This is a genomic window from Bacteroides sp. AM16-13, from assembly GCF_003602705.1.
Taxonomy (GTDB): domain Bacteria; phylum Bacteroidota; class Bacteroidia; order Bacteroidales; family Bacteroidaceae; genus Bacteroides; species Bacteroides xylanisolvens.
The window spans coordinates 61,847-119,517 of the sequence record NZ_QTLK01000009.1 but is presented as its reverse complement, the minus strand read 5'-3'; the positions used below and the strand labels follow the sequence as shown (position 1 = coordinate 119,517).

The following is a 57,671-nucleotide window of genomic DNA, read 5'->3' as shown; positions in this document are numbered from 1 at the left end:
ATTAATGCAAGGTTGCTGGTTGGCTGCAACAGCTGTGGGTAATTCACTGCTGTTTATCGGTGGTATTCTTTATACCACTGTTCCTATCTGGGCTTGCTGGTTAGTATTTGTAGGCGCAACAGGTGCTTCTATGATTGTAATGCTTTCAATGGTAAAATGGTTGGAACGCGTAGCGAAATAGAATCCCGTCATTGACTAAATAACAAAATGCCCCGGAACATTCACGATACTTGTTCCGGGGCATTTTGGTTTATTAAATATCCAATCCCATAATATAATCATTCATATAATACCCGTTGCCAATCGGGAAATCACCTTCCCGTAACTTTCTCATTCCCATGTATTCGTAAAACTGCAAGGCTTTATTGTTACGATTCACGTTAAGTTCCATCAGACAAGGTTCCGGGTGCATCTCCTTGATGCATTTGATTGCTTCCTTAAATAAGAAACTACCGCAATGCGTACCCTGAAAGCGGGGGAGAACATAGATTTTCTGAAGATGGAATACATCTTTTTCCTGTTGCTGCACAGAGACGTATCCGCATGGCTCATTCTCTTTATAGGCGATGGAATACACATGCCCTTCTTCTTCCATTTGCTTGCGCACATTGGAAGGAGCATACATCCAGTCCATCATATAATCCAGTTGTTCAGGAGATAAAATATCCTTGTAGGTGGCGGGGAATACCTCCTTTGCCATCATATGAATAAGCTCGCAATCGGCTACCGTTGCTTTTCGAATTGTAAACATACGTACTTTCTATTTTATGGTTTAACGGGCACAAATATAGCCATTATTTCTTTTTATAATAAGGTAAGCACTCTCTAATGTTTTAATTATTATTAATTTATAGTACTTTGTAATGCAAGGTACTTAAGTAATGCATATATTTGTGCCATCTAAAAGAAGTGAATAATGAAAGTAGACAATGTAAAATCACAGATGAGGAAAGGCATGCTTGAATATTGCATCATGCTTTTGCTGCACAAAGAGCCTGCCTATGCTTCTGATATTATTCAGAAATTGAAAGAAGCCCAGCTGATTGTAGTGGAAGGCACCTTGTATCCGTTGCTGACCCGTCTGAAAAATGATGACCTGTTAAGTTATGAGTGGGTGGAATCTACCCAGGGACCTCCCCGCAAGTACTATAAACTCACTGAACAAGGAGAAACCTTTTTGGGAGAACTGGAAATTTCCTGGAAAGAACTTAACGACACAGTGAATCATATAGCCAATAGATAATTCGAAAAAGAAGAAATAAAAATGAAAAAGACATTGACCATAAATTTAGGAGGAATAGTTTATCATATAGATGACGATGCCTACCGACTGTTAGACAATTATCTGTCTAATTTGAAACATTATTTTCGTAAACAGGAGGGTGCGGAAGAAATTGTAGACGATATTGAGATGCGTATTGCCGAACTGTTTGCCGAGAAAGTAACTGAAGGAAAACAGGTCATCACAGTGTCGGATGTAGAAGAAATTATCGCCCGCGTAGGCAAACCGGAAGATTTTGGTATTGCTGACGAGGATACAGATTCACAGAAAAGAACGGAACAAGCATCGTCCGCTAATCAAAGTAATACGCAAACCTCTGCCCAACGTCGCTGGTTCCGTGATCCGGATAATAAATTGTTGGGTGGTGTGGCAGCAGGACTGGCAGCTTACTTCGGTTGGGACATCACATTGGTGCGTATCCTGATGATTATTCTGGTGTTTGTGCCTTATTGTCCGATGATTATCCTTTATATTATCGGATGGCTCGTTATTCCGGAAGCCCGTACCGCCGCAGAAAAGTTAAGTATGCGTGGAGAAGCGGTAACCATTGAGAATATTGGCAAAACAGTGACAGACGGCTTCGAACGGGTAGCAGATGGGGTTAATAATTATGTGAACTCCGGTAAACCTCGTACCTTTCTTCAAAAGATAGGCGATGTATTTGTTTCCATTGCTGCCGTTCTCTTTAAGATATTTCTGGTAGCTCTTGTCATTCTTTGTTGCCCTGTCTTGTTCGTATTGGCTGTCGTATTGGTAGCGTTGGTATTTGCGGCAATTGCCGTGGCAGTCAGTGGAGGAGCTTTACTTTATGAGTTGTTGCCTGCCATCGACTGGATGCCGGTTGCTTCCGTCTCTCCTATGATGACATTATTAGGTACGATTGCCGGAGTTGCCCTCATCGGTATTCCATTAGGAGCTTTCTTGTATACTATCTTGCGCCAGCTATTCCATTGGTCGCCAATGGGAACAGGTTTGAAATGGTCGCTATTGATTTTATGGATATTGGGTGCGGTCATTATGGTTATCAATCTTTCTGCTCTTGGCTGGCAACTGCCTCTGTATGGGCTGCACTGCTGTTAACTAAGCCTCATTCTATTAAAAAAGGATAATATTTATTCTTTTATAAGTAAATGTACCCCGATAGTGTGTCCGGGGTACATTTTTTGTTTTCCCTTATTCATCGTAAATCGAGATTTTTTAGTAAGTTTGTAAATACGTATTCAGGAAATAAAATGGGTGAACATATATGTTTTAGGAGAAACGAACGTTTAGCGACAGTCAACCCTTATTGGAGAGGAAATCCGATGGTGCGCGGACGTTTTTTTAACAGGCAGCATCGCTTCCGTCCGGGGATGGGCAGCGTGTTGAAATGGCGTCTTTCGCCCAATCCCCAACGCAAAGAGAAGAAGACGGTGAAATGGGACCCGAAAGTCTGTTATCTTCGCTCATTGGATGCGATGGTAGGAGATTCTCTGATATGGCTCGGACATAATTCTTTCTTTCTTCAATTAGCAGGTAAGCGAATCATGTTCGATCCGGTGTTCGGCAGTATTCCTTTTGTGAAAAGACAGAGCGAATTTCCTGCTAATCCTGACATATTTACGGAGATTGATTATCTACTTGTCAGCCATGACCATTTTGACCATTTGGATAAACAAAGTATAGCACGCTTACTGAAGAACAACCCGCAAATGAAACTTTTCTGCGGCTTGGGAACCGGTGAACTGATTCAGGGATGGTTCCCTGAAATGAAAGTGATTGAAGCCGGATGGTATCAACAAATGGAAGATGAAGGATTGAAGATCACGTTTCTGCCGGCACAACACTGGAGCAAACGTTCCGTACGTGATGGTGGGCAGCGACTGTGGGGAGCTTTTATGCTGCAAGGAAATGGGATTTCTCTTTATTATAGTGGTGATACGGGTTATTCCAGCCATTTTCGTGAGATTCCCGATCTGTTCGGAGCACCGGATTATGCTTTGTTAGGTATCGGTGCATACAAACCTCGCTGGTTTATGCGTCCCAACCATATATCGCCATACGAATCCTTGACTGCTGCCGAAGAAATGAATGCAGGTCTTACCATTCCCATGCATTATGGCACATTCGACTTGTCTGACGAGCCTTTGCACGATCCTCCGAAAGTTTTTGCAGCAGAAGCAAAGAAACGGAAGATTCCAGTGGAGATTCCCTATTTGGGAGAGATTGTAAAATTGAAAAAACAGAAATAATTAGATAAGTACCTGCCATGAATTAATCGTTATTTTTCTAGGTACGGATTTCACGGTTTTTAGTGTTGTTATTGTTGCAAAGTAACCGTGTTAATCTGTGTAATCCGTGCCTAAATTATTATATAAACTAATTATGAATACATATTTACGAATAAAGAGATGAAGAAATTAGAAGTAAAAGACCTGAAAGAAAACTTTTTCGAAGCGATCGGAAAAGAGTGGATGCTGGTTACGGCCGGAACAAAAGAGAAGTTTAACACGATGACAGCAAGTTGGGGTGGCATCGGTTGGCTGTGGAACAAGCCTGTTGCTTTCGTTTTTATCCGTCCCGAACGGTATACGTATGAATTTGTAGAGAAGAACGATCACCTGACTCTTTCTTTCTTAGGGGAAGAAAATAAGAAGATTCACGCTATTTGTGGTTCCAAGTCGGGACGTAATATAGATAAAGTAAAAGAGACCGGATTGAAACCAGTGTTTACAGAAAATGGCAATGTGTTGTTTGAGCAGGCACGATTGAGCCTGGAGTGTAAGAAGCTTTATGCTGACGGTATCAAACCGGAATGTTTTCTGGATAAGGAATCATTGGAAAAGTGGTACGGTGGTGCTCATGGCGGTTTCCACAAGATGTATATTGTAGAAATTGAAAATATTTATTCGGAGTAAGATTTAGCCGATTTATGATGGATGCAATGGAGAAGGCTCTGAACTCAAGTAGATTGAGAACAGAGCCTTCTTTTATTTTACTTTATTGGAAAGTCGTTAAGCACAGATTATATGAAATATGCAGTTTTAGTGAATCAAATGACTGTGAGATTCGTATAATCCGTGCTTTAAAATTTTACTTAGATGGAGCTTTCTTCACCCATTTGTCCAGCCATTCGAAGAATGTGCGTTGCCATAGAACCCCATTCTGCGGTTTCAATACCCAGTGGTTTTCATCTGGATAAATCAGCAACTCTGCAGGAACACCACGCATCACGGCAGCATCGAAAGCAGCCATTGCCTGATTAGCCAAAATACGATAGTCTTTTTCTCCATGAATACAGAGGATAGGCGTATCCCATTTCTCCACGAACAGGTGAGGAGAGTTGGCAAACGTACGTTGTGCCACCGGGTTTTGTTTTTCCCAGTATGCGCCTCCCATATCCCAGTTGGCAAACCATTTCTCTTCAGTTTCCAGATATTGCATTTCCATATTGAAGATACCGTCGTGGGCGATGAACGCTTTGAATCGTTTGTCATGATGTCCCGCCAACCAGTATACGGAGAATCCTCCGAAGCTGGCACCTACACATCCCAAGCGATCTTTGTCTACATACGGCTCTTTTGCCATTTCATCAATAGCAGTGAAATAATCCTTCATACACTGGCCACCGTAGTCACCACTGATCTGTTCGTTCCATTCCACGCCAAATCCCGGCAAGCCGCGACGATTCGGAGCAACAATGATATAATCATTGGCTGCCATAATCTGGAAGTTCCAGCGATAAGACCAGAACTGGCTTACCGGACTTTGCGGACCTCCTTCACAGAACAGCAAAGTCGGATATTTCTTGTTCGGATCAAACTGCGGAGGATAGATTACCCATGTCAACATCTGTTTGCCATCTGTTGTTTTCATCCAGCGACCTTCCACTTTACCCATTTCCAACTGGTCATAGATTTGCTTGTTTTCCTGCGTCAGTTGAGTAGTAGAGCCATCCAGTGCCACAGTGTAAATTTCATCACCCATGCTCATAGAATGACGTTTGGCGATCAGTTTATCCCCGAAAAGAGCTACACTTTCATAATCGTACATTCCTGAAGTAATGGCCTTTACCGAATCATTTGCCAGGTCAAGCGCATAAATCTGTGACTCTCCATGCCATACACCTGTGAAATAGATCACTTTTGCATCTGCTCCCCAAACAAAAGCGTCTACATTCGATTCGAATGCTTTGCTCACAAAACGTTTCTCTCCGGTTTCTAGGTTCATGATGAACAGACGGTTCAAATCCGCTTCGTAACCGTCACGTTCCATACTCTGCCAGGCGATATATTTGCCGTCTGGAGAGTATTGCGGATTGGTATCATATCCTTTGTTCTCTTCCGTAATATTTTCCGTCTTCTTGGTGTTCAGGTCATAAACGTAAATATCGGAGTTGGTGGAAATCGCATATTCCAGTCCTGTCTTTTTACGGCAAGTGTAAGCCACTTTGTCCGAAGTAGTATTCCAGGCAAGTTGCTCAATGCCACCCCAGGGTTTCATTGGACTTTCATACGGTTCTCCGTTCAGGATATCCACGATATTGGAAATACCGTTACCGTCGAAGTCGGCAACAAAAGGATGTGGAGCTGTCGCCACCCATTCATCCCAATGTTTGTACATCAGGTCGGTCACGATGATACCTGTGGCTTTCGGCAGGTCCGGATATTTATCAGCAGTGCTTTCTTTCGTCTTTACTTGTGAAATAAACAGCAGCTTTTTGCCATCCGGCGAAATGGAATAACCTTCGATGTCTCCGTCGTAGTTGGTCAATTGCTTGCGCCCGCTGCCGTCCGGGTTCATTTCATAGAGCTGGCTGCTTCCGTTGTCATTACTTAAGAATGCAAGTTTGGTGCCTCCTTTAATCCATGTCACTTCATTTTCCTGATACGGGGTATGAGTGATTTGCTGGTTTTCGCTTCCATCTGCGTTCATCACGAAAACTTCGCGGTTACTCTTGTTTTCCGGTACACTGTAATACGCTACCGTATACGCAATTTTCTTTCCGTCGGGCGATACGGCGAATCCGCCGATACGTCCCATAGCCCAAAGTGCTTCGGGAGTCATGCGCTTCCCTTCGATCTTAATATCCGATTTCTCGATAAGCACCTGATCTGTTTTGCCTGCGTCTTTGGTTCCTCCGCAGGCAGCTAACAACATTGCTGCCGACATCATAAATAAATTAGCTTGTCTCATATATTTTATAAAATGTTTATTTTCTTGCGAAGATAGTGAAAAAAGGATTTAAATCTTCTTTTTCTGCCAGTTTCCTTTCTTCATATACCAGTAGCAGAACAACAGTATAAAAGTACCGTACACACATTCTGTCGTCCAGGCAAATGCGACATCCATTCGCAGATACATGATGAAATATGCAGAGTATGTGACATAGATAGCCAGTACACAGAGTTCCATAGCCAATGCAGTCCGCGTATTTCCTGTTCCTGATACCGATTGGAAATACACATTGGCAGGCACCAGTACCAGATAGGCAGAGCATAGTACCCACAGTGAAGGTACGGATGCCGCTCTTAAATCCGGGATGTCTGTATAAATGCGCAGAATCAGATCCGGGAATAAGCAGAAAAACACCAGGATCGGCAATACAAAGATATATCCGATACAGATATGCTGTTTGATAGTTCCCCGTACACAATCCTGTTCGCCTGCACCGATCAGGTTACTTACCAGCGAACCGCAGGTGGAAGCAAATGCCATTGCAATCATAAACGGTATCCCCGACACGTTGCGGATGATGTTGGCAATCGCCAATGACCGCTCTCCCAAATGTTCCACAAACAGGAAGAACATGAACCAGGTAGACAAAGAAACGAAATTCTGAATCATTGTCCACACAGAAACATTCAGTATGCGTTTCAGTGTTTTTCCATGGAATTTGGGCAATATGTTCAACGCATATTTCTTGCAGTCAATCCGTTTCCATGTATAGATGATGAAGAAAATCACCGATACCATTTCGGCCAGTGACGAACCGATGGCAGCACCGGCAATTCCCAGTTGCGGGAAACCGAATTTACCGAAGATCAGGATATAGTTGAATACCACGTTCGAAAGCACCATTACGATAGAGTTCAGCGTCAGTGTTTTGGTTTGTGTCGTACCTACAAAGAAGGCGCGGAACATGACCATGATAAAAGAGAAGAAGAACCCGTACACACGCCAATGAATATAACTTTCGGCTGCATCGTAAATGTGAGGAGACGAAATGATATTCTTTAAGATATATGGTGAAAATACGATGGAGAATGTGAATAAAATCACTGCTATGGCAAGCAGGAAATAAATGCCCTGATAGAAAATCGGTCCGATTTCCTTGTAGTTTCCTTCTCCGTTGCGGCGGGCAATTAAGATCTGTGCGCCGATGCTGAAACCGAATGCCATCATGAAGATGGCAAGATAATATACCCCCGCGATAGCAGAAGCACCCAGCTCGATTTCTCCCACACGTCCCAGGAAGGCCGTGTCCGTCATGCCGATCATTTGCTCCATAATCAGACTGATCAGGATAGGGAAGGTGATCGTCCAGATTTGTTTATACGAATATTTAGTTTTCATCTTATTATATTATTTAGAGAAAGAAAGCCGGGCAACCAAAATAGGGTGTCCGGCTTTCTTAGAATATGATTCAGGAATAATTCCTTATTTTTTATTCTGTCTTTGCTGCTGCAGTAGCTCTTGTTGCTTTTGCATCGCTTCCAGGCGGGCAGCAAATCCGGTCTTTTTCATTTGTTTCGGGTCCTTCTTTTTCGCTTCAAGAATAGCCAACAATTTAGTTTCGTCGGTCGTTTTACGAAGCAGAATCATAGTACCCACGCTAATCAGCGTTGACACGAAATAGTAATAGTTCAAACCTGACGGATAGTCGTTCAAGACAAACAAGAACATAATCGGCATCAGGTACATCATCCATTTCATAGCCGCCATTTGTGGCTGCGCTCCGGTATCCTGCATAGACATCGTATACTTCGTGTTCAAGATGTTGGTCACCGTCATCAGCAAGCAGAACAAGCTAAGGTGGTTACCCAGGAACGGAATATGGAATGGGAATGTGATGAACGCATCATAAGTAGAAAGGTCGTCCGCCCACAAGAAACTCTGTTGACGCAGCTCGATAGCACTCGGCACGAACATAAACAAAGCCATCAGGATAGGGAACTGCAATAACATCGGCAGACAGCCGCCCATCGGGCTTACCCCGTATTGGCTGTAAAGGCCCATCACTTCCTGCTGTTTCTTCATTGCATCTTCCTGCTTCGGATATTTCTTGTTGATTTCGTCAATTTTCGGTTTCAATACACGCATCTTGGCAGAAGACATATATGTTTTCCAGGTAGCCGGATAAACCACGACTTTTACCATGATGGTCAGAATCAACAGTACGATACCCATGCTCAATCCCCAGCCGGACAACCAGTCGAATACGTTGATTGTGATAAACTGGTTAATCCAGCGAATCAACGGCCAGCCCAAGTAAACCAGTCTGTGAAGTTCCCATTTCTCGTCGCGGCCTTTATCCAGCGCTTTCAGCGTCTTAAAGTGGTTCGGACCGAAATAGAAATACATCTCTGTCGGTTCTTTGCCTGTCGGATCAAAGAAAGTATTCATTTCAGCAGAATAATCTTTGATATATCCGCTTCCTTGCTGCTCCATTTTTGACTTTACGGAAACCTTGTCGAAATCCTGTTCAGCAATAAATACAGAAGAGAAGAACTGATTTTTGAAAGCTACCCAGTCGATACGTCCCGGCAAATTCTGACTGTCATCTTTGGCAGCAGATAAGTTGTCCACATTGTCGCCTGTTACTTTATAAGTCAGTTCCGACAGACGATTTTCATAGGTGAATCCTTTTTCCAGTTGGCGGGCACGTTGTGACCAGTCGATGTCCACATACTTGGTGCTTGCCAACTTGTTTTCCATGCCTGTCGCTTTGATTTCAAAGTTCATCAGGTAGCTATCCGGTTTCAGCGTATAGATGAAATCGATATAGCTTGCGCTATCCGCAGCCAGACGCATGGTAACACTACTATCCGTCTTGTTTACAGCTTCAAAGAAATAATCTTTGGTCTGGATGGCTCCTGCTTTGTTGTAGAAGTTGAAGTTCATCGAAGCATCATCGCCGTCGAACAACATAATCGGCGTCTTTTTGTCCTGTGCCATATAATTCTTCAACATGGCTGAATAGACACGTCCGCCTTTTGTTGCGAAAGTAATTTCCGCTACATTATTCTGGATGCTGATTTTAGAATCGGTCCCATGCAAGGCATTGAAAAACAAAGCAGAAGAATCGGCGGCCGATGCAACCTCTTTTTGGCTGTTAGCCAGCGCAGCTTCCGTTTTTGCCTTCAGCGCTTCCTCCTGCTGCTGCACTACGGCAATAGAGTCATAGTATCTTTTTTGTGCAGCTATCTGTTCCTCGCTTGGACGACTCAAAAAGCTGAATCCTACCAATAATATGCCTATTAGAACGAGACCTGTGATGGTGTTTTTATCCATTCTTATTTTAATTACAAATTATAAAATTACAAACTACCAGTCGTTTATCGCGTATCGTTAGCCTTTTGCCGTTGTTTTTTCGTTTTCGATGGCAGCTTTCACGAATGCCACGAACAACGGATGAGGATTCAGTACCGTACTGCCATATTCCGGATGGAATTGTGTACCGACAAACCATTTCAAAGCCGGGATTTCAACGATTTCTACCAGATCCGATTCCGGGTTGATACCTACACATTTCATGCCGGCAGCTTCATAGCGGTCTTTATAATCATTGTTGAACTCATAGCGATGACGGTGACGTTCCTGAATATGTTCTTGTCCGTAAGCCTGATATGCTTTCGAACCTTTCTGCAATACACATTCGTAAGCACCCAGACGCATCGTACCACCCATGTTGGTGATTGCTTTCTGTTCTTCCATGATATCAATCACGTTGTGCGGAGTCTTTTCATCCATTTCACGAGAGTTGGCATCAGCGTATCCCAGTACGTTGCGTGCAAATTCGATGGCGATGCATTGCATACCCAGACAAATACCGAAAGTCGGAATGTCATGCGTACGTGTATATTTGATAGCGACAAACTTGCCGTCAATACCCCGTTGACCGAATCCCGGACCGATCATTACACCTGCCATGCCTTTCAAAGCTTCACCTACATTTTCGTCTGTCAGTTTCTCACTGTTTACGAAATGAACTTCCACTTTGCGGTCATTGTAAGTACCTGCCTGCGATAAAGCTTCGCGGATAGACTTATAAGCATCCTGTAAGTCGTATTTTCCAACCAGTGCAATATTGATCGGTTCTTTTGTCTCTGCAGCGTGACGGCGTTCCAGGAATTTACGCCATGGACCTAATCCCGGAGTTTCTCCTACCGGCAGTCCCATCTTTTCTAGGATAGTGCTGTCCAGTCCTTGTGCCTGCATCAGGATAGGTACTTCGTAAATTGTTTCTGCATCGATAGACTGCACAACGGCTTTATCATCTACATTACAGAATTGTGCCACTTTCTTGCGCAGTCCGTCACTTAGCGGATGTTCGGCACGCAATACCAGTACATCCGGCTGGATACCCACACTTTGGAGCTCCTTTACAGAATGTTGCGTCGGTTTTGTTTTCAACTCTCCGGCAGCAGCAAGGTAAGGAACATAAGTCAAGTGTACACAAAGAGCGTTCTTACCGAGTTCCCATTTCAACTGACGGATACTTTCGAGGTAGGGGAGTGACTCGATGTCACCTACCGTACCACCGATTTCAGTGATTACAAAATCAAACTTGTATTTATTACCAAGCAGTTTTACATTCCGTTTGATCTCGTCTGTGATGTGAGGAATCACTTGGATCGTTTTACCCAAATAGTCTCCACGACGTTCCTTGTCAATGACGCTCTTGTAGATACGTCCCGTAGTAATGTTGTTCGCCTTTGTCGTTTGTATTCCCAGGAATCGCTCATAGTGTCCCAGGTCGAGGTCGGCTTCGTGTCCGTCTACGGTTACATAGCACTCTCCGTGCTCGTATGGATTCAATGTTCCCGGGTCGATGTTGATATACGGGTCAAACTTCTGAATGGTTACATTATAACCTCTTGCTTGCAGCAACTTACCGATGGATGATGAGATGATCCCTTTTCCTAATGAAGAGGCAACACCACCGGTGACGAAAATATACTTTGTTTCTCCCACAGCTATAACTGTTTTAATAATTGTTTACTTAGTAGTAATCTTACGAACTTAAAAAGCGCAAAATTATAAAAAAAAGAGGAAGATTGCAGACTTTCGTCTCTACAATTTTATTAAAAAATGCAATTTTGAAAGAATCCTATGATTTCTGAACAAAATAATGTAGCTTTGCAGCCTAAACCATAGACAAATATGATGAGAATTACTACTTTATGTTCAGCGTTTATCCTGTCAATCTTATCGTTATCGCTTTTTGCGCAGGAACCAGTCGAGGCTGCTTCACTTCCGACTGACTCTCTGCAGCCTGCCCCTGAAGTGATTAAACCAGCTAAAACGGTCAAACCTTCGGCAGTTGTGGCAAAGGCCAGAGTTGTGAAAGCCGATACGCTTTCGGCAGAGCTTCAGAAATATTTAATGCTAAAACTAAATCTGTCAGGTCCGACTCCGAAATTGGATACTGTTTCTTATTTATATAATAGGTATGTTGCGCAATTGGATTATTTGAATGATTTGTCTGTGCCGCCACGTTATATTCCGTCCGATCCCGATTATTTTCGTCTGTTTACACCTTTGGCATATTATTATGCTCCGATGGCTCAATACTCGAAGCTGGAATGGAAACCCATGCAATTGGATACCACTCCTCAACTGACGCAAGAGCTTTTGCCATACGATACCCTGGTATTTACCAAAACTCAACGTGCCGGGAAGATAGTCAACAGCGCGTTGATGGATCTTTATTTGGAGCGTCCGGAATTAGTTGTCACTACGGAGGATCGTATCATGAGTCGTGACGTGTTCCGTCATGATGTGAAGCCGAAAATATCTCCCAAAGCAAACGTTATTCATCTGTTCCAACCGGAAAACATGGATGATAATGTAGGAAAGGCCAATATGAAGATTAGCAGGCCTAACTGGTGGGTGACCGGAGGTAACGGATCGTTGCAGATCAGTCAGAACCACCTTTCGGATAACTGGTATAAGGGAGGTGAAAGTAACTTCTCCGGATTAGCGACTTTTCAGATTTTTGCCAACTATAATGATAATGAAAAAGTCCTGTTTGAGAATCAACTGGAAGCTAAAGTGGGTATGACCTCCACTCCGTCAGATGAATATCATAAATATCTTTTTAACACCGACCAATTCCGCTTATATAATAAATTAGGTTTGAGGGCTTTCAAGAATTGGTACTATACCATTTCTTCCGAGTTTAAGACACAGTTCTTCAACGGTTATAAAGCTAATAGTGAAGAATTGGTTTCGTCTTTCATGTCTCCGGCAGATTTGGCAGTCAGTGTCGGTATGGATTATAAATTGAGTAAGAAGAAATTTAATCTTTCCGTGTTTATGGCACCGTTGACTTATAACTTGCGTTATATAGGTGATTCTGAAGTGAATGAAACTAAGTTTGGCTTAGACAAAGGAAAATGCTCTAAAAACGACTTTGGTTCCCAGTTGCAATCCACATTGAACTGGACCATCATCTCTGCAGTAACTTTAGAGTCTCGTCTCAATTATCTGACCAACTATCATTGGGCACGTGTAGAATGGGAAAATACATTCAACTTCGTTTTGAACCGTTATCTTTCTACCAAGCTCTATATACATACCCGTTTTGACGATAGCTCGAAACCGACTGAAGGAGACAGCTTCTTCCAGTTGAAAGAATTGCTTAGCTTCGGTATCAATTATAAGTGGTAAGTAAATCGAAAGAATAGAAATCAGGCGCGGAAATTCCGCGCCTGATTTGTTTAGGGATGTTGTATAAAATATGGGTGGTAGAATAGAACCAATGTGATAGCGGATTTTTCACGTCCAAGATAGTCTTAACTGTATATTTCTATTTGTATGTAAAAAAAGAATGCGTTTTTTCTTGTTTACTATTTATAATTTTATCTATCTTTGTCACCGAATTCAATCCATTGCCTAAGGGGTATGGAAAAATGAGGGGTAAAAATACATGATCATTAAGAAAAATGACGATCGAAATCTTCTGCCAACAGATGTGATTGGCAGCAGCGTAGCGCGCTCAAAACGTTGGTTGGTGGCAATCGTACGTATTTGTCACGAGAAAAAAACGGGTGAGCGGCTTACGAAAATGGGGATCGAAAATTTCCTTCCAATTCAACAAGAAGTTCATCAATGGAGCGACCGCCGTAAAATTGTCGACCGGGTACTGCTTCCGATGATGATTTTCGTTCACGTTGATCTGCAAGAACAAAAAGAAGTCCTGACTTTATCTTCTATCAGCCGTTACATGGTATTACGTGGGGAGAGTACTCCGGCTGTTATTCCTGATCAACAAATGTTGCGATTTAAGTTTATGCTCGACTACTCGGATGAGACGATTAGCATGAGTACATCGCCATTGGCTCCGGGAGAGAAAATACGGGTAATCAAGGGACCATTGGCAGGATTGGAAGGGGAATTAGTACATGTGAATGGGAAATCGAAAGTTGCTGTTCGATTGACAATGTTAGGGTGTGCATGTGTAGATATACCGGCTGGGTGTGTAGAGCCGGTATCTGAAAATGGGGATTTACGTGATTGAGTAATCAATCTATTTTATAGGGGTATGGGGATTTTACTGCAAAAATGTAATGAAAGTCTGTAAAATAGCAGGCAGTCTATCTGACATCGGTAACCAAACAGTGGATATATTTATCGATGACCTCTCTCAAAAATAAAAATCCATAAAGTATTATGAATTATATCTTTACAAAAGATATAGTGTAGAAATGTATGTACGTATCGAAAGATGAAGGGATTCTCTGTTGGGCTACACCAACATGGAAATCGTAGTCATAGTCCTTGTACTGATCATAATCAATCAGATAAATCAAATTTCGAAATATTATTTTATTCATTTATACTATAATGGAAAAAACATTGAAGGACATAGTGCAATATGTCCGCAAAAATTATTTCAGTTATTGGGTTATTTTAGGTATTGACACGGCAATTTCTGTATCATGTTCGTTGGTCGCTTATGCGGTAATTCATTATATGGCGCATGTTCCAATGACCGACTGGATGCTCTGTAAATTTGCTTGCGTTTCTTTGGTGGCAAGTGTTGCGGGCTCTTTATTATTCCATACTTATCGTAATACAATTCGTTTCTCACAGGCACGTGAACTTTGGCGTATCATGTGTGCCGTTTTATTTAAAATTGCCTGTTTGGTCATTATTTCTTTTGGAGTTATATATGAGACCCAATTGCCATATAATTATAAAATATCCTATCTTCTATTTGATGGTTTATTGACTTTAGTGATCTTGACGACCTTCCGTGTATCATTGATAATCGTCTATGATTTTTTATTGGATTGGGTGAATAAAAAGAACACACGTATTCTTATTTATGGTACTAATGAAGAGAGTGTAGCCTTGAAGTTACGTCTTAGGGATAGTGCACATTATAAAGTAGCCGGTTTTTATGTATATGGTAAAAATAACAGCCGACGCCGATTGGCAGATCTTCCCGTTTATTACTTTGAAAATGAATCGGATGTTGATTATATCATGCGGAAGCGCGGAATTAAGGGGATTCTGTTTGCCCGTTATGAAGATACCCGCCTGGAAGAAAAACGACTTCTGGAATATTGTAAAAACAATGAACTTAAAACATTGATAGCTCCTACTATCAGTGAAGCGGATTCTGATGGAAACTTTCATCAGTGGGTACGTCCTATTAAGATTGAGGATTTGTTGGGCCGTGCCGAAATTAATATCAACCTTCGTCAGGTTGCAGAAGAATTCAGGGGAAAAGTGGTGTTGGTGACTGGTGCGGCAGGCAGTATTGGTAGTGAACTTTGCCGTCAATTAGTGCAGATGGGAATTCAGAAACTTATCATGTTCGACTCTGCAGAAACACCTTTGCATAATGTCCGTCTTGAGTTTGAGAAAAAATATCCAAATATAGATTTTGTTCCGGTGATTGGTGATGTGCGTGTGAAGGAACGCGTTCGTATGGTATTCGAATTGTATCATCCTCAAATCGTCTTTCATGCCGCCGCTTATAAACATGTACCATTGATGGAAGAAAATCCTTGTGAGGCTGTACTTGTCAATGTGACCGGTTCTCGTCAGGTGGCTGATATGGCTGTGGAATATGGTGCTGAAAAGATGATTATGGTGTCTACGGATAAAGCTGTAAATCCTACTAATGTAATGGGCTGTTCCAAACGTTTGGCAGAAATCTATGTTCAAAGTCTGGGATGCGCTATCCGTGAAGGAAAAGTGAAAGGTCATACAAAATTTATCACCACCCGCTTTGGTAATGTATTGGGTAGTAACGGTTCTGTCATTCCTCGTTTTAAAGAACAGATAGAGAATGGTGGGCCGGTGACTGTTACTCACCCTGATATTATTCGTTTCTTCATGACCATTCCCGAAGCTTGCCGTTTGGTAATGGAGGCCGCCACAATGGGTGAGGGCAATGAGATCTTTGTTTTTGAGATGGGAAAAGCAGTCAAGATCGTTGATCTAGCGACTCGTATGATCGAATTGGCTGGCTATCGTCCGGGTGAAGACATCAAAATAGAATTCACGGGATTACGTCCGGGTGAGAAGCTTTATGAAGAGGTATTGAGCGATAAAGAAAATACGATCCCAACAGAGAATAAGAAAATCATGATCGCCAAAGTTCGTCGGTATGAATATGCTGATATTCTTGATACTTATGCAGAGTTTGAAAGGTTGTCGCGTGCGGTAAAGATCATGGATACCGTGCGGTTGATGAAGAAAATAGTTCCGGAGTTCAAATCAAAAAATTCTCCGCGATTTGAAGTACTGGATAAAGAATAAATAGGGAATAATCAACAAAAGATTCTATAAATAAATTATCATTTAATATGAATAAATCATTGCGCACGCATTTGAATGTACGAAGCTTGTATGGAAGTTTGTTTTCCTGTCTGATAGCGGTATTTCTGTTTGCTTCCTGCCAGTCCTATAAGAAAGTACCTTATTTGCAGGATGCGGGAGTTGTAAAGGACACCAATCAACAGGAAAATTTATATGATGCCAAGATAATGCCTAAAGACTTACTTACTATCGTAGTCTCATGTACTAGTCCGGAACTTGCAGTTCCGTTCAACTTGACGGTGGCAACTCCTGCTAATGCGGCTACTGCCAGCACCCAATTGACTACCCAGCCTGTCTTACAACCTTATCTGGTAGATAATGAAGGCAAGATCAATTTTCCTGTTCTGGGTGAATTGAAAGTGGGTGGATTGACGAAAAGAGAAGCTGAACAACTGATAATAGACAAACTGAAACCTTACATAAAGGAGACTCCGATAGTTACTGTCCGTATGGTAAACTATAAAATTTCTGTATTAGGTGAGGTTGCCCGTCCGGGTACATTTACTATCAACAATGAGAAAGTCAACTTGTTGGAAGCTCTTGCCATGGCCGGTGACATGACGGTCTGGGGAGTTCGTGACAATGTGAAACTGATTCGTGAGGGTGCTGATGGCAAACAGGAAATTGTAACATTGGATTTAAACAAGGCGGAGACAATTCTTTCTCCTTATTATTGGTTACAGCAGAATGATATAGTCTATGTGACTCCTAATAAAGCAAAAGCTCGTAACTCTGATATAGGTAACAGTACCAGCTTGTGGTTCTCCGCTACTTCTATTCTGGTATCATTGGCAAGTTTATTAGTAACAATCTTCAAATAGTAATATAGATATGATTGAGGAAAAAAGAGAGAACCGGGGTGAGCAACCGGAAGAGCAGGTGAATATTCAGGAAATCCTTTTCCGTTACCTGATCTATTGGCCTTGGTTTGTGGTTTCTGTAATAATCTGTATCGTCTGCGCATGGGGCTACCTGCGTCTGGCTACTCCTGTCTATAATATATCCGCTACAGTCTTGATCAAGGATGACAAGAAAGGCGGTGGTGCAAGCATGTCCTCCGAACTGGAAAAGATGGGACTGGACGGTTTCGTTTCCTCGTCGAACAATGTAGACAATGAAATCGAGGTGCTGAAATCAAAGTCTCTTGCCCGTGAAGTGGTCAACAATCTGGGACTGTTTGTGACTTATAAGGATGAAGATGAGTTTCCTAATAGGGAACTTTACCGTACCTCGCCCGTAGTGGTGAGCTTGACTCCACAGGAGGCGGAAAAACTGTCTGCACCAATGGAAGTGGAGATGACTTTATTTCCCAATGGTGGGATGGATGCGTTGATAACAGTGAAAGACAAAGAGTATCGGAAACAATTCGATAAATTACCTGCTGTTTTTCCGACCGATGAGGGGACGGTCGCCTTTTTTGAAAGCAAGGATACATTGACGACCAATCAGGCTAAGGAGGAAAGTAAAGAGCGTCATATAAAAGCTTTTATAAACCGGCCGATGTCTGTGGTCAAAGGATATATCCAGTCCTTGTCGATAGCCCCTACATCAAAAACTACTTCTGTAGCTGTTCTTTCGTTAAAGAACTCAAATACCCGGCGTGGCAAGGACTTCATCAACAAACTCCTTGAGATGTACAATATCAATGCCAATAATGACAAGAATGAGGTAGCCCAAAAAACCGCAGAATTCATCGACGAACGTATCGGCATTATTTCCAAGGAACTTGGAAGTACCGAACAAGACTTGGAGAACTTCAAGCGTAGTGCCGGAATTACAGATTTGAGCAGTGAGGCGCAAATAGCCTTAACCGGTAATGCTGAATATGAAAAGAAGCGTGTGGAAAACCAGACTCAAATCAATTTGGTGATGGATTTGCAACGCTATATGCAAGGTAATGAATATGAGGTCTTACCAAGTAATATTGGATTACAGGATGCGGCATCAGCTGGTGCAATAGACAGATATAATGAAATGTTGGTTGAAAGAAAGCGTTTGCTCCGTACATCAACCGAGAATAATCCGACGATCATAAATTTGGATACTAGTATCCGTGCGATGCGGAGCAATGTACAGGCTACGCTGGATGCTACATTGAAAGGATTGCAGATAACCAAAGAAGGCCTTGCCCGTGAGGCGAACCGCTATTCCCGTCGCATTAATGACGCTCCGACCCAGGAACGTCAGTTCGTAAGTATCGCCCGGCAGCAGGAAATTAAGGTCGGCCTTTATTTGATGTTACTTCAAAAACGTGAAGAGAATGCCATCACTTTGGCAGCTACAGCAAATAATGCCAAGATTATTGATGAAGCGTTAGCGGACGACAATCCGGTTTCTCCTAAGAGGATGATGGTCTATCTTGCCGCCTTGGTGTTAGGAGTAGGATTTCCGGTAGGTATTATTTATCTGATTGGATTGACCAAATTCAAGATTGAGGGCCGTGCTGATGTTGAAAAACTAACTTCTCTTCCTGTTATTGGCGATATCCCGTTGGCGGATGAAAAGTCCGGTTCTATAGCTGTATTTGAGAATCATAATAACCTGATGAGTGAGACATTCCGTAATGTACGTACCAATCTTCAGTTTATGCTTGAAAATGGCAAGAATGTGATTCTGGTGACATCTACCATCAGTGGTGAAGGTAAGTCTTTCGTATCATCCAATTTGGCCATCAGTCTTTCTTTATTAGGTAAAAAAGTTGTGATAGTTGGTCTTGACATTCGCAAGCCTGGCTTGAATAAGGTTTTTAATATTTCCCAAAAGGAACATGGTATTACCCAGTTTCTGACCAATCCGACAAAAAATCTGATGGATTTGGTACAGCCTTCCAGTATAAACAAGAATCTGTTTATTCTTCCGGGCGGATCAGTTCCTCCCAATCCAACGGAATTATTGGCCCGTGACGGCTTGGAAAAAGCTATCGAAACGTTGAAGGCTAATTTTGACTATGTGATTCTGGATACTGCCCCCGTGGGTATGGTAACTGATACCTTGCTGATAGGGCGTACTGCTGATTTGTCGGTATACGTATGCCGTGCCGATTATACCCGTAAGGCAGAGTTTACTTTGATTAATGAGCTTTCTGAAAACAACAAATTGCCTAACCTCTGTATCGCCATTAACGGCTTGGATCTTCAGAAAAAGAAGTACGGCTATTATTATGGTTATGGTAAATACGGCAAGTATTATGGCTATGGCAAGCGTTACGGTTATGGCTATGGTTATGGAGAGCAGCATACAAGTCGGGAGGGTAAATAAACTGCTATTGATAAAACCAAATCAAACATAATATGCGTGATTTCAAAGAGATTCGGGTCGCAGTAGCCGGAACTGGCTATGTGGGACTGAGCATAGCGACACTGCTATCACAACATCATCATGTAACTGCCGTGGATGTAATCCCGGAAAAGGTGGAGAAACTGAACAACAAGGTTTCCCCTATCCAGGATGATTATATCGAGAAGTATCTGGCTGAAAAGCCGCTTGATCTTGTTGCCACTTTGGACGGGAGGTCAGCCTATGCTGACGCCGACTTTGTGGTAATAGCCGCTCCTACAAACTACGACCCTGTGAAGAATTACTTCGATACGAGTCGTGTGGAGGAAGTTATCGATCTTGTGCTTGAAGTGAATCCCGATGCCGTAATGGTCATCAAATCGACAATTCCGGTGGGCTATACCCGTAACCTTTATGTAAAATATGCCCAGAAGGGAGTAAAGAAGTTCAACCTGCTGTTCTCACCGGAGTTCCTTCGTGAAAGCAAGGCCCTTTATGACAATCTCTATCCGAGCCGTATCATCGTAGGTTATCCGAAGATCATCGACCGTCCGGAGTTTGCGGAAGAAAATGAGGCGATCCGTTCCGTCACGGATGTCACTATGTTGGAGGAAGCAGCTAAAATATTTGCCGCCCTTTTGCAGGAAGGGGCTATCAAGGAAAATATTGATACACTCTTCATGGGTATGAAAGAGGCTGAAGCAGTCAAGCTCTTCGCCAACACCTACCTGGCTCTCCGTGTCAGCTATTTCAATGAACTTGACACATACGCTGAAATGAAAGGATTGGATAGTAAAGCCATCATTGAGGGCGTAGGTCTTGATCCCCGTATCGGGACACATTATAACAATCCCTCATTCGGTTATGGCGGTTATTGCCTGCCGAAAGATACCAAGCAACTCCTTGCCAACTATCAGGATGTACCCCAGAATATGATAACTGCTATTGTAGAGAGTAATCGTACTCGAAAAGATTATATAGCCGATTCCATTCTTCGCAAGGCAGGGTGGTACGATTATAATTCACACAATCAGTACGATGGTCAAAAGGAGTCTGTCACTATAGGAGTGTATCGTTTGACCATGAAGGCTAATTCGGATAATTTTCGACAGAGCGCTATTCAGGGTATTATGAAGCGTATAAAGGCTAAAGGGGCAGAAGTCATTATCTACGAACCTACACTTAGTAACGGGGAAAACTTCTTTGGTTCCAAAGTCGTTAATGATCTTACTCGTTTTAAAGAATTAAGCAAGGCCATTATTGCTAATCGTTTTGATGAGTGTTTAAGTGATGTAGAAAAGAAAGTGTATACACGCGATATTTTCGGTAGAGATTAAAATAGTTTTTTCAATCAAAATTTATTTGGCTGCTCCTTTTTAATATATTTTGTCAGTACTCAAATTTGACCTTAGATTAAAAGAAACATTTTTGTTGCAAGTTTAAAATATGTAAGCAATGTAATGTGTTGGATTTTATTTTAAGTACAAATTTGAAGTGGGGTTTGTGAAGAATCTTTTCAAGCATTTGGAGACTCAACACTATATCCAAAGGATATTTAATGGGGGGTGTGTCTTTGCTAACATGAACTTATAATTTTTTTTAGCTGCAAGCTAATATTAAAACGTATTAATTAACAAGGGTCGATTTAGAAGCTTTTAAAGTTTCAAAGCTAAGAGGAAACTCTAATTTGAGCGCTTACGATTGAGTAAGTCGACCATATAAAAATAGTAATCAAACGATGTCAGATTATTCAGCTAGAAATAAGAGATTGGCAAAGAATACGATAGTGTTGTACTTTCGTATGTTTTTTATAATGGCACTACAACTTTATACATCTCGTCTTGTATTACAGGCATTAGGTATAGAAAATTACGGTATCTATAATGTCGTTGGAGGTGTGATGGCAATGTTGAATTTTGTTAATATGTCGCTTTCCAATGCTAATTCGAGGTTTGTTTCAGTGGAGATAGGCTCTGGTAATCTAGATAGTGTAAAGAAGCTATTCGGTTGCATTATGTCTATTCATTGCCTCTTTGGCGTTATCATACTTATTTTTGCAGAGACTGTAGGTTTGTGGTTTGTGATGACCCAACTTGTTATTCCTAGTGAACGGATGGTAGCAGCAATATGGGTTTATCAAAGTGCAGTACTTTCATCTATAATTACCATTATCAGTTCGCCATATAATGGTCTTATTATTGCTCATGAGAAGATGTCTGCTTTTGCTGTCATATCCATTTTCGATGCAGTGGCAAAGTTTGGAATAGCTATCTTGCTTTTTTATTCGTTAATTGATCGGTTGATATTGTATGCTGTTCTTCATGTTCTGATTCAGTTGATTGTTTGTTTGATTTATGCCGTTTATTGCAAAAAGAAATTTGAAGAAAGTAACTATCATTTTATATGGAACAAGAAAGTTTCGTTGAGTGTTTTGTCTTTTGCGGGTTGGACTCTTACAGGAAATATAGCAGTAATGGGGTATACTCAAGGTTTGAATATTTTACTGAATATTTTCTTTGGTGCGATAGTCAATGCAGCCCGAGGAGTGTCTGTGCAGGTACAGACTGCTGCAAGAATGTTCTTTGTAGGATTTCAAACGGCTATCAATCCCCAAATTTACAAGTCATATGCCCAAAAGGATTTTGATAGAATGCACGCTCTTGTGTTTATGTCAAGTCGGTTCTCGTTCTTCTTGATGCTAGTGGTTACTATTCCTCTGTGCATGCACACTCAGTACATTCTTGAATTGTGGTTAGGGGATGTGCCTGAATATACGGCAGCTTTTGTACGAATTATGCTGATTGTGGGTCTCATTAATACTCTCCAGAATCCAACAATGACAGCACTTCATGCCACAGGCAATATTAAAAAGGTACAGATAGTCGAGAGTTCACTTCTTTTGTCTGTAGTTCCTGTTGCTTATTTCTGTTTGAAGTTCCTACATATTTTACCTGTTATGGTATTTGTTGTGTATTTTATTATAGAGTTTGTTGCGCAGTTCGTAAGGGTATATATGATATATCCTATGATAAAGTTGAGAATGAAAGATTACTTTATTAAAGTAATGTGGCCAATCTCTGTAGTTACAACTTTAGCTGTGTTAGTATGTTGGATATCAAGTAGAGTGATAGTTGTATCTGATTTTTGGATGTTGCTTGTTGCAATTGCAGTATATGTATTGATAATAGGAGTATGTGTATTTTTCTTTGGCTTGCAGAAAATAGAAAGACAATATGCTATTAAATTAGTACATGAGAAGGTAATGAAAATTTGTTAGTTTTAATTAGATGATATTTTGATACAATCAGTCATTAATAAACCTTTCATAAATAAGGTTTTAATGTTATTTCTAGTATGTTATGCACCTCTTTCCCGAAAGGGTATGCAAGGAGCAGTATGTATCTGATTGTGATGTCTATAGCTAATGGAAAATCAAGTAAGATTTATCATATTCTGAGTGCAGCTGATTTATTGAAGTATCGAGTTTTTATACCTGGTCAGGATTATTCTCCTACATCAGCATCTACTGTCATGGATGCTATTTTATCTTTTGATGCTGTTAAGGAGAAGGCTTTTGCTGCAAGGTATTACCAAAGTTATTCAAATATGATGCTTCAGGTTCTCAATCAATTAAAAAAATAACGATGATTTCCGCTTGTATAAATATACAAAGCAACTGTAAGTCATGGCTTCGCAAAGCATCTATGATGATTCTTGCGTTGTTGCCGATACTGGCTTGGTATAAGATTCCATTTCCAGTTGGTTTGGGGTACACTTTAATATTGTTTTTGTCAACATATATTATAGTCAGAAACAATTTTAAAATTAATGTGGTTCCTATTATATTCTGGCTTTTGTTTGTGTATATTTGTCTGATATGGATATATCATCACCATTTTGAATTATGGACTCTGATTCCTCCGGGTGGATGGCTTTTCTTTTTATTCTTTCTTGCCCTTATAGGAGGTGTACTATCTTTTGATTTTCAGTTGCTTAAGAGATATATGCGATGGGTGGTTCTGATTTCGGCTGCTTTGTTTTGGGTGCAGTTTTCTTTGAAATTAGCCACAGGTTCTCATGTATTTTGTTTTGTACCAAATCTCACAGGTGCATTTACTTATGAGGGGATGTCGTATGCAGAACTTGTTGCCCATCAGATGTCAGGTCCGCGTCCATGTTCGATATTCCTTGAACCATCATATATGGCTTATTACTATGTGAGCTATCTGGCTTTGATATGGTTTGAAACTAATAAACAGGAAAAGTGGTTGAATAAGGAGGGCATTCTTATCATCTTCTCTCTCGTAGCTTTGAAGTCTGGTTCCGGAATGGTCGGACTGGTGATTCTTTTTGCTGTGAAAATGTTCAGCATATTTTGGAATGCGAATATTATTAGACGTTTTATAATGATTATGCTGTTCGTTCCATTAATTATTGCTTTAATATATATGTATGTTGGAAGTGAAATGGGACAAGAGATGCTTTTACGAACTGAAGAATTCTCTACTGAAGGAGCGAGTGGTTTTACTCGAGTTGTCGGAGGTTATTTAATGTTTGATCAGCTAACCTTTGATGAACAGATTATTGGTATTCCTGATGCACGAAACAGATTTGGAATAGAGATGTATGACGGAAATTTCATTTTTTACGCTAATGGTGTACAAACTATTCTACTATCTCTTGGTTATATTGGTGCTTTGCTATACGGTCTTTTTTATATAATACTTTTTCGTAATACGAATCTTGTATCGAGGATGTGTATAATTATCTTGTTCGTAATGGGACTTTTAGAGTCAAACTATCTTAATCCGTATATGATGCTATTGACGATTATTCCTTGTGCAGATTATCATTTCACTAGAAATAGGCTAAGAGTCTAAATATGAAAATACTTTATTATTCTCGTACGTGCTTTGGTGATTGTGATTTTCCACTGATAAAAGCACTTATAGCACAAGGTCATGATGTGACTGTGTTATATTCTATGACCCCCCGCTCTTTAAAATCTACAGTGTTCAATATTAATCAGATTATTCCTAAAAGAGGCATATTCCCGTTAACAGCTTATTCTGAGCTGAAAATATTTTCTTCTTATGTCCCTATTGAGAATATTTACATAGCAAACGACCCAGTAGGCCGCTTTGGTTGGAGTAGTTTTATGGTAGCAATGAATGTTTTGTCCTTTTTTAAAAAGGGTAACTATGATATAATTCAATATATTGAAACACCATCATTATTCCATTTTGTGCCATTGTGGTTCTTTAGAAATAAATTAGTCGTTACAATTCATGACGGAAAGCCTCATACAGGGGAAGGTGATAGGAAAGAGGATATTCGTCGTTCGATTATAAAGTGGTATGTCAAGAAGTTTATTGTTCTCAATAAAGCCGAAGTGGATGTATTCTCAAAAGGATACAATGTGCCTAAAGATAGAATATTCACATCGCATTTAGGATATTATGATATGCTTCGTATGTATGGAGATGTAAATAAGAAAAAGGAGAATTATGTACTTTTCTTTGGACGTATTTCTCCATATAAGGGGGTAGAATATCTTTTTCGGGCGATGGAGAGGGTGCATAAAGTCCATCCTAATGTAAAAGTCATTGTTGCAGGTAGTGGAGAAATGTATTTCGATGCTTCAGAGTATGAGAAATATGATTATGTAAAGATTCTTAATCGATTTATAGAGCTTGATGAACTTTCTGATCTAATCCGTGGTGCATTATTTACAGTGTGTCCTTATACTGATGCAACACAGAGTGGAGTAGTATATTCATCATTTGCCCTGAATACTCCTGTAATTGCTACCAATGTAGGTGGGTTACCTGAGATGATTGATGATGGTAAGACAGGAATAATTGTTCCTCCTAAGGATGTAGATGCTCTTGCCAATGCAATACAATCATATCTTGATAATCCTGTTTTTCTTCAGCAGATGAGTGAGAATATAGCTGAGAGTGCAAGATTAGGAAAAGGTTCATGGAATGTAATTGCTAAAGAATATGTTGAAATATATAATAAATAGAGTCAGATGAAGAATAAAGTTTTGGTAATTGGTGCAGACCACCATAATACTCTTGGTATAGTTGAGAGTCTCGGCCAAAAAGGGCTCAATTCTTATGTGCTTATAGTTGGCGAAAATATAAACAGCTTTGTACTTAAAAGTAGGTACGTAATAGAAGGTTGGGTATGCTCATCACCAGAACAAGTGGTTGATGAAATGCTAAAACATTTTTCTGATACAAAAAACAAGGTGATAGTGTATTCATCGTATGATAACGTATCTTCTGTGCTTGATTCTTCTGTTCAACGGCTAAGTCCCTTTTTTATACTTCCAGTAACAAATATGCCAGGAAGTTTGGAACGTAAAATGAGTAAAGAATATATGTCTGATCTTGCAAGAGAGGTTGGGCTTGATGTTCCTCGTACGTGGATGGTATCTGATAGGAAAGTGCCTGCAGATATTGAGTTTCCATGTATAACCAAAGCTATTTCAAGTGTGGAGGGAAGCAAAAAAAATATTAAAATTTGTAAGAAAAGAGAAGAATTGGAGGAATTTTTAGCGAATTCTGAGCATTGTCCGATTATACAGATTCAAAAGTTTATAATAAAGGATTTTGAATTTCAGTTTTTAGGTTGCTCAATGGATAATGGAAAACATATAATTATCTCAGGGCGTACACATATTGATCGTCCTAACGGAATAGATAATACTTTCTTTTTGAAATTTGATCAGGTTGAACCGGAGTTCTTAGATACACTTAGTAAGGCTAAAGAGTTTATTAAAAGGGTTGGTTATTCAGGAACCTTCAGCATTGAGTTTTTGAAAGAAAAGTCAACGGGTAAGAACTATTTTACAGAAACAAATTTCAGAAATGATGGAAATGCAATTTGTCAAACATCGGCTGGTATGAATATTCCATATATTTACTATTTGTATTATTCTGGAGGTGATTGGCAAAAAGAGTTGTCGGTGTCCACTGTTAGTACTACTTATTTAATGCCGGAAATATATTATTTTAAGTGCATGCTGAAACGTGAGTTCTCATTGAAAGAGTGGTGGCGAAATTATCGACGTACAACATGCTTTATTACCTACTTTAAAGAAGACCAAAAGCCATTTTGGCATAGTTTATTTAGAGAACTCAAAACAACACTTAGGAATCGATTGTAAATTCTATTATTTATGAATGCATTGCGGAAATTGTATAAAGAGCTGACTTCTCTTCATTGGGAAATCGGTTTCTTGGATAATACTTTTGAAGGTATTGTTAGAGGTGATAAACTTAAACTAACTCTTGTAACTCATAATTTCCCCAATTCTTGGTTTGCCGATCCGTTTATTCTTGATGTAACTGATGATACTATCATAGTATTGGTGGAGGAAGTGACGAAGAAGATTTCTAAGGGAAGAATCTCGAAGTTAGTGATTGACAGGAGGAACAATTACGTTATAGAGAAGAAAGTGATATTGGAACGTCCAGGACATCTGAGTTTTCCTATTATATATCGTAAAGATGATAAAATATATGTTTATCCAGAAAACAGTGAAGATGGTGTACTTAATATCTACGAGTATAATCCTATAAATGACGACATGACATTGATTCATGAATTGTCTGACAAACCATTAACAGATGCTGTATTTACAGATTTGTTTGGGAAACCTCAATTATTTACAACACAAGCCGAGTATGCAAATGGCTTTCAGCTTGACCAATATGAGTGGAGTGACACGAAGCAACAGTTTGTATATGTGACGAGTAGCATTTTTCCAGAGCGTATTGCTCGAATGGCTGGATATTTTTTCAAAGTTAATGGAAAGGTGTATCGTCCTGCACAAGAGAGTAATACTAATTATGGTCATGCTATCTCTTTGCAAGAAACCTCTTTTGTTGATGGAAAATGGGTCTTTAGGGAAGTTAGAAGAATGACATCACCTCATTTCGAATTGAGTCAGTCATTTCATACTTTGAATTCTTACAAAGGAGTGATTGTTGTTGACGTACTTGGTAAACGTTATCCGTTAGCGAGTAAAATGGTGAATGTGGCTGCTGTTTTAGCGAAGAGGATTTTAAAAAACTAAATTGCTATGAAATTTGAACACTATAAAATTAGAAACGGGAGCGAAATAGATATTCCTATTCCCACAAGTTACAGAGACTGTCTTGAACTCCTGAAAAGTGATTATTTTAGGATTTATGGACGAGTCGATAGTCTTGGGGTAATATGGTTAAAGTCATTTCGTGATAGGGCACTTAAACATTTGTTTTGGTTGAGATTTGCAAGTTATCGTGGCTGTTTCTATCCTATATGTAAATTGCGTCATGAACATTATAAACTTAAGTATGATTGTCGTGTTCATGCCGGATCTAAGATCGGCTATGGTTTGTATTTAGGGCATGCAATGAGCATGTGTGTTAGTATTAGGTGTATTATTGGAAATAATGTTAATTTGTCTCAGATGAGTAATATAGGTACAAATGAGGGTAATCAAGCAATTATTGGAAATAATGTATATATAGGCCCTATGACTTGTTTGATAGAAGGTGTACATATTGGCGAGAACTCATTGATTGGTGCAGGTTCAATAGTAACGAAAGATGTTTATTCGAATAGTACTGCCGTAGGAAATCCTTGTAGAGTAATTGGAGAGAATAAACATCCTGAGTACATTCAAAATCGATGGTTGATTAAAAGATAAAAAATGGGGGTATAAAGACGCATTTACCTTTTTGGTTGTTGAAATATTTTAACTGTTATTGCTGTGATATATATAGGTAATGTCACTATTTATGAGTATGTGAATATTGGAACAAACAGCAGTAAATCAGCAATCATTGGAGATTATGCAATCATAAATTCTCGTGTGTGTATTGTAGAGCCAGTAAATATTGGAACTGATGCGGTGATTGTGGCAGGATCTGTGGTTACCAAAGATATTGAGCTTTTTGTGATTGTCGGGGGTAGTCCTGCAAAGAAAATAGAAACAAAGTAATAATGAAAATAGTAGAACTCATAACATTCTTAGCCGGTGGAGGTGCAGAACGCTTTGTTGTCGATTTAAGTAATCAGTTAGCTAAAGAAAACGAAACATATCTTGTTACTATTCTGGATGATAAGAAGGAAACGGAAGTTAGGAATTTTTTTAGATCGGAGATTTCTGATAGTGTACATTATGTGAATTTAGGGCTTCCGAATGGCCTCAAGTTGTCTAGTCAGTGGAGGGTATATACTGCTCTCAAAGCATTCAATCCTGATGTGATTCATGTACATATGATTCCTACCCTTAAATATAGTGCATTGGCTATAGGATTGCTTTCTTTTTCGAAGAAAGTGTATTTTTCCGTACATAGTGATTTGCATAATGGTTACGATAAGGGACTGCTGAGGTTGTATTGCAATATTTTGGGAAGATTGGGCCGTTTTAAATTGTCTTGTCTCTCAGAAAAGAACTATGCTGATTTTAAGGCATTTTATTCGCGCACCCCTATACGTTGTATAACTAATGGACGAGCTCCAATAGTTTCTACAGATTTATTTGGAGCGGTAAGCAATGAGATGAATCTGCTTAAAAACAACGCTTCCTCCCTCTTACTGATTCATGTTGCGAGATGTCATCCGGTAAAAAATCAGAAGCTTCTGATTGAATCAGTGAACATACTGGTACAAGAGGGTTACAACATTGATCTGATTGTCGTGGGTGCAGGATTTAATACTCCGGAAGGACAGTCGATAGTATCAATGGCGTGTAATAGGATCCACTTTGTCGGGCCTCGAAAAAATGTGGCTGATTATATGCTAAATGCCGGTATTTTTTGCCTATCCTCAAATTTTGAAGGAATGCCAATCACACTTCTTGAAGCAAGTCTTGCGGGACTTCCAGTTGTGAGTACTCCGGTGTGCGGAGCTGTGGATTTGATTAAAGATGGTGTAAATGGCTTTCTCAGTAAATCTCATAGTTTGGAAGATTACAAGAATGCTTTAATAAAAGCCATTGATAATTATGATTCAATTAAGGAAAATGCAATGAGCATGAAGGACAACAGTCCTTATACAATTGCTGAGTGTGCAAGAAAATATGTGGAATACTTTAATGAATAAACAGTATGTCTGAATCAAGGATATTTGAGAAAGTTCTGTTTGTGGGAATGGATTACAAAATCCCCAAAGGAGGTATTGCTAGTGTACTCAATACTTATTCTACTTTTATTCATCCTTTCAAGTTTGTCAGGACTGCTGCAGGTGAATTGAACAATGTGCAGAAAGTATGGTATGCTGTCAGTGGATATTTGTTGCTCATTTGGAAACTTTTCACTGATCGAAGAATTGAGATTGTACATATTCATTCTGCTTCCGGTACTAGCTTTTGGCGAAAGAACTATGCAATAAAGATTGCAAAGATGATGGGGAAAAAAGTAGTTTTTCATTGTCACGGAGGTGGCTTTAAAGAATTCAGACTCTCGAATATTAAAAAAGTGGATGCTATCTTAGCAAAAGTAGATTGTGTCGTGTGCCTTTCCGGTGAATGGAATAATTATTTCCAGAGTATCGGATGTAGGCATATTGTGACTATCAAAAATGTGATAAGAGAACCAAATATTGAGAATGTTGAAAAGAATGGAGTTGTACATTTTCTATTCCTTGGACTAATTTGTGATAACAAAGGTATTTTCAATGTTTTGAAGGCGATAGGAGATCATAAGCAGGAACTTCAAAATAGGATAGTTTTGCATATAGGGGGGAACGGGGAGACAGATAGACTTCTTTCAATTATCAAAGAGCTGGGAATAGAAACATTAGTAAGATTTGAGGGGTGGGTTGATAAAGAGAAGAAACAATATTTATTGAATTTGGCGGATGTTTACATTCTTCCTTCATTTATTGAAGGTGTGCCTATTTCCATTCTTGAGGCTGAATCATATCATAAACCTGTCATAACCACTAATGTAGGAGGGATTCCTTCTATTGTGCAAGATCGTGTGAGTGGGGTGTTTGTCACTCCCGGAAATGATAAAGAGATATATCTGGCTATGAAAATGATGGCTGAAAGTGAAGAGCTTAGGCAGAAGTATGGTGAAGCTAGTTACAGAATAAGTCGGGACTATCAGCCTGAGGCTATAAAAAAAGAATTAATAGGGTGCTATGATAAAATTTTAAAAACGAGTAGTATAAGATAGGATGAGTTGCGCTAATCTCTTGATTGGATGTACAACAGATTTACGATTATAGTATAAAGACTGTCATTACAAAAGACTTATTGAAAGATATCAATATTTTATAATATACTGTTATGAAGAAGAAAGTCATTCTTGCAGTTGTAGCTTTGTTTTGTAAACTTCATTTGTTGAAGCCTATACAAGTGGCTCGGTTGAAGTACTTCTACAAGTTTCATAAGATGCCGAATTATGAGCATCCTACCGATATTAACGAAAAGATTAATTGGAACAAGTTTTATGGTGATACTAGCCGATGGGCTGACTTAGCTGATAAATATAAGGTTAGAGAATATGTGCAGTCTTTAGGACTTGGAGATACATTGGTAAAACTTTATGGTCGATGGGACAAGGCAAGTGATATAGATTGGGACAGGCTTCCCAATCAGTTCGTCTTAAAAGTGAATAACGGTTGTGGTGATATTCTTATATGTCGTGATAAAGATAAGCTTGATAAAGCTACTGTTATAGATACTTATGATAGACTTGTATCAATTAAATATGGTGATGTTACGGGTGAACCTCATTATGCCAGAATTCAGCCTTGTGTCATAGCAGAGGAGCTTCTTGATATTAATAAACAGTCTATCAATACCTCTTCGCTAATTGATTATAAGGTTTGGTGTCTCAATGGTAAACCATATTGTATATGGTGTGCTTGGAACAGAGGAAAGGAAGGGGCTGATACCGGAGTCTATGATTTGGATTGGAATTATCATCCGGAGTGGTCCGTATTTACGGAGCATTACAGACAAGGTAAAGAAATTCTTCCTAAACCAAAGTGTTTTGAACGTATGCTTGAAGTTGCATCTAAGTTATCTGAAGAGTTCCCTATACTTCGTGTTGACCTATACGAAGTAAATGAAAAAATATATTTTGGAGAACTTACTTTTACTTCACTCGGCGGATTTATGGATTATCTTACTTCAGAAATTCTTTTGGATATGGGAAGCAAAGTCAGAATAAATGAAATATCAGAAGAATATGTACATGTTAAGTGTTGAGAGTGTATTGAAAATCAAACATACACAATGCTTTTAGGTAGATATATAGATATGTTTTTTATAGGGAAAAAAATCAGACGAAATAGTTTATTGATGCAACAGGTATTTACATTTTTGCTTTTTGCAATAGTGTTGTTGTGTCTGTTTCCTTTGTATGCTATACAAAAGGGGGTAAAGCCATATTCAGATAATAAAGAAGTAAATAGGTATATTAAGGAGGTCTACGTAAGGAATGTTCCGGAAAATTTTGATTCGCAAAAAATAACAATTTGTTTTGGACTAAAGTCTAAGAAAACTGGACGTTATTATAATTATATCAGAATAGGTGATGAAAGCAAGGGACCTTCAGGTTATGTGGAAATTTTATCTCATCTTTACGATACTTATCAGGAGGCAATATCGGCTTCCAAAACTTATAAAGGTATTATTGAAAGCAAGGTTGGACTGTTAAAGTGTGATTTTTCTCAAGTACCTGACGCTTATTCAAAGTCGTTTGTTTGTAATTATTATGATATCACAAATATTGATAATTCTCCTGATATAAAGCAATATATGCGGAAGAATAGAATGCTGATTGAGACGACAAAAGTTAAAACTAAGGCTTTGAAGAAAGCTATCAATGGTAAAAATACATATCAGTGTGAAGATCAGTTTGCGGATTTGTCAGAAGTGGTTATATATCGGAATGGTAGAAGAGTGAAGCCCGAGAATTATACTCTTTTCAAACAAGGGAAAGTGCAATTTAATGATTGCGAAAAAGTAGTACAAGGACAAGTGTTTTTTGAGTATGACCGTAATGTAAAGCATTATAAGCCATATTCCAATGACTTGTCTTGTGACGTTTCGGAATTTCAAGATGTCCATAATGGTTCTGAAGGGATGATGTATTCGTTTGTACCAGACCCAACAGGAGAAAAACGCAATGTGTTGATGATAAACTGCAAAAGTTTACTCAAAGAAGCCTCAAATATGAGACAGCAGTTTTCTTTGGCAAAGTATCCGTTAACTTATTTCAAAGATAGAATCAAGTTCTTTCTACCCGAAGATATGAAAGAAGCTATGTTGTCATACCCAAAAGCTATTACATGGTTTAGTATTCAAGGGTCATGGTGTAATTTTGGCTCATCTACAGGTCAGAAAACAGATATGTATTCTGGTTCTGCCAATTCTTTCGGGATATCAAAACCTGCTCCTGATTCAAAAGAACTCTATTTCCATTTACTTTGTCGGAGGAGACACTGTGATGTCAATATTGGTCTTGAGAACTATGATGATTTGAATGACGAACTTTCATCTTTTCTAGTGAAGGCCGGTGAATGGATTACAATTGAACGAGAGTGGAAAGTGGGTAATCCGGGAATATGTAATCATACTATTATTGATTCCGAAGGTAGGCATGAGTTTTATGTAAATGCATATAATAGTGTATGTGATCCTGAGAATGAGCCGGAACGTTATGCAGACAGATACGCAGGAACAAATCCGTACAACGTCTGCTTTCCTTTTATTTGTAAATTATATACGAGTAAAGAATTGGCACAATATTGCATTGATATGATAGGGAGCTGTTATTTATATTATAAGGATTATGAATTGATAGAGGCTGAGAATGTGAATGCATTAAATAAAGAATAGATAAATGGTGACATATGGTAAAATTGAATAATATAGTAATTTTTGCCTGTAATGAAGGAGGGCATTTTGCTCAGCTGATGGCTTTGAAGGAGCTCTTTAGCAAGTACGATTCTGTTATACTCACCGATAATAAACGCGCAAATAAAGGAATACCGTCACTTAAAGATGTAAAAGCGATTGAGTTTGCGATGGCGTTTGCGGATAAACGTGATGAACTTACTAAGGATAAAGATCGTAAATTGACTCATGCGAGTTATCTGTCTGCCTATTGGAAGCTCTTCAAGCAGTGTCATGCGATATGGAAGAAGTATCGTCCGAAAGTGATTATCTCTACAGGAAGTAATATTGCAGTGCCACTTTGTTTTATTGCGAAGTTTTATGGTTCCCATTTTGTGTACATTGAGACTCGAGCCAAAGTGTATAACAAAACTATTTCAGGTAAGATCGTAGAACGCTTTGCAGACAAGGTTATAGTCCAGTGGCCCGAAATGGTTGATGTTTATAAGGGACATGCAGAGTATTATGGAACCTTAGTATAAGGAGGACAAGAATATGATTTTTGTAACAGTAGGAACACAGCCTAATGGTTTTCTTCGTTGTTTACAGGAAGTAGAGATGCTTATTGGGAAATATGGAATTACGGAAGAAATTGTAGCGCAGATCGGAAATACCGACTTCGAGACCAATAAGTTTACAACCATACGCTTTACCGGTGAAAATGAGTTCAAGAAATATATCAAGAATGCTTCTGTTGTGATTTCTCATGCAGGTAGTGGTGCTCTTTTTAACAGTATTAAAGCAGGCAAAAAAGTGATAGCCATGGCTCGTCTGCATGAATTCAATGAAATGGCCGATAATCATCAAATAGAACTCGTTAAGAAACTTAGCGATGGCGGATATATTATTGACGGAACTTATTCTCTTGTAGAAGCATGGCCAAAACTTGAGGGTTTTGTTCCCAGAAATAATGACTTCAAATGCGAGATAGTGCCAGTATTGGACAGGTGGATTTCTGCGTGGATGGAGCAAGAAGGACGACGGATAAGTAATTTATAGCGAGGAAACCAATGAGGTGGTTATTTTTTGCATAAGAATAAGAATTTAATTCAGTTCTATTTAGGAGTATAGGATATCAGTACTGGAAGAAATAATAGAATAACATAAAATAATTTATCAAATGAATATCCTCATTACCGGAGTCCACGGTTTCGTCGGCTCAAATTTAGTGAAAGCGCTTTCGCCTGAGAATACAATATATGGTCTGGACATTGTGGCTCCAGAGAAGGACGGTATAGTAAAGACTTTCTCATGGAATGATCTGGGTGGCATTGATTTGCCGCAGATTGATGCTGTTATCCATCTTGCTGGTAAGGCACATGACACTCGGAACAAGAGTGCGGCGGATGTGTATTTCAAGGTAAATACAGGTCTTACTCAGCGTATTTTTGACTGGTTTCTTGCCAGTAAGTCTGCAAAGAAATTTATATTCTTCTCTACAGTAAAGAGTGCTGCAGATAGGGTCGAAGGCGAGTTCCTTACAGAAGAATGCGTTCCCACTCCCGTAGGTCCTTATGGAGAGAGTAAAATTAAAGCGGAGGATTATATAATCGGGCATTTCGCACCTGAAGCTCTCAAACGTCCTTATCACAATTTTGATGATGGCGACTCTCTTGTAAAAGGGAAGAATGTGTACATTATACGCCCTTGTATGATTCACGGTCCTGGAAACAAGGGTAACCTCAATCTTCTTTATGGAGTAGTGAGCAAGGGGATTCCATGGCCTCTTGGTGCTTTTGAGAATCGCCGTTCGTTTACCAGTATTGGAAATCTTTGTGTAGTAATTGACGGATTTTTAACTAAGAATGTACCTTCGGGCATTTACCATATGGGAGACGATGAAGCTCTTTCAACTAATGAACTCATTCAGGTTATTTGTGAGGCTCTTGGTAAGAAAACTCATATATGGTGCATTCCGAAAGGTCTGATGAACGGAGTTGCAAAAGTGGGTGGGTGGTTTCATCTTCCGCTCAATCCTCTTCGGATGCAGAAGCTCACAGAAAACTATGTAGTGAGTAATGCCAAGATCAAGGCTGCTCTTGGCATTACGCGGATGCCGGTAAGAGCGAAGGATGGATTGATGGACACTATTAGAAGTTTTAAGCAGTAGAATGATTATGAATGCATACTTGACTTACGGAATTATTTTTGTGATTCTATTGGCATTAGAGTTATGCTATTTCAAGGTGGCTGACCACTTTAACATTATCGACAAACCCAACGAACGCTCATCGCACTCTACGATTGTATTGCGTGGCGGAGGTATAATCTTTTTAATTGGTATCTGGATTTGGAGCGCTTTCTTCGGATTTCAATATCCCTGGTTTCTGGCAGGCCTGACGCTTGTAGCAGGCATTAGCTTTGTAGATGACATCCATTCATTGCCGGACTCTGTAAGATTGGTTGCTCAGTTTGCAGCTGCCGCAATGGCATTCTATCAGCTCGGCATATTGCATTGGTCAATGTGGTGGATAATATTACTGGCACTAATAGTCTATGTCGGTGCCACGAATGTGATAAACTTCATGGATGGAATCAATGGTATCACAGCAGGCTACTCTTTGGCTGTATTGATACCGTTGGCACTGGTGAATATAAATGGTGTTTTTGTAGAACAGAGTTTGATCATATCAACGATTCTTGCTTCATTGGTGTTCTGTATTTTTAATTTCCGTCCGAAGGGTAAAGCGAAATGCTTTGCAGGGGATGTCGGCTCTATCGGCATTGCTTTTATCATACTGTTTCTGTTAGGTAATGTGATGATCGAGACAACGGATATTACTTGGCTGATATTCCTGTTGGTATATGGTGTGGATGGCTGTCTGACTATTGTACATCGTATTATGTTGCACGAGAACTTGGGCGAGGCACATCGTAAGCATGCTTATCAGATTATGGCTAATGAGTTGAAAGTGGGGCATGTAAAAGTTTCATTACTGTATACGGTTATGCAGTTAGTGATTTCTCTAGGATTTATCTATCTTTGTCCCGATACGATGTTTGCTCATTGGTTATATCTGGTGGGTGTATCAGTTGTATTGGCTATTGCTTACATATTGTTCATGAAAAAATACTATCGTTTACATGAAGAATATCTCATATCATTGAAACAATAACGATTATGGAATTTGATAAAGAATTTTTAGATAAGTTATTTGAGCAAGCTATGGAGAATCCACGTTTGCGTCAGAACTTCGACCTACGCACTTCACCTGCTGATACCAGTCAACGTATGCTAAACGCATTGTTGCCGGAAACTAAGGTGCCCATCCATCGACATGAAGATACTACCGAAACAGTAATCTGCCTGTGTGGTAAGTTGGACGAAGTAATTTATGAGGAAGTAGTTTCGTATGAGAAGGATACGGACGATTTTCAGAAGGGGGTGAGTGTACAAAATGTAGCTCGTAAGGTTGAGTATCGGGAAGTACAGCGTATCCATCTCAATCCTACAGAAGCCAAGTATGGTTGTCAGATACCTAAGGGTGCATGGCATACTGTAGAAGTGATTGAACCATCTGTCATCTTTGAGGCTAAAGATGGAGCTTATACTCGTTGAACGATGAAAAACAATGAATAAGAAGTACTGAAAGTGCTTTTTAATACGCTATGTTATAATTGAACATTTACAGTGAGATGAAAAAATGTAGGTCCCTAGATTCATGTGACAAACATGAATCCCTGCATTTCCAAAAAATACCAACTGTCTGTGAAGATCGTTGGTATTTTTTTATACAATAAGGCTGTGGTGGAAATCTATAAGAAGCTACTTTTGACAAGAAATTACTTGAGAATACTCTTTCACCGCATCAAAGCACGGACATCCTTTCATTGGATTCAAGTCCCGGTGTCCCACAATCAACGCTTTCGGAAACTGTCTTTTCAACTCCCTCAACAAAGCGAGCAAAGCTCCTTTTTGCTCTAATGTACGCGTATCTTTCGGTTTCCCGTTCGCATCCAGCCCTCCCTCATAACAAACACCAACCGAATGGGCATTATGATTACGGCAGTGTGCCCCGACCTTTTCTAACGCACGTCCCCGGTGGATCTCCCCATTACGAGTAATGTAAAAATGATAGCCAATATCACGGAAACCACGGTGCAAGATATGATCCTGTCGGCAAGCCTCCGCCGAAAGGGACTTTCCTTCCGGCGTGGCACTGCAATGAATGATAATTAATGTAATAGTCCGCATGGAGTTACATGCAACTTTGTATTCCGAACACACCTCCGATGGCGGTGGCTACAGTGATAACGATTTTGAGAACTAAGCTCCATACAGAGCGGGGAGATGATGATTTACTCATAATAACAGGTTTTAAATAAATTAATAATAGTTTTCTTTTACCACAGATCTACACAGACTCACACAGATAAATAATCGACTACTTTAGCAACTACCAATTCAATATAATCTGTGGAAATCCGTGTCCTCCGTGGTGAATCTTTTAGGCAGCCGGGTCGGGCGCTTCGCCGCCTCCGTCCGGTTTCGGGTCAGGGGTGTCACCCGAATCAGAACCTCCTCCGGCAGTTGTCGGTTTCTGATATTCCGCCTGCTGCTTCAACTGGCTGTCGAGTTTCAGATTATTGGCCGACAGATTACCGGTGGCACGGGCTTTCAAACGCATGCCGCTAATATTCTTCTCCAACGAAAACTCTTCCAGCGCATCGGCTGCCTTACTGCGAATACCCACACCAAAAATGGCAAGATCATCAATTTTCACACACTTGCCGTCTAGCAACAATTCCTTGATGCAATCCACCATATCCGAAAGCACACCTTTGATGACACCACCGGAATACGGTGAATTGTGCTTCGACATGTGTTCGGCAAGCTTTGCCAAATCAAACGTCTCGTCGCTTACTGCACGGGCGAACCACTTACCCGCATTCAAGCCTTTCTTCTGCTGGTTCTGATAAATTTTGTAACGAATCATAAAACAATAAATTAAAGGGTTAAACATATTGTCCGGGGATTCTTTTCCCTTTCGACGATACAAAAATACTACTCCGGATCTCCCGGAAATCAGCTGTGCACGGTTGTGTCTGGTAGCGGTCGGTTATTTGTCATTATAGTCGGTTATTCAATGGAAAAACGTTGGTTATATAGCCGTTTTTTGTTATTTTTGTAACAGTAAATCAGAAATATATCCATCATGAGTGAATTTAAAATACGTGCTTACGGGCGCATGGAACTGGCGCAACTCTATTCTCCACAACTAACTGACATTGCTGCCTATCGAAAGATGAAGAAATGGATCTCCTTGTGTCCCGGACTTCTGCAACGCCTGTACGACTTAGGCTACGAATCAAAGCGACGCTCATTCACACCGTTGGAGGTGAGAGTGATTGTGGATGCTTTAGGAGAGCCTTAAATAAAGCGTCGCTCTATGGTGTCTAAAGCACCGCTTTACGATGTCTAAAGCTTAGCTTTACACCTCCTAAAGCGATGCTTTATGCAGGACAAACGATTGTTTCAGTCAAAACGGATGTGGTAATTGAAATGACTACTGCATCCGTAAGTAAAACGGGTACAGTAGGTACACTTTTTCCGGTTCACTCATACACACACGCACGCGCATACAACCCTTTACCGTCCATACTGACTAATATTCCGCGCTTGGTGAGCCGTTTCAACCAAGTGAGGGCTGTGTTTTCCTTAATTCCCATGGCAACTGCTTCTTCCAGTAACTGTGTACGAGTAAATTCATCACCCAGTTTCTGGAAAAGATAGTCACGATCGGCATTAGGACGATGGCTGACTTCTGTACTGGGGAGGAACGATAGAATATGCGTGGCATGGCAGTAGAGAGGTTCCGCAAGGCTAAGCACAGCATGAAAGTCTTCCTGTGAAATGGATACATCCCAACGAGTGATGATGTCATCTTTGCAGTTGTCGGCAGGAATCTCTTTGTCCGGTGTGAAAGGAGAGGTGGGGGAGGTCTTGAAGTCGTAGGGCTGCGGGCTTTCGAGAGCACGCAATACGGCTACTTCCGACATGATTCTGCATAGATTGACAGCCAGACGTGCCACAAAACTATACATTTCCCTTCCATTAGCTACACTGGAGCGTTCAAACAAGTCGGAAAAGACGGTGTCGATTTCTTCTTTTTGTTCATCCGTGAGTTGCAGGGTATGAATGCCGTGCGATTTTATCACGCTCAACTTTTCTTTCCATTCCAGTCCCATAGCGGTGAATATCTCCTCCCAATCTATCTCGTTGTCCATAAATTGGCTGATCCATTTACTGATTCCGCACATGTAATAATATAATTGGCGGGAGTATGATCCGTCTTCTGCCGTCGGAATGAAAGTTTGCACCTGCGACGGCGTACCCGAAATCAGAACGGAAAGATAGCTTTTCTTCACTTCCCGGTATTCCTGGTCGGTGCGGCGGTTGTAGGACAAGCGGTCGTGGTCGAACGCTTTGCGCAGGGTATCGCTCCAATGACCGTGGTCCGATCCGATGGCGGTGGAGAGAGTGTCCGCTTCCGCTTCGCAGATAAGTCCGGTTCCGTCGGAGTCCATGATGTTTTGCAGGATACCCGTACCGGTGTTGTTGCCCGAAATGAGGAACATCCTGTTAGGGGGCATTTGTGGAGCCTCCTTTTTGGTTCGTTCTTTTCCCATTGCATCATACTCGGCTTTCTCTTTTTTGTATGCTTTCATCTGTATGGCCACTTCTTTGCGGATCTCGTCGTGGATAGGTTCCACGAGTAAGCGGATGTAAGAAAGGATACCTTTGCCGGAAGCCGAAGGAGCCACTACGAAACATTGGAGGCTGGGGTGATGGTATTTGCCGCCATATAGGCATCGCACGTGGCGCGACATACAAGCACCCAGGGCAGTGAGCGCTCCCAATAACATGATGTCGTGTTGTATTGGGTTGCTCCCGGCTTTTATGATACGTTGCAAAAATTCCGGCCAGTCGTTTTCCGGAAAAGTGGGTAATTGATGTTGTGGTTCACTGCCTGGTAATAGTTCTTCTTCCCCTTCTCTATCATCGGAGATATTGTCATTTCCCACCTTATTATGCGCGCCCGTGTGTGGGGGAAATTTGCGTGCTGTACCTGCTGTACCTTTTGTACCTGTGGGATGTTTGGGCATTTCTTCTATGCAGATGCTTACTCCCGTCGCTTCGGCAAGGTGGAAAGCGGTGCCCAGGTGCACTTCTCCACGTTGGGTGTGGAGTGCGTTGGAGAATACCCGTTCGGCATGTTCGCGCTGATACTTGGGAGACACCCGGCACAGGCGGTGAAAAAACTCACGTCCTGCTTCGCCGCAATCCGTTGCGATGGCGAATGACAATTGTACGTATTCAAGATAAGTGGGAGCAATGTCCGCTCCTGCCGTTTCGACTGCTTCGGTGAGACGGCGTAAAGATTCAATATCGGTCATTTTGATTTATGATTTTTGATTTATGATTTATTTGTTGGTGGTTCTGAACAATGCTTCCGGGTCGTAACTAAGGAAACAGGCTCTCACGAGGTCTTTGCCGGAGAAATCTACTTTGGATTTTGTTTCGGAAGAAACTGCTGTTACCGTATTGTATGCCGTCTCTACGTACCGCATCGCCCAACTCATGTTGTCTGTGATATTTTGGATGTCATTTGTCGTGGAGGAATAATGGCAGGGAACAAATGCCTTTACACCCAGTCCGCTGGGGCTGACAAAGGTGAGTACAGGTTGTAGGAGAGGATCGTCATAGAGCATACGTCGCATTTCCACTGCTTCCTGATAAGAGTGGAGACCGTCCACATCTACTATCACCAGGTGAGACGGGGAGACGAAATCCTTACTGCTACGGCGGGTGAATGTGCCGCAGGGGGTCACATACGGTAGTAATGACGCTTTGGCGGTTCGTATATCTTCGGAGTTGCGCACTTGTTCGGTCAGGGCTTTGAGATTCTCGTTGCAAGTAATCATTTGGAAAACTTGTTCGATGGAGACTTCGCAGAAGGGGATAAGCGTGGGAGGAGTCATCAGTCGGCCTTGTTTGTCTTTGATAGGAGCGATAGGTGGCATGAAATAGGACATTCTGTAGTTGTTTGGCATCATTTTCTTTTTGTTTCAAGTTAAAATGTTTATTTTTGCAAAAAAATATGAGTGTGTTTCAAAACACAGCGTAAAATTAGTAAATGCAAAATAGACATCGTCCCGACATGTTGGGATGAAAGTGAAAATAATTAACCGTTACGGTGTAATTTTAACAATAAAAAAGAATGGAAAATGAAAAAGGTTTATATGTAGCTTTAGGAGTTTACATAGGAGAGTTGCAAAAGCGTGCGGATTTGAAAAATGACGAAATACGGAAGAGCGTACACATCGGCCACTCTACTTTTAATGATTTAAAAAAGGGGCAAAACGCCCATTGAGTGATTACGTAAAAGTGGTGGAGTGCTGTCTGGATGCCTTCAATGAAGAGGAAGCCGGGGCTATCTGGGATGAATGGAGGAGAATGTATTTTCGATACAGGAGAAGAAAAGAGGAGGAGAGAGGAGAACGGTGAAAAAACAGATAAGGTAAAAGCGGCAGGCGGGAAAAAGTTTCCCGCCTGTGGTCTTTATGAATGGATTTTTTTGTAGCTTTGTGAAAAATAAGATTGATATGGAAGATTTGCAAAGATTATATCCTATCGGGATACAGACTTTCTTTAAGATACGTGAGGGGAATTTTCTCTATATTGACAAGACGGAATATGTGTACCGGATGACGCATTCGGCTTCCAGCTATCTGTTTCTAAGCCGTCCCCGACGTTTTGGAAAATCTTTGCTTACCAGTACCCTTCACTGTTATTTCGAGGGACGGAAGGATTTGTTTGAGGGACTGGCCATGGAGACATTGGAGAAGGAATGGATACAACACCCGGTGTTGCACTTCGACATGAGTACCGCTAAACATGTGGACAGGGAACAACTGAACGCGGAACTGGAATTGAAACTCATGGCATACGAGGAGATTTATGGACGTGTAGAAGAGGAACTGTATGTGAATCAGCGTCTGGAGGGACTTATAAAACGTGCTTATAAGCAGACCGGTAAAAAAGTGGTTGTCTTGATAGACGAATATGACGCTCCTCTGCTTGATGTGGTTCATGAGGAGAAAAATCTGCCGCAGTTGCGTAATGTGATGCGCAATTTTTACAGTCCGTTGAAGGCATGTGATCCTTATCTGCGCTTTGTTTTTCTTACGGGTATAACCAAGTTCTCGCAACTTAGCGTGTTCAGTGAACTTAATAATATCACCAATGTGAGTATGCTGCCTGATTATGCTGCCATTTGCGGTATCACTGCTGAAGAACTCCGTACTCAAATGGCTCCCGATGTAAAGCATCTGGCTACCCGGTTGGGAATCACTGCAGAGGAGATGTTGGACAGACTGAAGGAAAATTATGACGGTTATCATTTTTCGTGGCCGTCGCCCGACGTTTTCAATCCTTTCAGTTTGCTGAAGGCGATGGCTTTGGGAGAGATCGGCTCTTATTGGTTTGAGAGTGGTACACCCACTTATATCATAGAGATGCTGCGTAAATATGCTGTATTGCCATCAGAAATTGGTGGCGAGGAAGCGTCTCCCAGTGATTTTAACGTACCTTTAGAGTTGGCTACCAATTATATGCCGTTGCTTTATCAGGCTGGTTACCTTACGATAAAGGGTGCGGATTTGGAATTTGACGCATATATGCTTGATATTCCAAACAAAGAGGTGCGTGTCGGTCTGATGAAAAGCCTGATCCCATCTTATGTGACGAGTGACAGTCATGAGGTGAATAGTGTGGTGCGTAACTTAGCGCGTAACATTGTGCGGGGAGATATGGACGAGGCTTTGAAGCTGCTTCAGGCTTTTCTTTCCACTGTGCCTTATTGCGACAACACGGATTATGAGGGACATTACCAGCAGATGCTATATGTGATATTCTCATTGCTGGGCATTTATACCGATGTGGAGGTGCACACGCTGAAAGGACGTGTGGATATGGTGCTTCGCACGAGGACTACTCTCTATCTGGTAGAACTGAAATTGAATCAAAATGCAGAGATTGCCATGAAGCAAATTGATTTGCAGCAATATGCAGATCGTTTTGCTCTTTGCGGGCTTCCGGTGGTAAAGGTTGCAATAAATTTTAGTGCGGAGACTCGGACAATTGCTGATTGGGTGATTTCAAGAGGAACGTATGCATAGTTGTATTATAATTTAAATAATTTTAAAAGAGTATGAGTAGCAAGATATACCCCATTGGCATACAGAACTTTGAAAAAATCCGGAAAGACGGTTATTTCTATATTGATAAGACTGCTTTGATTTATCAGATGGTGAAGACAGGCAGTTATTATTTCTTGAGCCGTCCCCGTCGTTTTGGAAAAAGTCTGTTGATATCTACGCTTGAAGCGTATTTCTTGGGCAAGAAAGAACTTTTTGAGGGCTTGGCCATGGAAAAGCTGGAAAAGGATTGGATTACATATCCTATTTTTCATATCGATCTTAATACGGAGAAGTATGATACGCGGGAGAGCCTGGACAGCATATTGAATTTCACATTGGAGAAATGGGAACAGCAATATGGCACCGCCCCGTCGGAAACAACTTTTGCATTGCGTTTTCGCGGCCTTATTGAACGGGCTTATGAGCAAACCGGGCAGCGTGTGGTCATTCTGATTGATGAATATGATAAACCCATGTTGCAGGCAATAGGTAACGAGGAACTTCAGAAGGAATTCCGTAATACCATGAAAGCTTTTTATAGTGTGCTGAAGACTATGGACGGTTGTATTCAGTTTGCTTTTCTGACGGGAGTGACGAAATTCGGTAAGGTAAGCGTGTTCAGCGATTTAAATAATCTCGATGACATCTCAATGCGGAAGCAATACGTGGATATTTGCGGAGTTTCTGAAAAAGAATTGCATGATAATTTGGAAATTGAACTGCATGAACTGGCGGATGCAAAGGAGCTGACTTATGGTGAACTGTGCAATAGATTGAGGGAGTACTATGATGGCTATCATTTTACATACAATTCTATCGGAATATATAATCCGTTCAGCTTGCTTAATACTTTTAAATATAGAGAGTTCGGTAGTTATTGGTTTGAAACGGGAACTCCTACTTATCTAGTGGAGTTGCTGAAAAAACATCATTATGACTTGGAACGTATGGCGCATGAGGAAACGAGTGTCGCTGTATTGAACAGTATTGATTCAACATCGGACAATCCTATTCCGGTCATTTATCAGAGCGGTTATCTCACTATCAAAGGGTATGACGAAGAATTTGGAATTTATAGTTTAGGCTTCCCTAATCGCGAAGTAGAGGAAGGATTTATTAAATTTTTGCTTCCCTTTTATGCGAACACCAATGCGGTAGAGTCGGAGTTTGAAATATAGAACTTTAACGCGAAAATGCGTAATATTGAGAAATGGATAGTGGAATAATGGTGAAATAACGATAGAAAATCCCGGCTGAATAAATAAAACGGCTGGGATTTTTTGTTTAGGATGTCTATTTGCCATTCTTGAAAAATATCAAATGGTAGCTATATCTTTTCCGTGTGCGATAACGAAAACGCAAAAAATAACAATTTATTATGTAGAAAAAGTTGGGGGAATGCTTCGTAGTTCACAAATAATGATTAAATTTGCCGCGATTTGTAATGCGGAGTTTGCAAAATGACGAATAATACTATAAAGCATCTAGGTATTGTGGAAAACATCCAAGGTTCTCATCTGTCGGTGAGGATTGTCCAGACATCGGCTTGCGCGGCTTGTAGCGCAAAGGGGCATTGTTCCTCGGCGGATAGTAAGGACAAAATCATAGATATTATAGATACCGCGGCTTCTTCCTATCAGGTGGGAGAGAAGGTGATGGTGGTCGGCGAAACGTCGATGGGCATGATGGCAGTGGTATTGGCTTTCGTACTTCCTTTCGTACTTCTTATATTTTCATTGTTTCTTTTGATGGCGTGGATAGAGAATGAGTTGTATGCAGCACTTCTTTCTCTGGCTGTCCTTATACCTTATTATTTCGTTTTGTGGCTCAATAAAACGCGACTCAAACAACAATTTTCATTTACTATAAAACCAATAAATAACTAAAAACATTATGAATTTGATTCTGATTGCAGTGATTTCATTGGGAGCTATAGCGCTCGTGCTGGCCGCTATTCTTTATGTGGCTTCCAAGAAATTTGCCGTGTATGAAGACCCGCGGATTGCTCAGGTGGGAGAAGTGCTTCCCCAGGCTAATTGTGGTGGATGTGGCTATCCCGGTTGTAGCGGATTTGCCGACGCTTGCGTCAAAGCCGGTTCGCTGGATGGTAAATTCTGCCCCGTAGGTGGACAACCTGTCATGGCACAAATTGCTGATATCCTCGGACTTGCAGCCGGTGAAGCTGAACCGATGGTAGCAGTGGTAAGATGTAACGGAACGTGTGCCAATCGTCCGCGTACCAACCAATATGATGGTGCGAAGAGTTGTGCTATTGCCGCTTCGCTGTATGGTGGGGAAACGGGATGTAGTTACGGATGTCTGGGGTGTGGTGACTGTGTGGCTGCTTGTCAGTTCGATGCCATCCACATGAATCCTGAAACGGGACTTCCGGAAGTGGATGAAGCGAAATGTACCGCTTGTGGCGCTTGTGTGAAGGCTTGCCCGAAGGCGATCATCGAAATCCGTCCGCAAGGAAAGAAGTCACGCCGCGTGTATGTTTCTTGTGTGAATAAAGACAAGGGAGCTGTGGCACGTAAGGCTTGTACAGTGAGCTGTATCGGCTGTGGCAAGTGTGTGAAGACTTGTCCGTTCGAGGCTATTACGCTGGAAAACAACTTGGCTTATATTGATCCGAACAAGTGTAAATCTTGCCGGAAATGTGTGGAAGTTTGTCCGCAGAATAGCATTATCGAGTTGAATTTCCCGCCGCGGAAACCCAAAGAAGAAGCTCCGGCCGCTCCGAACCCGGCTGCAAAAGTGGAAACTCCTGCTCCGAAGGCTACAGAAGCTCCGAAAGTAACAGAATAATAACAGAAAAAAATACAGAACTGTATGTTAAAGACATTTTCAATTGGTGGAGTTCATCCACACGAAAATAAATTGTCGGCACATCAACCTATTATCACAGCGGAAGTTCCTGCAAAGGCTGTTATTTTGCTGGGGCAGCACATCGGTGCGCCTGCAAAACCGGTTGTAGCGAAAGGGGATGTGGTAAAGGTAGGCACACGGATTGCCGAACCTGCCGGCTTTGTTTCGGCAGCAATTCACTCTTCGGTCAGTGGTAAAGTGGCGAAGATTGATACCATAGTCGATGCCAGCGGTTATGCGAAACCTGCCATCTTCATTGATGTGGAAGGCGACGAATGGGAAGAAACAATCGACCGTAGCACCACACTGGTGAAAGAGTGTGAACTTTCCGCAGAAGAGATCGTGAAGAAGATTGCCGATGCCGGAATCGTAGGTCTGGGCGGTGCTTGTTTCCCTACGCAGGTAAAACTTTGTCCTCCTCCTTCTTTCAAGGCTGAATGTGTGATTATCAATGCCGTAGAGTGCGAACCTTACCTGACTGCCGACCATCAGCTGATGCTGGAACACGCGGAAGAAATCATGGTGGGTGTTTCTATCTTGATGAAAGCGGTGAAAGTGAACAAGGCATTTATCGGAATCGAAAATAATAAGCCTGATGCTATCGAACTGATGACCAAAGTAGCTTCCAGCTATGCAGGTATCGAAGTAGTGCCCTTGAAGGTGAAATATCCGCAAGGAGGTGAAAAGCAATTGATTGACGCAATCACCAAACGTCAGGTGGCGAGCGGCGCATTGCCTATCTCTACGGGAGCAGTCGTTCAGAACGTGGGAACAGCATTTGCCGTTTATGAAGCTGTACAGAAAAATAAGCCGTTGTTCGAACGTGTGATTACCGTGACAGGAAAGTCGGTTGCGAAACCTTCCAATTTCCTGGCTCGTATCGGTACGCCGATGAAACAGTTGATTGACGCTTGCGGTGGTCTGCCCGAAGATACGGGTAAGGTGATCGGTGGCGGTCCGATGATGGGTAAGGCGCTCGTAAATATCGAGGTTCCTACTGCGAAGGGCAGTTCCGGTATCCTGATTATGAATCAGAAGGAAGCCAAACGCGGCGAAGCTCAAACCTGTATCCGTTGCGCGAAGTGCGTGAGTGCCTGTCCGATGGGACTGGAACCGTACTTGCTCGGAGCTTTGTCCGAAAACGGAGATTTTGAAACAATGGAAAAAGAAAGAATCATGGATTGTATCGAGTGCGGCTCTTGCCAGTTCACTTGTCCTGCCAACCGTCCGCTGCTCGACTATTGTCGTCTGGGTAAAGGCAAAGTAGGCGCTATGATTCGTGCACGTCAAGCTAAAAAATAACGAATATGGAAAATAAATTAATCGTATCACTATCACCCCACGTTCATGGCGGAGACAGCGTACAGAAAAATATGTATGGCGTGCTGATCGCACTGATTCCGGCTTTTCTGGTGTCTCTCTATTTCTTCGGACTGGGTGCCCTGATTGTCACGGCTACTTCCGTTGCAGCTTGTTTGTTCTTCGAATGGGCGATCGGGAAATATTTAATGAAGAAACCTACCACCACCATCTGCGACGGCTCTGCCATCATCACAGGTGTGTTGCTGGCATTCAACTTACCGTCTAATCTCCCTATCTGGATTATCATTCTGGGTGCACTGTTTGCTATTGGTGTAGGCAAAATGTCTTTCGGCGGATTAGGTTGCAATCCTTTTAATCCGGCACTGGCAGGACGTGTGTTCCTGTTACTTTCTTTCCCGGTACAGATGACCAGCTGGCCGGTAGTCGGACAGTTGACCGCCTATACGGATGCTACCACCGGTGCCACTCCGCTGGCATTGATGAAACAAGCGATTCATGCTGCAGATAAGAGTGCGGCTATGGATGCTTTAAACCAGATTCCGGATGCATTGAGTTTGCTGATCGGACAGAATGGCGGATGCTTGGGTGAAGTGAGTGCATTGGCTCTATTGATCGGACTGGTTTATATGCTCTGGAAGAAGATCATCACTTGGCATATTCCTGTGTCTATCCTGGCTACCGTGTTTATCTTTGCAGGTATCATGCACTTGGCAGATCCGGAAAAATATGTTTCTCCGATATTGCAGTTGCTCTCCGGTGGTCTGATGCTGGGTGCTGTCTTTATGGCAACCGACTATGTGACTTCTCCGATGAGTAAGAAAGGAATGTTGATTTATGGTGTATGTATCGGTCTGCTAACGGTTGTCATCCGTCTGTTCGGTGCTTATCCCGAAGGTATGTCGTTCGCTATCCTGATTATGAATGCGTTCACTCCGCTGATTAACACCTATTGTAAACCAAAACGCTTTGGGGAGGTAGCGAAGAAGAAATGAAAAAGTTAGAATCATCTTTAAAGAATATGTTGCTGGTACTTACGGGCGTGACTGCTGTCTCCGTAGCGTTGCTGGCTTATGTAAATGAACTGACAAAAGGCCCCATTGCCGAAGCGAATGCGAAGACACTGAACGAGGCTTTGAAAAAGGTTCTTCCCGAATTTACCAATAATCCGGTAGCGGAAAGCGATACGATTTTCAGCGAGAAAGACGGAAAGAAGAACGTTGACTTTATCGTTTATCCGGCTAAGAACGGCGAAGAACTTGTAGGAACGGCCGTCGAAGCTAAATCAATGGGATTTGGCGGCGAACTGAAAGTACTGGTAGGCTTTAACGCCGAAGGTAAAATCTATAATTACTCGTTACTCGCTCACGCGGAAACTCCGGGACTGGGCTCTAAAGCCGACAAATGGTTCGGAGCATACGACCCGGCCAAGGGAGAACAGGCTGTGTCTCACGAAGAGAGTAAAAAGTCTATTTTGGGGATGAATCCGGGTGAAACTCCGTTGACTGTCAGCAAGGATGGGGGAGCGGTGGATGCTATTACAGCTTCTACCATTACTTCACGTGCGTTTTTGAATGCTGTAAATGCTGCTTATCAGGCTTATAAAGCGGAAGGTGGTGAAGTGAATGGTGTCAGCGGTGCTTCTCAAAAGGCTACAGGCGCAGATTCTGACACTGCTACAGGAGCTACGATAAAAGTTGAACTTACTGATTCGGTCAGTGCTAAATAAGAAAGGAGACAGATATGAATAACTTTAAAGTAATGATGAACGGGATTATCAAAGAGAATCCTACGTTTGTACTCCTGCTCGGTATGTGTCCTACATTGGGTACGACTTCGTCGGCCATCAATGGTATGGGTATGGGACTGGCTACCATGTTCGTTTTGATCTGCTCGAATGTGGTGATCTCTTTAATCAAGAACCTGATTCCGGATATGGTGCGTATCCCGTCGTTTATCGTGGTGATCGCGTCTTTCGTAACCTTGCTTCAAATGGTGATGCAGGCATACGTGCCGGGACTGTACGCTACGCTCGGACTTTTCATCCCGTTGATTGTAGTGAACTGTATTGTGTTGGGACGTGCCGAAGCATTCGCCGCCAAGAATAACGCAGTTGCTTCTATGTTCGACGGTATTGGCATGGGACTTGGTTTCACCATTGCCCTGACATTGCTGGGTGCTGTCCGTGAATTTCTGGGAACCGGTAAGATTTTCGATCTGACCATCATGCCGGAAGAATATGGAATGTTGGTATTTGTATTGGCTCCGGGTGCTTTCATCGCTTTGGGATACCTCATTGCGCTGATTAACAGTTTCAAGAAAGCCTAATTCAATTAAATAAGAAAAGAATATGGAATATATATTGATATTTATTTCGGCAATCTTTGTAAACAACATCGTGTTGTCGCAGTTCTTGGGTATCTGTCCGTTCCTAGGCGTATCTAAGAAAGTAGAGACTGCGATGGGTATGAGCGCTGCGGTTGCTTTCGTGTTGACCATCGCTACCATCGTTACTTTCCTGATTCAGAAGTTTGTATTGGATGTTTTCGGGCTGGGATATTTGCAGACGATTACGTTCATTCTGGTCATTGCCGGATTGGTGCAAATGGTGGAAATCATTCTGAAAAAAGTATCGCCTGCTCTGTATCAGGCTTTGGGCGTGTTCTTGCCTTTGATTACAACCAACTGTTGTATTCTTGGTGTGGCTATCCTGGTGATTCAGAAAGACTACGACCTGCTGACAGGTGTTGTGTACGCGTTTTCTACGGCCATCGGTTTCGGTCTGGCACTGGTGCTTTTTGCCGGATTGCGCGAGCAGATGAGCCTCGTGAAAGTACCTAAAGGAATGCAAGGCACTCCGATTGCCTTGATTACCGCCGGTTTGCTTGCTATGGCATTCATGGGATTCTCCGGCGTGGTGTAAGGATTTACAGTTGATAATTAAATAGGGGATTGGAAGCTCTGTTGTATGTCGCCATACAGCTTTGAGTTTCCAATTCTTTTTTATACCTGATTGCCACCAAATCGTACCTAAATTACTTTTCAGCAAATAAAATTGTGGCAAATTATTGCTATTCCATTTTATTTCCATACATTTGTAACTCAAACAATGATAAGCCGAGAAACTAACCATTTTTATAAAGTATATGAAAGAAAGAATTTTAGTAACAGGCGGGACAGGATACATAGGGTCTCATACTGTTGTAGAACTACAAAACAGTGGATATGAAGTAATCATCATCGATAATTTATCAAATTCAAGTGCTGACGTTGTTGACAATATAGAGAAAGTTTCCGGTATTCGCCCAGTTTTTGAAAAGCTGGATTGCCTGGACTTTGCTGGTCTTGATGCAGTATTTACAAAATATAAAGGAATTAAGGCGATCATTCACTTTGCAGCGAGCAAAGCAGTAGGAGAATCGGTACAGAAACCGTTGCTTTACTACCGTAATAACCTGGTTTCTTTGATTAACCTTCTCGAACTGATGCCAAAACATGGAGTAGAAGGTATTGTGTTCTCTTCTTCCTGTACAGTATACGGCCAGCCGGATGAATTGCCGGTGACAGAAAAGGCTCCGATTAAGAAAGCGGAATCGCCATACGGAAATACGAAACAGATTAATGAAGAGATTATTCGTGATACGGTAGCTTCAGGTGCTCCGATCAATGCGATTATGCTGCGCTATTTCAATCCGATTGGTGCGCATCCTACGGCATTGCTGGGTGAACTGCCTAATGGGGTTCCTCAAAACCTGATTCCATATCTGACCCAAACCGCCATCGGCATCCGTGAGAAACTAAGTGTGTTTGGTGATGATTATGATACACCGGACGGTTCTTGTATCCGTGACTTTATCAATGTTGTTGACTTGGCTAAAGCCCACGTGATCGCTATCCGACGTATCTTGGAAAAGACACAAAAAGAAAAAGTGGAAGTGTTCAATATCGGTACAGGACGTGGCGTTTCTGTATTGGAATTAATAAATGGCTTTGAAAAAGCCACCGGCGTAAAATTGAATTATCAGATTGTCGGACGTCGTGCAGGCGACATTGAAAAAGTTTGGGCGAATCCGGATTTCGCAAACCAGGAACTGGGTTGGAAGGCTGTAGAAACTTTGGAAGATACTTTACGTTCTGCATGGAACTGGCAGCTGAAACTCCGTGAAAGAGGGATTCAATAAAAGAGATTTGTTTTAAAATGAACATAAAAGATTAAACAAATCGTGCATGCGATTTGTTTATTTGATGCTAATCGACCTGAAGCTGTTTATGAGTATGCGAATATACGTAAATAGTACTTATGCCTCCCCGGCATAGACAGGAAAGATTGCATAGTAGTTTTGTCGTGTTTTATTTTGTGTTTGTGTTGTGACGGTACTACGACGTGAGTCGTGGTACCGTTTTTTTGGTACGCCCAGCATGGATGTTCTGTTTTATAAAATATTTAGCACTAATTCTTCTGTTATCCAAAATTATTTTGTAATTTTGTATCAAATGAATAAGATATGAGAGTAGTATCACATAAGAAATTGAAAGATTTCTACGAGACGAAAGGGTGTGAAGATTCACGTGTTGCTTTAGAACGTTGGTATGATATAGCGGAAAAAGCAGAATGGCGGAATTTGTCTGATATAAAAGCGGATTTTCTATCGACTGATTATGTGGGCAATCAACACTATGTTTTTAATATCAGAGGGAACAACTATCGGCTGGTAGTGGTTGTTAAATTTACGGTGGGATACATTTTTGTCCGTTGGGTGGGAACTCATAAAGAGTATGATAAAATAGATTGTTCAACTATATAATATAATAGATATGACTAAAATAACGAAAGAACAATACGAATTTGCATTGGCAAGAGTCGAAGAACTTCTGCCTTTGGTGGACGACAGCACTCCTGCAAATGACAAGAGCATGGTGGAGCTTTCTGTTATGTCTGATATAGTGATTGCGTATGAGAAGGAACATTTTCCTATAGAAAAACCAACCGTAGCAGAATTGATAGAATTGTCCCTTGAAGAAAAGGGGATGACACAAAAACAGCTTGCCAGTGAAATAGGGGTTAGCCCTTCACGCGTGAATGATTATATTTCGGGTCGCTCGGAACCTACTTTAAAAATAGCTCGCTTGCTTTGCCGGGTACTCAATATACACCCCGCTGCCATGTTGGGATTTTGAAAAAATAGTCAAAACATAATTGTTAGTGAGATTTATTTGTTTAATGTACCTTTGAAGCAGAATACGTCAGTTCCCCAATCAATTTCCGGTAAGACGAATCCGGGAGCAAACAGCCCGAATACGGATGAGCCGGAGCCGCTCATGGATGCGTAGATTGCTCCTTGATGATAGAGTTCTTCTTTGATTTCTCCAATGACGGGATGTTGCGGGAATACACTTGCTTCGAAATCATTGATTAGGATATCCTTCCATTCTGCAACTGGACGCAGGATTGCCTCTTTGACCGGATATTCCGGACGGTGCGGGTGGATATTTGAAAAGGCTTCCCGGGTAGAAACGAAAACGTTCGGCTTGACGATCATGATTTGGTAACCGCTTAATGAAAGCTCGATTGGTGAGAACAGGTTTCCGATCCCTTCGGCATAGGTCGGCTTGTTTTTAATAAAGAAAGCACAGTCCGCTCCCAAAGTGGCGGCATATACCTCCAGCTGTTCTTCAGATAATTCCAGCTGAAAATGATCATTGAGCAACTTCAGCATAAAAGCGGCATCGGATGAACCGCCCCCCAGTCCGGCTCCCGAGGGAATATGCTTATATAAATGAATTTCGACAGGGGGAAGATGAAACTCCTTATCCAGCAATGAATAGGCCTTTGCCACCAGGTTGTCTTCCGGATTGCCGGCTATCTCCATGCCATACTGGTGGAGGATAATCTTCTTTTCTGTTTCAGAAGAAGTACGGATTTCGAGAGCGTCTTCGAGGGCTACCGGATAGAAAACGGTTTCCAGATTGTGATATCCGTCCGGGCGTTTTTCCGTGATGGAAAGTCCCAGGTTTATTTTGATATTAGGAAAAGCGAGCATAAGGTTATTTACTATTTTAGATTTTTATCGGTTCGACTTAACCGATTGAAGAATAAACTTTTAGCGAATTATTTGAGAAATAGAGGTAACGATTTAGCAACTGTGCGAAATTCAGCGTTTTGCGTTGCTATACTGTCAAATAACTCTTTCATTTGCAAATATAATATCTTTTTCCGAAAGTACGAACTATCGGTGGCAATTTTATAAAATCGGCTTGCGAAAAAAGAAAATCATTCATCCCATTCATGAGGTTATGTTATGTAACAAATAGAAAAGGTGGTCAATGACCACCTTTTCTATTTGTTACGTATACCAACTATAGGAACTGTCTTTTCCATACCCGATTTAGCGGAATATTTGAATATCCCTATTTGTTTAGCACATTTACCTGAAGGTATCTTAATAACTTGGTCGTCATAGTAAGACAGTCCATCCTCATTCAAAAATAACACAGTTAATCCTGTTGGTATCAAGTATCCTTGTTTTACTTCGTTAGCTAAGGCTTCACCTGAATCCAAAACTTGAAATACCTTAAAAGAATTTTCACTTATACATTCTCCCTCTTTTTCAAATAATGTAATTCCTTTATAAGTAGAATTTCCACCAGCTATAAGCATGGAAACAACAACCACTAGAATAGCTCCAGTGACAACACCACCAATGAATATACATACTTTTTTCATAGCTGTCCTTGTCTAAATATCATCCAAATCATTTTGGATTTTGGCTTCAACATTTTGAGAATCACGATAGCGAATCATTACCATACCTTCATAAACTCCAGAAGACTTTTCAATTGAAAGTTGTATATCTCCTCCTGTCACTTCCCATGCACTACCATATACAACCGTTCCCTGATGCACTTCCGCCATTAAAGCGGTATTGGAATCTAAATGGGCAGGGTTGTTTTCTTTTGAAATTGTCGGCTTGCCATATTTACGAGTATATAAATCCTTATAATAGTCGTAAGTATTAACAAGGGTATTCCACTCCCCACTTGGGTCAAATAAAACGACAACTGCAAAAACATTTTTTCCATCGTCTGTAGCAGTTACCCCTACCGTTGCTTGACGACCTGTAAAGTCCCCTGAAAACAAAGTTATATTGTTTTCACGACCAATTGAAGTAAATCCTTTAGATTTGAGCTTTTGACAAAATTCTGTCATACTTCCCTCAATGGGAATACCCTTAAACGAAAGGTGCTCTTGTGCCATAATGTCAATGACTGCAAAGAGTACTGTTAAGGTGATTAAAATTTTCTTCATACTTATCATATTTAATTGGTTATATAGTAGTTAATAAATTAAAGTCTTCAATAGATATTTTACCTATTGAAACAAGCCATTCAAGATAAGAAATATCATCTTTAATATCGCCAAATTTTTGTCCCTTATATTTCCCAAAATCAATAATCCTTTCTGAAATAGATATATCCAAAGTTTTTTCGACATTTGGATACAATCGTTTAAGCTCTTTAAAGTCTATTTTGAAAAGCCTATCTGTCGTTTCTAACCAATAAAGATATTGATAATCCATTTTATAAATATCCCCCAAAGATTTCCCTTTATATTTCCCAAACATAAGTATCTCATCCGCTTTGTGAATAGGAAATATTTCATCAAGAGATACGCCAGGAACATCAATTAAAACCCACTCTCCACATCCGGCACAAGGGATTTCTTCATCTTTGATATTTGGATAACACTCTTTCCTATAAGTGTCATCAGGTTTACCATTCATAAAGCATTTACCATAAGCTTTTCCATATTTACCACGTGGCTTTACTGTTTCAACTAAAAAGGTTCTATCTCGATTAGGGTCAATACGCCTCTCTTCACTTGATGAGCGTGCTAAACCCAACTCACACCGTTTAACTAAAAATGGTGTTCGCTTACCTATATTGTAATAAATATTAAAAATATTATCGTGTGGGTACATATCTTATTCTCATTGTGGTGGACACTCAATTATCTTTAAATAATTTGTCAAGTTCTTTTCTTATTGCGCCTAACGCTATATTTTGGTCATGGCTTACAGTCATTCCTATTCCACTACTTTTTACTACTGCTATACGTTGATTGTTATTGTAGTCGTAAAATGTTACTGTAATATATGTATGTCCTCCATCCCATTTTTCAGAAGTAACATGGATATTAGGCGTAAGAATGCTATCAGAACACTCCAATACCTTTGAGATATTAGAGGTAGATAACACTTTTAGATTTGTTTCTGCAATTTGATTTTGAACTGCCATTATAATATCATCTAATTCTCTATCACCTGATGATTCACTACCAAAAATAACATACTTGTACTTGCTTACATCTGCATTGCTTGATAGTACAATCCTGCTTGATGCACAAGATGTCATTAATGTTATAATAATAGCGATAGGTATAATTTGTTTGATTAATTTCATATTTTTCTTTATTCCTATGGCTCATTAAGTTCCAATAAAGCCGTTAATTACACAGAAGCGTGGAACTGCAATGCCACGTCTTTGTTGAAGGTCGTAGGAAAACCCTAATGAGCAGATGTAGTAATAGCAGCCCACGCTATAGCGTGAGAACCACTATGCCATCCTTGCTCATTTTGAAAATTTCCTACGTTTTCAACAACAAGATAAGCATAACGCTTCTTTCTTTTCTAATATGTCTTGGACGGAGTTTCCCCAATCCAAACACAAAAGTAATGAAAAGTTGTGATAATCACTTATGTTGCAACAGATTTATTTGCTCGCTGTTTAAAATCGGAATTCTACAGTTTCATTCCTCTGCTTTTCCTTTGCGGTTGTATAGGTCGGCGTATGTTCTGCTTTAACTTCTCGAACTGTTCCTTGAACCACTCGGCAATGGGCTTTCGGTCGATGGCAAGAACTAATCTCGTCCCGTCCGTGGGGTCTTTCACTACTTGAAACCCAGCCTTTTCGGTCGTGAATTTCCGTCCGTGTTCTTCCGAGTAGAGTTCCCCTGCATACTCCAACGGCTTTCCCTTGACGAGCGTTGCGGTCTGTCTTTCATCGAACCCAATAAGGCGGCAGAGGTTTTCGATACGGAGCATTTCACGGAAATAGGGAAACCATGCCGCAGCCCTTGCAATTACCGTTTTCAAGAAAGATATTTCCTCCTTGTGCTTCGTTTCTTTGTCCGCTATCTCCCTGCGGTGCTTCCGTTCTACTTCTGCCATCTGTCGGCTGTGGTCTGCCTGCATGTTCTGTATTCTGTCTTGCAGGGCTTCGATGGTTTCCTCGTGGTCGGCTATCTCTCTATGCAGGGCGGTGTTCTCCCTTTCCAATGTCTTGACCTTGTTGCTGCCGAAAAGAGAACCGACACTCTCGGCGATGTTAGCGGCTGCGGTGGTTGCTGCCCCTTTCAGCTTCTCGGTCTGTATTTCTTTTTTCGCCTGTCTTAGTTCTTCCCGTGCCGTTTCTTTCTGCTGTTGCAAATCCACCACTTCCGCTTTGAGGTCGTCGGCAAGTTTCTGTATATCCCGATAATACTGCTGTGTGGACTTGTGGCGAGCTTTCGAGCCGTCTATGCCTCTTTGCAGCCCGTATTTCGCCATCGCTTCGGCATAGGTATCTTGGTAGGACTTCAATTTCAGCCGTGTCATAATATCGTCTGCGCACAGCCTCACGGTGTCGGTCGGCTTCTTGCGGTATCGCTTCTTCGTCTGTTCCTCCCTTTTCCTGCGCTTTCGCTCTCCTTTGACGATGGGGACGAGCGTG

General features: G+C 41.1%; 58 protein-coding genes and 1 pseudogene (1 of these 59 cut by a window edge). 43 read left to right on the top strand and 16 right to left on the bottom strand.

From position 1 onward, the window contains the following. On the top strand, positions 1-181 hold the 3' end of the coding sequence (locus tag DW173_RS09740; RefSeq protein ID WP_120144372.1) for a peptide MFS transporter. Its footprint begins 1,379 nt before the window's first position; only the last 181 of its 1,560 coding nucleotides appear in the window; its start codon lies beyond the left edge, outside the window; its stop codon occupies positions 179-181. 72 nt (positions 182-253) lie between these two features. Here DW173_RS09740 and DW173_RS09735 read toward each other — a convergent pair whose 3' ends face one another. Next, on the bottom strand, positions 254-751 hold the full coding sequence (locus DW173_RS09735; protein ID WP_008776613.1) for a GNAT family N-acetyltransferase: 498 nt from the start codon (positions 749-751) through the stop codon (positions 254-256). A gap of 165 nt (positions 752-916) precedes the next feature. On the opposite strand from DW173_RS09735, the gene DW173_RS09730 reads away from it, so the two are divergent. The 4 genes from DW173_RS09730 (at position 917) to DW173_RS09715 (ending at position 4,179) form a co-directional block, all read left to right on the top strand. Continuing rightward, positions 917-1,243 (top strand): PadR family transcriptional regulator, encoded by a 327-nt coding sequence (locus DW173_RS09730; protein WP_004312715.1) that lies wholly within the window; start codon positions 917-919, stop codon positions 1,241-1,243. 21 nt (positions 1,244-1,264) lie between these two features. Continuing rightward, the gene (locus tag DW173_RS09725) at positions 1,265-2,362 is read left to right on the top strand and encodes a PspC domain-containing protein (protein WP_008016256.1); all 1,098 of its coding nucleotides are present in this window, start codon (positions 1,265-1,267) and stop codon (positions 2,360-2,362) included. A gap of 152 nt (positions 2,363-2,514) precedes the next feature. Beyond that, positions 2,515-3,513, top strand: a complete 999-nt coding sequence (locus DW173_RS09720; RefSeq protein ID WP_008776615.1) for an MBL fold metallo-hydrolase — start codon at positions 2,515-2,517, stop codon at positions 3,511-3,513. A gap of 159 nt (positions 3,514-3,672) precedes the next feature. After that, positions 3,673-4,179: a flavin reductase family protein gene (locus DW173_RS09715; protein WP_118194964.1), complete on the top strand. Its 507-nt coding sequence runs from the start codon at positions 3,673-3,675 to the stop codon at positions 4,177-4,179. Positions 4,180-4,354: 175 nt separating this feature from the next. Here the strand turns inward: DW173_RS09715 and DW173_RS09705 are convergent, their stop codons facing one another. From DW173_RS09705 to DW173_RS09690, 4 genes are all read right to left on the bottom strand, one after another. After that, on the bottom strand, positions 4,355-6,457 hold the full coding sequence (locus DW173_RS09705; RefSeq protein ID WP_120144371.1) for an alpha/beta hydrolase family protein: 2,103 nt from the start codon (positions 6,455-6,457) through the stop codon (positions 4,355-4,357). A gap of 48 nt (positions 6,458-6,505) precedes the next feature. After that, positions 6,506-7,837 carry a multidrug efflux MATE transporter BexA gene (gene bexA / locus DW173_RS09700; RefSeq protein WP_120144370.1) on the bottom strand — a complete coding sequence of 444 codons (1,332 nt, stop codon included), beginning with the start codon at positions 7,835-7,837 and terminating at the stop codon, positions 6,506-6,508. 84 nt (positions 7,838-7,921) lie between these two features. After that, the gene (gene yidC, locus DW173_RS09695) at positions 7,922-9,775 is read right to left on the bottom strand and encodes a membrane protein insertase YidC (RefSeq protein ID WP_118408449.1); all 1,854 of its coding nucleotides are present in this window, start codon (positions 9,773-9,775) and stop codon (positions 7,922-7,924) included. A gap of 57 nt (positions 9,776-9,832) precedes the next feature. Next, positions 9,833-11,458 (bottom strand): CTP synthase, encoded by a 1,626-nt coding sequence (locus DW173_RS09690; RefSeq protein ID WP_004317909.1) that lies wholly within the window; start codon positions 11,456-11,458, stop codon positions 9,833-9,835. A gap of 189 nt (positions 11,459-11,647) precedes the next feature. Between DW173_RS09690 and DW173_RS09685 the strand changes: the two genes are divergently transcribed. The 23 genes from DW173_RS09685 to DW173_RS09575 all read left to right on the top strand — a co-directional run bounded on the left by DW173_RS09685 (position 11,648) and on the right by DW173_RS09575 (position 37,071). Further along, the gene (locus DW173_RS09685; RefSeq protein ID WP_049702587.1) at positions 11,648-13,156 is read left to right on the top strand and encodes a DUF3078 domain-containing protein; all 1,509 of its coding nucleotides are present in this window, start codon (positions 11,648-11,650) and stop codon (positions 13,154-13,156) included. 259 nt (positions 13,157-13,415) lie between these two features. Next, positions 13,416-14,006, top strand: coding sequence for a UpxY family transcription antiterminator (locus DW173_RS09680; protein WP_004299971.1), 591 nt, complete (start codon positions 13,416-13,418; stop codon positions 14,004-14,006). 326 nt (positions 14,007-14,332) lie between these two features. Then, the gene (locus DW173_RS09675) at positions 14,333-16,261 is read left to right on the top strand and encodes a polysaccharide biosynthesis protein (protein ID WP_118161023.1); all 1,929 of its coding nucleotides are present in this window, start codon (positions 14,333-14,335) and stop codon (positions 16,259-16,261) included. Positions 16,262-16,308: 47 nt separating this feature from the next. Beyond that, positions 16,309-17,142 (top strand): polysaccharide biosynthesis/export family protein, encoded by an 834-nt coding sequence (locus DW173_RS09670; RefSeq protein ID WP_004303599.1) that lies wholly within the window; start codon positions 16,309-16,311, stop codon positions 17,140-17,142. Between the two features lie 10 nt (positions 17,143-17,152). Next, positions 17,153-19,579, top strand: coding sequence for a GumC family protein (locus tag DW173_RS09665; RefSeq protein ID WP_120144369.1), 2,427 nt, complete (start codon positions 17,153-17,155; stop codon positions 19,577-19,579). A 32-nt stretch (positions 19,580-19,611) separates the two neighbouring features. Beyond that, positions 19,612-20,934 (top strand): nucleotide sugar dehydrogenase, encoded by a 1,323-nt coding sequence (locus tag DW173_RS09660; protein ID WP_022275137.1) that lies wholly within the window; start codon positions 19,612-19,614, stop codon positions 20,932-20,934. Between the two features lie 401 nt (positions 20,935-21,335). Then, the gene (locus DW173_RS09655) at positions 21,336-22,874 is read left to right on the top strand and encodes an MATE family efflux transporter (protein WP_007752446.1); all 1,539 of its coding nucleotides are present in this window, start codon (positions 21,336-21,338) and stop codon (positions 22,872-22,874) included. Between the two features lie 119 nt (positions 22,875-22,993). Beyond that, positions 22,994-23,239, top strand: coding sequence for a hypothetical protein (locus DW173_RS09650; protein ID WP_007752448.1), 246 nt, complete (start codon positions 22,994-22,996; stop codon positions 23,237-23,239). A gap of 2 nt (positions 23,240-23,241) precedes the next feature. Continuing rightward, positions 23,242-24,477, top strand: a complete 1,236-nt coding sequence (locus DW173_RS09645; RefSeq protein WP_032839515.1) for a hypothetical protein — start codon at positions 23,242-23,244, stop codon at positions 24,475-24,477. A 2-nt stretch (positions 24,478-24,479) separates the two neighbouring features. After that, entirely contained in the window at positions 24,480-25,625 is a 1,146-nt protein-coding gene (locus DW173_RS09640) for a glycosyltransferase family 4 protein (protein ID WP_007752453.1), read from the top strand. 6 nt (positions 25,626-25,631) lie between these two features. Continuing rightward, positions 25,632-26,774 carry a hypothetical protein gene (locus DW173_RS09635; RefSeq protein ID WP_007752455.1) on the top strand — a complete coding sequence of 381 codons (1,143 nt, stop codon included), beginning with the start codon at positions 25,632-25,634 and terminating at the stop codon, positions 26,772-26,774. Between the two features lie 12 nt (positions 26,775-26,786). Beyond that, a complete protein-coding gene (locus DW173_RS09630) occupies positions 26,787-27,686 on the top strand; it encodes a hypothetical protein (RefSeq protein WP_004303590.1) in 900 nt (299 codons plus the stop codon). Positions 27,687-27,692: 6 nt separating this feature from the next. Further along, entirely contained in the window at positions 27,693-28,304 is a 612-nt protein-coding gene (locus tag DW173_RS09625) for a serine acetyltransferase (RefSeq protein WP_022275134.1), read from the top strand. Positions 28,305-28,367: 63 nt separating this feature from the next. Then, positions 28,368-28,598 carry a capsular polysaccharide biosynthesis protein Cap5H gene (locus DW173_RS24320; RefSeq protein WP_007752458.1) on the top strand — a complete coding sequence of 77 codons (231 nt, stop codon included), beginning with the start codon at positions 28,368-28,370 and terminating at the stop codon, positions 28,596-28,598. 2 nt (positions 28,599-28,600) lie between these two features. After that, on the top strand, positions 28,601-29,704 hold the full coding sequence (locus DW173_RS09615; RefSeq protein ID WP_022275133.1) for a glycosyltransferase: 1,104 nt from the start codon (positions 28,601-28,603) through the stop codon (positions 29,702-29,704). Positions 29,705-29,709: 5 nt separating this feature from the next. Continuing rightward, the gene (locus tag DW173_RS09610; protein ID WP_022275132.1) at positions 29,710-30,780 is read left to right on the top strand and encodes a glycosyltransferase family 4 protein; all 1,071 of its coding nucleotides are present in this window, start codon (positions 29,710-29,712) and stop codon (positions 30,778-30,780) included. Positions 30,781-30,893: 113 nt separating this feature from the next. After that, complete coding sequence (locus tag DW173_RS09605) at positions 30,894-31,820, top strand: ATP-grasp fold amidoligase family protein (RefSeq protein WP_007752464.1); 927 nt, start codon at positions 30,894-30,896, stop codon at positions 31,818-31,820. A gap of 27 nt (positions 31,821-31,847) precedes the next feature. Further along, positions 31,848-33,455: a hypothetical protein gene (locus DW173_RS09600; protein ID WP_120144367.1), complete on the top strand. Its 1,608-nt coding sequence runs from the start codon at positions 31,848-31,850 to the stop codon at positions 33,453-33,455. A gap of 14 nt (positions 33,456-33,469) precedes the next feature. Next, entirely contained in the window at positions 33,470-33,994 is a 525-nt protein-coding gene (gene pssD / locus DW173_RS09595) for a PssD/Cps14F family polysaccharide biosynthesis glycosyltransferase (protein ID WP_007752470.1), read from the top strand. 13 nt (positions 33,995-34,007) lie between these two features. Beyond that, positions 34,008-34,511, top strand: coding sequence for a glycosyltransferase (locus tag DW173_RS09590; RefSeq protein WP_007752474.1), 504 nt, complete (start codon positions 34,008-34,010; stop codon positions 34,509-34,511). Between the two features lie 121 nt (positions 34,512-34,632). Next, positions 34,633-35,622: an NAD-dependent epimerase/dehydratase family protein gene (locus tag DW173_RS09585; protein WP_022275130.1), complete on the top strand. Its 990-nt coding sequence runs from the start codon at positions 34,633-34,635 to the stop codon at positions 35,620-35,622. Between the two features lie 7 nt (positions 35,623-35,629). Then, positions 35,630-36,628, top strand: a complete 999-nt coding sequence (locus DW173_RS09580) for an MraY family glycosyltransferase (RefSeq protein WP_022275129.1) — start codon at positions 35,630-35,632, stop codon at positions 36,626-36,628. A gap of 5 nt (positions 36,629-36,633) precedes the next feature. Further along, positions 36,634-37,071: a WbuC family cupin fold metalloprotein gene (locus DW173_RS09575; RefSeq protein ID WP_007752482.1), complete on the top strand. Its 438-nt coding sequence runs from the start codon at positions 36,634-36,636 to the stop codon at positions 37,069-37,071. A 207-nt stretch (positions 37,072-37,278) separates the two neighbouring features. Here DW173_RS09575 and DW173_RS09570 read toward each other — a convergent pair whose 3' ends face one another. The 3 genes from DW173_RS09570 to DW173_RS09565 all read right to left on the bottom strand — a co-directional run bounded on the left by DW173_RS09570 (position 37,279) and on the right by DW173_RS09565 (position 38,449). Next, the gene (locus tag DW173_RS09570) at positions 37,279-37,707 is read right to left on the bottom strand and encodes an N-acetylmuramoyl-L-alanine amidase (protein WP_007752484.1); all 429 of its coding nucleotides are present in this window, start codon (positions 37,705-37,707) and stop codon (positions 37,279-37,281) included. 4 nt (positions 37,708-37,711) lie between these two features. Further along, positions 37,712-37,819 carry a smalltalk protein gene (locus tag DW173_RS23815; RefSeq protein WP_004303578.1) on the bottom strand — a complete coding sequence of 36 codons (108 nt, stop codon included), beginning with the start codon at positions 37,817-37,819 and terminating at the stop codon, positions 37,712-37,714. 141 nt (positions 37,820-37,960) lie between these two features. Further along, positions 37,961-38,449, bottom strand: a complete 489-nt coding sequence (locus tag DW173_RS09565; RefSeq protein ID WP_022275128.1) for a DNA-binding protein — start codon at positions 38,447-38,449, stop codon at positions 37,961-37,963. A gap of 219 nt (positions 38,450-38,668) precedes the next feature. Between DW173_RS09565 and DW173_RS09560 the strand changes: the two genes are divergently transcribed. Beyond that, positions 38,669-38,887, top strand: a complete 219-nt coding sequence (locus DW173_RS09560; protein ID WP_004295574.1) for a DUF4248 domain-containing protein — start codon at positions 38,669-38,671, stop codon at positions 38,885-38,887. 181 nt (positions 38,888-39,068) lie between these two features. On the opposite strand, the gene DW173_RS09555 is transcribed toward DW173_RS09560, so the two are convergent. Further along, entirely contained in the window at positions 39,069-40,910 is a 1,842-nt protein-coding gene (locus DW173_RS09555; protein ID WP_120144366.1) for a DUF3987 domain-containing protein, read from the bottom strand. A 27-nt stretch (positions 40,911-40,937) separates the two neighbouring features. Further along, complete coding sequence (locus DW173_RS09550) at positions 40,938-41,567, bottom strand: BT4734/BF3469 family protein (RefSeq protein WP_004317949.1); 630 nt, start codon at positions 41,565-41,567, stop codon at positions 40,938-40,940. A 167-nt stretch (positions 41,568-41,734) separates the two neighbouring features. Here DW173_RS09550 and DW173_RS23955 point away from each other — a divergent pair, with 167 nt between their 5' ends. From DW173_RS23955 to DW173_RS09490, 14 genes and pseudogenes are all read left to right on the top strand, one after another. Beyond that, complete coding sequence (locus DW173_RS23955) at positions 41,735-41,887, top strand: hypothetical protein (RefSeq protein WP_004317950.1); 153 nt, start codon at positions 41,735-41,737, stop codon at positions 41,885-41,887. Beyond that, positions 41,884-42,021, top strand: a complete 138-nt coding sequence (locus DW173_RS23810) for a hypothetical protein (protein ID WP_153882642.1) — start codon at positions 41,884-41,886, stop codon at positions 42,019-42,021. The genes DW173_RS23955 and DW173_RS23810 overlap by 4 nt, the downstream gene beginning before the upstream one ends. Before the next feature lie 98 nt (positions 42,022-42,119). Further along, the gene (locus tag DW173_RS09545) at positions 42,120-43,694 is read left to right on the top strand and encodes an ATP-binding protein (RefSeq protein ID WP_004317951.1); all 1,575 of its coding nucleotides are present in this window, start codon (positions 42,120-42,122) and stop codon (positions 43,692-43,694) included. Positions 43,695-43,726: 32 nt separating this feature from the next. Then, positions 43,727-44,890: pseudogene (locus tag DW173_RS09540) on the top strand (AAA family ATPase); the annotation flags it as partial. A gap of 285 nt (positions 44,891-45,175) precedes the next feature. Continuing rightward, positions 45,176-45,601 carry a SoxR reducing system RseC family protein gene (locus DW173_RS09535; protein ID WP_004317952.1) on the top strand — a complete coding sequence of 142 codons (426 nt, stop codon included), beginning with the start codon at positions 45,176-45,178 and terminating at the stop codon, positions 45,599-45,601. Between the two features lie 7 nt (positions 45,602-45,608). Beyond that, positions 45,609-46,523, top strand: coding sequence for a Fe-S cluster domain-containing protein (locus tag DW173_RS09530; RefSeq protein ID WP_118418787.1), 915 nt, complete (start codon positions 45,609-45,611; stop codon positions 46,521-46,523). A gap of 24 nt (positions 46,524-46,547) precedes the next feature. After that, entirely contained in the window at positions 46,548-47,885 is a 1,338-nt protein-coding gene (rsxC, locus tag DW173_RS09525; protein ID WP_004309220.1) for an electron transport complex subunit RsxC, read from the top strand. A gap of 5 nt (positions 47,886-47,890) precedes the next feature. Next, a complete protein-coding gene (locus tag DW173_RS09520) occupies positions 47,891-48,898 on the top strand; it encodes an RnfABCDGE type electron transport complex subunit D (protein WP_008022713.1) in 1,008 nt (335 codons plus the stop codon). Then, positions 48,895-49,632 carry an RnfABCDGE type electron transport complex subunit G gene (locus DW173_RS09515; RefSeq protein WP_120144365.1) on the top strand — a complete coding sequence of 246 codons (738 nt, stop codon included), beginning with the start codon at positions 48,895-48,897 and terminating at the stop codon, positions 49,630-49,632. Before DW173_RS09520 ends, DW173_RS09515 begins: the two co-directional genes overlap by 4 nt. 14 nt (positions 49,633-49,646) lie before the next feature. Continuing rightward, complete coding sequence (gene rsxE / locus DW173_RS09510) at positions 49,647-50,231, top strand: electron transport complex subunit RsxE (protein WP_004295586.1); 585 nt, start codon at positions 49,647-49,649, stop codon at positions 50,229-50,231. Between the two features lie 22 nt (positions 50,232-50,253). Further along, entirely contained in the window at positions 50,254-50,826 is a 573-nt protein-coding gene (gene rsxA / locus DW173_RS09505) for an electron transport complex subunit RsxA (protein WP_004303570.1), read from the top strand. Between the two features lie 223 nt (positions 50,827-51,049). Beyond that, positions 51,050-52,084, top strand: a complete 1,035-nt coding sequence (gene galE, locus DW173_RS09500; RefSeq protein ID WP_004312756.1) for a UDP-glucose 4-epimerase GalE — start codon at positions 51,050-51,052, stop codon at positions 52,082-52,084. Positions 52,085-52,408: 324 nt separating this feature from the next. Then, positions 52,409-52,708: a type II toxin-antitoxin system HigB family toxin gene (locus DW173_RS09495; protein WP_004295589.1), complete on the top strand. Its 300-nt coding sequence runs from the start codon at positions 52,409-52,411 to the stop codon at positions 52,706-52,708. A 10-nt stretch (positions 52,709-52,718) separates the two neighbouring features. After that, positions 52,719-53,081: a type II toxin-antitoxin system HigA family antitoxin gene (locus tag DW173_RS09490; protein ID WP_004295590.1), complete on the top strand. Its 363-nt coding sequence runs from the start codon at positions 52,719-52,721 to the stop codon at positions 53,079-53,081. 32 nt (positions 53,082-53,113) lie between these two features. On the opposite strand, the gene ispE is transcribed toward DW173_RS09490, so the two are convergent. From ispE to DW173_RS09455, 6 genes are all read right to left on the bottom strand, one after another. Then, the gene (gene ispE / locus DW173_RS09485) at positions 53,114-53,944 is read right to left on the bottom strand and encodes a 4-(cytidine 5'-diphospho)-2-C-methyl-D-erythritol kinase (protein WP_022199635.1); all 831 of its coding nucleotides are present in this window, start codon (positions 53,942-53,944) and stop codon (positions 53,114-53,116) included. 296 nt (positions 53,945-54,240) lie between these two features. Next, positions 54,241-54,627 carry a hypothetical protein gene (locus DW173_RS09475; protein WP_049702882.1) on the bottom strand — a complete coding sequence of 129 codons (387 nt, stop codon included), beginning with the start codon at positions 54,625-54,627 and terminating at the stop codon, positions 54,241-54,243. A gap of 12 nt (positions 54,628-54,639) precedes the next feature. After that, positions 54,640-55,209 carry a hypothetical protein gene (locus DW173_RS09470; RefSeq protein WP_049703371.1) on the bottom strand — a complete coding sequence of 190 codons (570 nt, stop codon included), beginning with the start codon at positions 55,207-55,209 and terminating at the stop codon, positions 54,640-54,642. A gap of 19 nt (positions 55,210-55,228) precedes the next feature. After that, a complete protein-coding gene (locus tag DW173_RS09465) occupies positions 55,229-55,882 on the bottom strand; it encodes a hypothetical protein (protein ID WP_049702881.1) in 654 nt (217 codons plus the stop codon). A gap of 25 nt (positions 55,883-55,907) precedes the next feature. Beyond that, positions 55,908-56,363 (bottom strand): hypothetical protein, encoded by a 456-nt coding sequence (locus DW173_RS09460; protein ID WP_049702880.1) that lies wholly within the window; start codon positions 56,361-56,363, stop codon positions 55,908-55,910. Between the two features lie 338 nt (positions 56,364-56,701). Next, positions 56,702-57,671, bottom strand: a 970-nt coding sequence (locus DW173_RS09455; RefSeq protein WP_233562130.1) for a mobilization protein, incomplete at its 5' end; no start/stop codon positions are given.

Coding starts and splice junctions, on each gene's coding strand:
- DW173_RS09660 (WP_022275137.1), top strand. CDS start 19,612: ATGCGTGATTTCAAAGAGATTCGGGTCGCAGTAGCCGGAACTGGCTAT.
- DW173_RS09560 (WP_004295574.1), top strand. CDS start 38,669: ATGAGTGAATTTAAAATACGTGCTTACGGGCGCATGGAACTGGCGCAA.
- DW173_RS09535 (WP_004317952.1), top strand. CDS start 45,176: ATGACGAATAATACTATAAAGCATCTAGGTATTGTGGAAAACATCCAA.
- DW173_RS09460 (WP_049702880.1), bottom strand. CDS start 56,363: ATGAAATTAATCAAACAAATTATACCTATCGCTATTATTATAACATTA.
- DW173_RS23815 (WP_004303578.1), bottom strand. CDS start 37,819: ATGAGTAAATCATCATCTCCCCGCTCTGTATGGAGCTTAGTTCTCAAA.
- ispE (WP_022199635.1), bottom strand. CDS start 53,944: ATGCTCGCTTTTCCTAATATCAAAATAAACCTGGGACTTTCCATCACG.
- DW173_RS09530 (WP_118418787.1), top strand. CDS start 45,609: ATGAATTTGATTCTGATTGCAGTGATTTCATTGGGAGCTATAGCGCTC.
- DW173_RS09615 (WP_022275133.1), top strand. CDS start 28,601: ATGAAAATAGTAGAACTCATAACATTCTTAGCCGGTGGAGGTGCAGAA.
- DW173_RS09650 (WP_007752448.1), top strand. CDS start 22,994: ATGTATCTGATTGTGATGTCTATAGCTAATGGAAAATCAAGTAAGATT.
- DW173_RS09715 (WP_118194964.1), top strand. CDS start 3,673: ATGAAGAAATTAGAAGTAAAAGACCTGAAAGAAAACTTTTTCGAAGCG.
- DW173_RS09590 (WP_007752474.1), top strand. CDS start 34,008: ATGATTTTTGTAACAGTAGGAACACAGCCTAATGGTTTTCTTCGTTGT.
- DW173_RS09570 (WP_007752484.1), bottom strand. CDS start 37,707: ATGCGGACTATTACATTAATTATCATTCATTGCAGTGCCACGCCGGAA.
- bexA (WP_120144370.1), bottom strand. CDS start 7,837: ATGAAAACTAAATATTCGTATAAACAAATCTGGACGATCACCTTCCCT.
- DW173_RS09585 (WP_022275130.1), top strand. CDS start 34,633: ATGAATATCCTCATTACCGGAGTCCACGGTTTCGTCGGCTCAAATTTA.
- pssD (WP_007752470.1), top strand. CDS start 33,470: ATGGTAAAATTGAATAATATAGTAATTTTTGCCTGTAATGAAGGAGGG.
- DW173_RS09580 (WP_022275129.1), top strand. CDS start 35,630: ATGAATGCATACTTGACTTACGGAATTATTTTTGTGATTCTATTGGCA.
- DW173_RS09515 (WP_120144365.1), top strand. CDS start 48,895: ATGAAAAAGTTAGAATCATCTTTAAAGAATATGTTGCTGGTACTTACG.
- DW173_RS09665 (WP_120144369.1), top strand. CDS start 17,153: ATGATTGAGGAAAAAAGAGAGAACCGGGGTGAGCAACCGGAAGAGCAG.
- DW173_RS09465 (WP_049702881.1), bottom strand. CDS start 55,882: ATGTACCCACACGATAATATTTTTAATATTTATTACAATATAGGTAAG.
- DW173_RS09555 (WP_120144366.1), bottom strand. CDS start 40,910: ATGACCGATATTGAATCTTTACGCCGTCTCACCGAAGCAGTCGAAACG.
- DW173_RS09645 (WP_032839515.1), top strand. CDS start 23,242: ATGATTTCCGCTTGTATAAATATACAAAGCAACTGTAAGTCATGGCTT.
- DW173_RS09565 (WP_022275128.1), bottom strand. CDS start 38,449: ATGATTCGTTACAAAATTTATCAGAACCAGCAGAAGAAAGGCTTGAAT.
- DW173_RS09655 (WP_007752446.1), top strand. CDS start 21,336: ATGTCAGATTATTCAGCTAGAAATAAGAGATTGGCAAAGAATACGATA.
- DW173_RS09635 (WP_007752455.1), top strand. CDS start 25,632: ATGAAGAATAAAGTTTTGGTAATTGGTGCAGACCACCATAATACTCTT.
- rsxC (WP_004309220.1), top strand. CDS start 46,548: ATGTTAAAGACATTTTCAATTGGTGGAGTTCATCCACACGAAAATAAA.
- DW173_RS09610 (WP_022275132.1), top strand. CDS start 29,710: ATGTCTGAATCAAGGATATTTGAGAAAGTTCTGTTTGTGGGAATGGAT.
- DW173_RS09625 (WP_022275134.1), top strand. CDS start 27,693: ATGAAATTTGAACACTATAAAATTAGAAACGGGAGCGAAATAGATATT.
- DW173_RS09680 (WP_004299971.1), top strand. CDS start 13,416: ATGATCATTAAGAAAAATGACGATCGAAATCTTCTGCCAACAGATGTG.
- rsxA (WP_004303570.1), top strand. CDS start 50,254: ATGGAATATATATTGATATTTATTTCGGCAATCTTTGTAAACAACATC.
- DW173_RS09575 (WP_007752482.1), top strand. CDS start 36,634: ATGGAATTTGATAAAGAATTTTTAGATAAGTTATTTGAGCAAGCTATG.
- DW173_RS09545 (WP_004317951.1), top strand. CDS start 42,120: ATGGAAGATTTGCAAAGATTATATCCTATCGGGATACAGACTTTCTTT.
- DW173_RS09600 (WP_120144367.1), top strand. CDS start 31,848: ATGCTTTTAGGTAGATATATAGATATGTTTTTTATAGGGAAAAAAATC.
- galE (WP_004312756.1), top strand. CDS start 51,050: ATGAAAGAAAGAATTTTAGTAACAGGCGGGACAGGATACATAGGGTCT.
- DW173_RS09670 (WP_004303599.1), top strand. CDS start 16,309: ATGAATAAATCATTGCGCACGCATTTGAATGTACGAAGCTTGTATGGA.
- DW173_RS09720 (WP_008776615.1), top strand. CDS start 2,515: ATGGGTGAACATATATGTTTTAGGAGAAACGAACGTTTAGCGACAGTC.
- rsxE (WP_004295586.1), top strand. CDS start 49,647: ATGAATAACTTTAAAGTAATGATGAACGGGATTATCAAAGAGAATCCT.
- DW173_RS09725 (WP_008016256.1), top strand. CDS start 1,265: ATGAAAAAGACATTGACCATAAATTTAGGAGGAATAGTTTATCATATA.
- DW173_RS23955 (WP_004317950.1), top strand. CDS start 41,735: ATGGAAAATGAAAAAGGTTTATATGTAGCTTTAGGAGTTTACATAGGA.
- DW173_RS09490 (WP_004295590.1), top strand. CDS start 52,719: ATGACTAAAATAACGAAAGAACAATACGAATTTGCATTGGCAAGAGTC.
- DW173_RS09550 (WP_004317949.1), bottom strand. CDS start 41,567: ATGCCAAACAACTACAGAATGTCCTATTTCATGCCACCTATCGCTCCT.
- DW173_RS09605 (WP_007752464.1), top strand. CDS start 30,894: ATGAAGAAGAAAGTCATTCTTGCAGTTGTAGCTTTGTTTTGTAAACTT.
- DW173_RS09730 (WP_004312715.1), top strand. CDS start 917: ATGAAAGTAGACAATGTAAAATCACAGATGAGGAAAGGCATGCTTGAA.
- DW173_RS09705 (WP_120144371.1), bottom strand. CDS start 6,457: ATGAGACAAGCTAATTTATTTATGATGTCGGCAGCAATGTTGTTAGCT.
- DW173_RS09640 (WP_007752453.1), top strand. CDS start 24,480: ATGAAAATACTTTATTATTCTCGTACGTGCTTTGGTGATTGTGATTTT.
- DW173_RS09475 (WP_049702882.1), bottom strand. CDS start 54,627: ATGAAAAAAGTATGTATATTCATTGGTGGTGTTGTCACTGGAGCTATT.
- DW173_RS09685 (WP_049702587.1), top strand. CDS start 11,648: ATGATGAGAATTACTACTTTATGTTCAGCGTTTATCCTGTCAATCTTA.
- DW173_RS09520 (WP_008022713.1), top strand. CDS start 47,891: ATGGAAAATAAATTAATCGTATCACTATCACCCCACGTTCATGGCGGA.
- DW173_RS09470 (WP_049703371.1), bottom strand. CDS start 55,209: ATGAAGAAAATTTTAATCACCTTAACAGTACTCTTTGCAGTCATTGAC.
- DW173_RS09735 (WP_008776613.1), bottom strand. CDS start 751: ATGTTTACAATTCGAAAAGCAACGGTAGCCGATTGCGAGCTTATTCAT.
- DW173_RS09495 (WP_004295589.1), top strand. CDS start 52,409: ATGAGAGTAGTATCACATAAGAAATTGAAAGATTTCTACGAGACGAAA.
- yidC (WP_118408449.1), bottom strand. CDS start 9,775: ATGGATAAAAACACCATCACAGGTCTCGTTCTAATAGGCATATTATTG.
- DW173_RS09630 (WP_004303590.1), top strand. CDS start 26,787: ATGAATGCATTGCGGAAATTGTATAAAGAGCTGACTTCTCTTCATTGG.
- DW173_RS09675 (WP_118161023.1), top strand. CDS start 14,333: ATGGAAAAAACATTGAAGGACATAGTGCAATATGTCCGCAAAAATTAT.